Here is a 43,764-nt window from a genome sequence, read left to right as displayed (position 1 = left end):
CCGGCGGGGGTTCGTGGCCGACGCTCTGACAGAACCTAACAGAGGTGTCGGCGGGCTACAAAGCGATCGGGACAATTGACTCGTTCAGACTGATTGTCGTGATCCGCGTGCTCCAGAACACACCTGGTGAGAGACTGTTCTGCTGCCCCGACGACCGCGTTTGATTTGAGCGCGCGCTGTCAGTAGTCTCGACTGGTCATCCAGGTTGCGGATTTGCGCGGCGTTTTGTCATGTTCGCCGAGTTCATCACCGACAAGAGTTCGGCACCGTCCTGGATCAACGACCAACGACAACATGTGGGTCACGTGCGGGTAACCGGCGTGCTCACAGGGAGCACAAGGAGTCACCGTGGCCAAGGGCAAGCGTACTTTCCAGCCGAACAACCGTCGTCGTTCGCGCGTGCACGGCTTCCGTCTGCGTATGCGGACCCGCGCCGGCCGTGCGATCGTCAGCAGCCGCCGTAACAAGGGCCGCGCGAAGCTCACCGCCTGATCGTCGGCTACCCACCGGATCCTCCGGGTCCGGTCAGCTGATGATGACTGCGTCTTCTCATCGGATCTCTCGTGGATCCGACTTCTCACGCACCCTGAAGTCCGGTGCGCGGGTGAATGCTCGTGACTTCGTCGTACACCTGGCACCTGTCGGCCCACAGTGGCCGGATCCAACAGGGTTACGCCGCGACGTCGCCATGACAGGTGGACCCTGGCTCGGCCTTGTCGTGAGTAAGTCGGTGGGCAACGCCGTGGTCCGCCATGCCGTCGCACGACGGCTGCGGGCCGCGTTCGGGGCTACGCGGCATCTCTGTCCGGCCGTCGAGACATACGTGGTGATCCGCGCTCGACGCGGCGCCGCGGACAGGACCAGTGAAGAACTGGCGGATCAACTGCGATCGGCTTTGACCAGCCGGCGGGTCGTCGAGATGGCGCCCACCGCAGGCACACCGACCGGGGCGGGTGTCGGACGATGATCGACGCCGAGCTGAATGACCGTGGATCGGCCCCCTCCCCCACCCCGTCATCGTCGACTCCGAACACTCGGACCGACTCGCCCGCGGACGCGGACGATCAGCTCACCGTCATCGCCCGGATGCGCCGGGTAGCCCATCTGCTCCCCCGCCGCACGGTCATCTTTCTCATTGAGCTCTACCGGACCTGGGTATCGCCGCTGCGGCTGCCCACGTGCCGGTTCGAACCGACCTGCTCGGGTTATGCAGTGGAAGCCCTCGAACGTCACGGCTTCTTGTACGGCTCTCTGCTGGCGACGGTCCGGCTCCTCAAGTGCGGTCCGTGGCACAAGCCCGGATACGACCCGGTTCCCGACAAAGGTCCCCGCGAACTGTGGAGCGATCTCTGCGGCCGGATCCGTGAACTCTCCGGCGGGCCGCAGCCGGCCCACGATGGCCGGACCCATCAGCCACCGTCCCGGCGGAACGATTCCACCTAGAGAACAACAAGTAAGGGGTACCTGACCCGTGCTCGACTTCATCTACTACCCGGTGTCCGGGATCATGTGGGTGTGGCATTGGCTCTTCAGCTACGTCACGCCCGCCAGTCCCGGTGGCGACGGCATCGCCTGGGCATTGTCCGTGGTGTTCCTCGTCTTCACCCTGCGCGCAATTCTCTACAAGCCCTTCGTGAAGCAGATTCGCACCACGAAGAAGATGCAGGAAATCAACCCGCAGCTCCAGGCGATTCGGAAGAAGTACGCCAAGGACCGGGTCAAGATGACCGAAGAGATGCAGAAGCTCCAAAAGGAGCACGGGTTCAACCCCATGCTCGGCTGTCTGCCGATGCTGCTGCAGATCCCGGTGTTCATCGGTCTGTTCCACGTGCTGCGTTCGTTCAACCGTATGGGCACCGGCATGGGGCAGCTCGGCATGAGCGCCGCCGAGACCCGGTCGCAGGGCAACTACGTATTCAGCGCGGAGCAGGTGCAGAACTTCCTCGACGCGCGCCTGTTCGGCGTCCCGTTGTCGTCGTATCTCGTCGAACCGTCGACCGAGTTCCAGGCCTTCGTCGAGCCGGGTGCCCCGATCGACTTCACCCGCCCGCAGATTGCTTACGTCGTGGTGCCGATGATGATCGTCGCTTCGATCGCCACCCACATGAACTCGCGCGCCTCGGTGCAGCGTCAGCCCGAGGCTGCACTGGAGAATCCGCAGACGCGGATGATGAACAACCTCGCGCTCTACATCTTCCCCATCGGCATCCTGGTCACCGGTCCGTTCTTCCCCGTCGCGATCCTCCTCTACTGGATGAGCAACAACATCTGGACCTACGGCCAGCAGCACCTGGTCTTCGGCAAGATCGCCAAGGAAGAGGAAGAGGCCAAGCTCCTCAAGCAGGAGAAGCTGAAGGCGAATGCCCCCAAGCCGGGTGTGCGTCCGGACCGCCAGAAGAAACGCAATGCAGCCGCAGACGAATCCGGCAACTCGGAGACGACAGCGGTGTCCATGACCAAGGCGGGTGCGACCGACGACGCGGATGCGACGAGCGACTCCTCCCCCAGCGGCGCCACGGACTCCGGGCCGGGCGCGAAGCCGAAGCCGGGACAGAAACCGACGCGCTCGAACGCCGGCGCCGGTCCGGGTTCCAAGAACCAACCCCCCAACCGGGGCGGGAAGTCCACCGCCAAGAGCGGTAAGAAACGCGGCAAGCGATGACCGCACAAGACTTGTTCGAAGAAGCACACAGTTAGGTGAATGAGATGACAGCAGAGACTGCAACTCAAACCGGAACCGAGACCGAGGCGCAGGACGACGCCAAGGCCACGACCGAAGACCAGACCGAGTCCACCGCCGAGTCCACCGGTGCGGACACCGCTGCCGACACCGACGTCACCGACGAGTCCGCCGAGGACTTCGACGATGACGAGGACGATGACGAGGACGAGGACGACGAAGATCGCCTCGTCGAAGAGGGCGAGATCGCGGGCGACTACCTCGAGCAGCTGCTCGACGTCCTCGACTTCGACGGAGACATCGACCTCGATGTCGACGGTGATCGTGCCGTCGTCAGCATCGACGGCGGTGACGACCTGACGAAGCTCGTCGGCCGTAAGGGTGAGGTTCTCGACGCCCTGCAGGAACTGACCCGTCTCGCGGTCCAGCAGGCGACCGGTGAGCGCAGCCGGCTGATGCTCGACATCGCCCGGTGGCGTGCCGACCGTCGTGACCGCCTGGCCCGTCTCGGCCGCGAGGTCGCCGAGCGTGTCCTCAAGTCGGGCGAGCGCGAGGCGCTGGATCCGATGACTCCGTTCGAGCGCAAGATCGTCCACGATGCGGTCGCCGCCGTCGACGGTGTCGTCAGCGAGAGCGAGGGCGCCGAGCCCAAGCGTCGCGTGGTGGTCCTCCCCGAGTAGTACTCGCCGGACTACGAGTTGCACTCAGGCCCCGACCGTCGGTCGGGGCCTGAGTCGTTTCCGGGCTCCCCTCCCCTTCAAGGTTCCCGACGCTCGAATGGCTGCGAGAAATTACAGGGGTGTTGTTTCACGTGAAACGTCGGTCTTTGTGGCCTTGTCAGTTTTCGCGTGAGGGGACGTTGTGGGTTCTCGTGCGCGGCGAGGAGCCGTCGATTCGACGCCCTCCGGCCAACTACGGCACCGGATCTCCGCGACCTCAGGTATCCGGGTTGATTTGTCACGTGTCGTTTCATTTGGATTGCCTCATTGCTGCCCGGTGGGCCTCCGCGAATCCGTCTGCATCCCTTGGCGGCCATCCGTTCGCGGGTCGATGCAATCGAAGTGCGATGCTGATTGTGGAGTGTCCCCCCCACAGAGACTCTCACCGGTCCCTTCATAGGAAGCCGAGGTTCTAGTGAGTGCGCCGGTCTGGTTGCGGGCCGGTGAGTGCTTGGCAGGCTCGCATGATGGTAGATGTCACCCTTCGTGGCGGGCAGCGACATGACTCGCGTCATCTGTTGCCGATCTGGGTTTCACGTGAAACGGGGCGGTGCTGAGGTCCACGGGAACCAGCGCGGTGTACGCGGCGTCGCTCGGCCCGAAGTCGAGAAGCGTGCCTAGGCCTCGCCACCGTAATGAATGCCCCGTTCTGCCGGCCCCGATTCATCCAACCCTTTCGCGACCGGTTGAGATCTCGTCGGCGTCCGAGCCGCGAGTGTCGCCCACTCGTGAGGGACACTAGAGAGGTACGAAGCAAATGGGGTTGAGAGCAGACGGGGTTGAGTCGGTGCGCAGGCCCGCATCGCGAGTTGACTGCTCCCCTCCCCCAATAGCCGCCGTGCCGTGATGACGCGTAGCGGTGAGCATCCGACCGCGCTTCCCCGGGCTCCTCTCTTGTCGACCCGATCCCGCTGCGGCACGACAAAAGATTGAGCTAGATCTGGTCAGTCGGATTCGGCGCCATTGACCAACGACTCGTCCGCCGGGCCGTGGATCGGTAACTCTGCTCCGGTCATGCGACTACGAGTTCAGCGGTCCGGCGAATATCACCAATGTGGTTTCACGTGAAACATGTGCCTCCGGGCTCCATGTGCACCGACCGTGAGTCCCGCCAGGTTCCACGTGAAACACTGTCATAGGACCAACTAGAAACGGAGGCGCAGTGTCGTCAGACGCTCAACCCGATGACCATCCCGACCTTGATGCACTGCAGACCCCGCCGGCGTCGGCGGACGCGGTGTTCGGTGAACGTAAGGAACTGGCGGAGGGTTACTGGCGAATACTGGCCACCGATGGCATCGACCACGGCCTGATGGGACCCCGAGAGGTTCCTCGTCTGTGGGATCGGCACATCCTCAACTGTGCAGTCATCGGCGAACTGATCGAGAAGAACGAGATCGTGTTCGACGTCGGGAGCGGTGCGGGCCTACCCGGTTTACCGCTCGCCATCGCACGGCCGGATGTGTCCATCACTCTGATCGAGCCGCTGCTTCGTCGTAGTACCTTCCTTGAGCGAGCAGTCCAGACCCTCGGCCTCGAGAACGTGGCAGTCGTCCGCGGCCGTGCGGAGGAGAAGGCGGTCCGCGCGGGCGTAGGTCTTGCGGACGTGGTGACGTCCAGGGCTGTCGCACCGCTTGAGCGGCTCGCCAAATGGTCCGCTCCCCTTGTTCGTGGGGGCGGACGGATGATCGCGATCAAGGGATCGTCTGCGGCCGAGGAGATCGAGCGGGATCGCGCGGTCGTCGGGAGGACCGGAATCAGTGACCTCCGGGTAATCACGTGCGGGGCCATACTCGAGACCCCGACGACTGTCGTGGTGGGGACGAAGGCAGAGCGGGCCGCGAGAAAGCAGCGACGGCGATGAGCATCGCCTGGATCATCCGCGGTAGTGCGGCCGATTGTGCCGACGGTGTCACACAGAGGGAGTTCTGAATTGGTATGGAGTCCGCGTAAGGCGCAGAATAGAAAGCGTCCTGGCAGTGCGACTCAGCGCGCTGCCGTTGACGATTCTGCATCAGTTGGAACCGGGGCGACGTCCCCTGGACCCGACAACTCGAACGCCTACCAAGTAGGTCAAAGGAGTGCCCGCGTGGTCGAGCAAGACCCGAACGTTTCACGTGAAACGCCACCCGCTGGAGCCCCGCACGTCGCGGGCGAACCATACGCCGACACCCCGATCGCCATGGCTGCGGAGCGCGCGAGTCAGGTCCTGACACCTGGCGGTGCCGGCCAACTCCCCCGCCCGCAGCACACCCGCATCATGACGGTCGCGAACCAGAAGGGTGGCGTCGGCAAGACGACCACTGCGGTGAACCTGGCTGCCGGTCTGGCTCTGCGTGGACTTCGCGTGCTCGTCGTTGATCTCGACCCGCAGGGCAACGCGAGCACGGCCCTGGGTATCGACCATCGCGCCGAGGACATCGCCTCCGTCTATGAACTCCTCCTCGGAGAGGTGACGCTCCAGGAGGCCATCCAGGAGTCGCCGAGCCAACAGGGTCTCTTCTGCGTCCCCGCGACACTCGATCTGGCCGGTGCCGAGATTGAACTCGTGTCCCTGGTGGCGCGCGAGAACAGGCTCCGAAACGCCCTCTCCGACGAAGTGCTTGCCGAGTATCAGCTCGACTACGTCTTCATCGACTGCCCGCCGTCACTCGGCCTGCTGACCGTCAACGCGATGGTCGCCGCCCGTGAGGTCCTCATCCCGATCCAGTGCGAGTACTACGCACTCGAGGGCGTGGGACAGCTTCTCCGGAACATCGAGCTCGTACAGGCGCACCTCAACCGCGAGTTGCACGTGTCGACGATCGTCCTCACGATGTACGACGGTCGGACCAAGCTGGCCGACCAGGTGGCCGAAGAAGTCCGTCGCCACTTCGGCGACAAGGTGCTCGGCACGATCATCCCCCGCAGTGTGAAGGTGTCCGAGGCACCCGGTTACGGGATGACGATCATCGAATACGATCCCGGTTCACGTGGCGCGATGAGTTACCTGGATGCGGCGCGCGAACTGGCTCTCCGCGGCGCAGCGGAAAGCGCTCAGGCATGACGACACAGATCCGGTTCCGAGTGGAGGTAGAGGCATGAGTCAACGGGACACCGCGCAGCGACGAGGCGGACTCGGTCGTGGACTGGCCGCACTCATTCCGACCGGTCCCACCGAGGACCAGTCGAGCGCTCCCAGACTGGGCAACGCCGCTGCCGACGTCGTCATCGGGAAGGGCCCGTCGCCTGCCGTCGACGGCCATTCCTCCCCTGCCGGCGCCTCAGCGGTCGACGTATTGAGCCGCGAAGAGGCCGGCGCCGTCTACCGGGAGATCCCGCCCAAACAGATTCAGCCGAACCCGAACCAGCCCCGGACGGTCTTCGACGACGAGCAGATGTCCGAGCTGGTCCACTCGATCCGCGAGTTCGGTTTGATGCAGCCCATCGTCGTACGGCGCCTGAAAGAGCCGACGGCTGACGGTGTCGCCTACCAGATCGTCATGGGTGAGCGCCGGTGGCGGGCGAGCCAGGAGGTCGGTCTCGAGGCCATCCCGGCCATCGTCCGCGAGACAGCTGATGGCGACATGCTGCGCGACGCACTGCTCGAGAACATCCACCGCGCTCAGCTGAATCCGTTGGAAGAGGCGGCCGCCTACCAACAGCTTCTCGAAGAGTTCGGTGTCACCCACGAACAGCTCGCAGCCAAGCTCGGCCGCTCACGCCCGCTCATCAGCAATATGATCCGCTTGCTGAAGCTGCCCATCCCGGTCCAGCGACGAGTCGCGGCGGGCGTTCTGTCCGCTGGGCATGCTCGCGCCCTCCTCGCCCTCGAGACAGGAAGCGACGCACAGGAGGCTCTCGCCGCGCGAATCGTTGCCGAGGGCCTGTCGGTTCGCGCGACCGAGGAAGCTGTCACTCTCGCCAACCGCGGGGACGGACCTGAGGCGAAGCCGGCCGCACCCAAGCGCAAGCCGATGCAGATGCCTGGACTCCAGGACCTCGCCGAGAGACTGTCCGACAGCCTGGACACCAGGGTTACAGTCAGTCTAGGGAAGCGGAAAGGGAAGATTGTCGTGGAGTTCGGATCGGTTGATGACTTGGAACGCATCGTTCAGTTCATCGATCCGAACAAGTGAATTCCACCGCGGTATTCTCGGTACCAGCGGATGCGGAAGTAATGTCACAGTGACGATTGATGGATCAAGCGGCGACCTGGATTTCGAAATGGTCTGCAGCCCAATATGTTTCGTAGATTCAGGTCTTCGGTTCGGAGCTAGGTGACATGAGCGTGTCGATTGTGCGGCTGGAACTCGGATCTTTCGAGTCGCTCCCCCACCACACCCGGCGATGTGTCTTCTGGGAAGTCGAACCGACCACCAACGGTGAGTCCTACGAGAGCGAGTTCGACAAGGAGGCCTGGATCTCCGGGCTGCTGCTCGAGTGGGGCGCGTGCGGACAGGTCGCGATCGAATCAACGACCAACTCCGTCATCGGTACGGCGTTCTACGCACCGCCGGCCAGGGTGCCTCGCTCGCAGCACTTCCCCACTTCCCCGGTCAGTCACGATGCCGTACTACTCACAAGCATCCGAACCGAGCCGGGCCACGAGGAAGTCGCGACGATTCTGCTCGACGCAGTCCTCGGTGATCTGATTCGCCGCGGTGTCCGCGCGGTCGAATCCTTCGGACTGGTTCGCAACGGTGCCGGCGGGGCCGAGTTCGGCTCGACGCTCGGTGCCACACCATCCGGATCTTCGGAGACGGGTGGGGCCGTCGCCGGTGGAGGTCTCGCCGATCTCGATTTCTGGACGGACGAAGAGATCATCGAAGTCGCGCGGGAGATTCTCGAGGACTCACAGGCGGACTTGTGCACCACGTGCATGATCGACGCGTCGTTCCTCAAGAACTCCGGATTCGACGTCGTCTCATCGCATCACCGCTTTCCGCGGTTCCGTCTGGAGCTCGACCAAGGACTCGGCTGGAAGTTCGAGGTGGAGAGCGCCCTGGAGAAGCTTGTGGTGATGGCCGAGATCGATCTCATCGGACGGCAGCGCACAGCTGTCCCGGTGGGATCCGGTCGGGGGCGCGTCAGCGCGAAGCGTTCTCCGCAGCCAGAAGGTCCGCGAAAGTGTAAGTGCCCGTAGGACGATCGTCCTGATCGAGCAGGTACAACCGCTTCACGGCCACCAGGATGGCATCCGCGATGACATTGCGCCAATCCGAATCGGCAAGGACCGCGGCATCATCCGGGTTGGTGATGTAGCCGACGTCGATGAGGGCGACCGGCATTCTGGTGAGCCGCAGGACATCCCACGTGCGCTCGTGCGTCCGACAATCGGCAAGCGGTGTGCGAGCGGCGATCTCGCGCTGGATGAACCCGGCGAGATTGCGACCGATCGTCGAGAAAGAGTTCTGGTTGTTGCCGAAGTAGAACGACGCGACGCCGTTGGCCTGCACGTTGCGGTAATGACCGCAACGCAGCGAGATCATCAGGTCGGCGTCCATGAGGTTCGCGACTCGGGCGCGTTCGTTGTCACCCGGCCGGCCCCGACCATCGTGAGACAGGAAGGTCTGCATCCCGGCGGCGGCCATGCGGCCCTCGAGACGCGCTCCCAGATCCCAGAGAAGATCGGATTCGCGTTCGGCGAGGTCACCGGTCGACAGCGGATGCAGCCCGCCGGAACCCGGATCGATGAGGATCCGCTTGCCCGACAGCTGCGGACCGGAGCGTCGAACCTGCTCCTCCTGACGGATCGCATACGGCGAACCACCGGTCACACGCGTGCCGAGACGCTCGAGAGACCGCAGAGTCGCCGGACCACAGATCCCGTCAGACGCCAGACCGTATTCACTCTGGTACAGACAGACTGCGTTGTGGGTGTTGAGCCCGAAGATTCCGTCGACGAGCGAGGTGTAGTAGCCGAGGTTCTGGAGTCGATGCTGCAGGGTCGCGACGTCGTCGCCGACCATGGGTGCCGACAGCTGGTACGAGAGCACACGGGCACCGAGACGATACGAGGCCTCGCGAAGAACCCGGTAGGTCGCGGGTCCGACGATTCCGTCGACGATCAGACCGCGCTGCTGCTGGAACGCCCGAAGTGCCCGGTCACAGGCTTCGTCGAAAACAGGCTCCCCACCCTCGGGCAACAGACCGAGCCCGACCAGGATGGCGCGGATCTCGGCCACCGCCGAGCCGTGATCCCCAAGTCGGAACAATGGCATGTCGTCACCCCTCGTACGAATCGCGGCAGGGTGACGCCCTGCCGGCGAGATCTGGCGGACCACATCACTGCGGCACCGGTCAGCATCAGCCTGCATTCTCTCAGCTGAAGTTCACTACACCAAACTGGAACAGGTCCAGCGGCGTCGTTGTCGGCTCGTGTCCCTCATGGTCGGGGACCCGGGCCGAGACTACCAACGACGAGAGCCCGCGGGCCCACGACAACGTCGTTCACCCGTCGGACTCTCGCCGCGGATCAGAAGAAAATGCAGGTCAGGCCGACTGGCCGACCACCGAATCGAGCTCGCGGAGCAGTGCCGCCTTGCCCTTGGCCCCCACGATTGTCTTCACCGGCTGACCCTTGTCGAACAGGATCATCGTCGGGATCGACATGATCTGGAAGTCGCGCGCGGTGGCCGGGCTCTCATCGACGTCCAGCTTGGCGATGGTGAGCTTGTCGCCGTGGTCGCGCGCGATCTCCTCGAGAACCGGGGCGACCATGCGGCACGGGCCGCACCAGGTCGCCCAGAAGTCGACCAGAACCGGCTTGTCGGCACCGAGGACGGTGTCCTTGAAAGTGGTGTCGTTGACGACGACCGTGTTTGCACCCATGGTGATGTCCTCCTCAGATGGACTCAGAGAATGAAGTTGGAAAGGAATAGTTCAGGTCAGGCGGGTGCCTGAACAGCTTCGACGTCGGCAACGGACTCGGCGTCGACGGTGTGCGCGGGCGCTTCACCCTGTTCGGCGAGCCAGCGCTCTGCGTCGATGGCAGCCGAACAGCCACTACCGGCTGCCGTGATGGCCTGACGGTAGGTGTGGTCGACCAGGTCGCCACAGGCGAAGACACCGGGCAACGAGGTGTAGGTGGTGCGACCCTGAACGAGGACGTAGCCCTCGTCGTCGAGGTCGACCTGTCCGCGGACCAGTTCGCTGCGCGGGTCGTGGCCGATCGCGACGAACATGCCGGTGACGTCGAGGTTGCTCACCTCTCCGTTGCGGGTGTCCTCGATCTCGAGGCCACTCACCGAGCCGTCGCCGATGACCGACCGAACGGCGGCGTTGGTGACGAACCGGATCTTGTCGTTGTCGCGGGCGCGCTCGAGCATGATCTTCGAGGCGCGGAACTCGTCGCGGCGATGGACCAGCGTGACGGTGCGGGCGAACTTCGTGAGGAAGGTCGCTTCCTCCATCGCGGAGTCGCCGCCGCCGATGACGGCGATGTCCTGGTCCTTGAAGAAGAAGCCGTCGCAGGTCGCGCATGCGGAGACACCGCGACCGAGGAGCTCCTGCTCTCCCTCGACGCCGAGGTACCGAGCTGCTGCGCCCATCGCGAGGATGACCGCGCGTGCGCGGAACACCTCACCGCCGACCTCGACCTCCTTGATGTCGCCCGCGAGGCGAACCGTGTCGACGTCCTCCATGCGCAGGTCGGCGCCGAATCGGATCGCCTGCTCGCGCATCTCGTCCATCAGGGCAGGGCCCTGGATGCCGGTCTGGAAGCCGGGGAAGTTCTCGACCTCGGTGGTCGTCATCAGCGCGCCACCGAACTGGGTGCCCTCGAAGACGATCGGCGCTAGCTCGGCGCGCGCGGCGTAGATCGCCGCGGTGTACCCGGCAGGACCAGATCCGATGATGATCACGTCGTGGATCTGCTGGGTCTCTGGCTGGCTCATCCGTCCTCCGTGCTGTGGGGTATGCGAGATCCCGGAGTTCTCGTCGGGATCACGGCTGCTTCAACACAAGGGTAAGCGCAGATGTTCCCGGTCAAGTCCATGCGTCCGGCGTGGTGACGCAGGTCTCGGCTCTGTAGAGGGGATCAGGCGCCGATGGTCCCCCTGGCCAGGAGCGCGGGATTGCCGGTGTCGCACTCGAGACCGACGATCAGGGCGTCGAACCGGCCGGCGATCCCCGTCGACAGCAGGATGGCGGCAGCGGGGTCGCCGTGGAAGATGATCCGCCCGGAGCCCACGATGACGACCGTCGCGGGGACGAGATGAGCCGCGGTACAGCGCCGGAGCGCGGCGACCGACCCGAACGGCGCACCGTCGGTACGGCCGAGGACTGCGATGGCCGACGCGGAACCCGACGGGTCCAGGGTCTGGGTCGATCCGGGTTGAGCCTGAATCGGCGACGGGGTGTCGTCGGACGACGAGGACATCAGGCGCTGCACGCCGATCGAGCCGAGAGCGACCACCACGATCGCCGCCGCGGCCAGCACCACCGGGAGGATCCTCCACCGGCGGGATCGTTCGCGCCGTGCGGCGAGATCCACCGGGGCGTCCTGGCCGGGACCGGGCCGCACAGGACCGGGAGTTGCCGCACCATCGATCGCGGACGATCCGGCGAGAGCGGTCAGTGTGGCCTGAACGTCGGCGCGGACATGATCCGGAACCGCATGCGGGGCGGGGGCCGACGTGCGGAGCTGACTCGTCGTCCGGACCAGGGCTGTCAGGATCTCCTGCGCGGCAGCGTCATCGGCGACCCGTGCGCGGACGTGGGCGGCAGCGCGTTCGGACAGCACTCCGGCGTGGAGATCGGCCAGCGTCTCCGCCGAATACGGCGGCTCGGGCAGATCGCCGGACTCGGTGTCGTCAGGTCCCCGCGGGGTCATGGTGTCAGTCTTCCATTCCGAAGGTCGGGCGTCGGTGTCTCGGTGGTTGCATCTCGCTGGTCGTCGTCCGTTGGTCGTCGAATACTTGGACGCACAACGCGCGGTTCCGGTTCCGCCCCGACCGAATCCGACGGAAACTCATTGGCAGGCAGTGGCTTACGCATCATCGGCAGTCCGGAGATGGCCGAGGACCTGAGCGAGTTTGAGGCGCCCCCGTGCGCATCGGCTCTTGATCGTCCCCTCGGCGACGCCGAGCAATGACGCCGCTTCGGCGACCGAATAACCCTCTAGGTCGACTGCGACGATGGCCTGTCGTTGCCCTTCGGGCAGCGTGTGCAGCGCCCGACCGATCGACACCGACAGGTCCACCGCGGAGATGTCGTCGGTCGTGTCCGCAATCGACATCACGTCCCATTCGGGCAGGGGGACGGTCTTGCGGGCGTTGTTGCGGCGAATCCGGTCCAGGCACGCGTTGACCACGATCCGGTGCAGCCAGCTGGTGACCCTCGCGTCGGAGCGGAAATCCGCCGCGGTTCGATGCGCGGCCAGCAGTGCGTCCTGCAACCCGTCGGCAGCATCCTCGGGGCTATGGCTGGTCCGGATGGCGACCGACCACAGGTAGTCGAGGTGACGGTTGACGAGAACGGAGAACGCGCCCGGGTCGCCGGCGACGTGAGCGCCCAGCAACTGCTCATCGGTGCGCAGGTCAACTGCGTCGTTCCCCCCGGCCATGCGCTGAGAGTAATGGAGAAGTCAACTCACGACGCTGCGATGAGGCGGTTGTCTACAGGGTTGCGTCGACTGTGGACAGCTGCGGTGCCCGCGCCCTCAGGCCTCCAGCCGCGACCGGACCGCGGCCATCCGTGCGGCGAGTTCGCGTTCGTCGATCACCCCGCGGTCGAGCAGTGTGTGGGCGAGGGCGACGAGCTGATTCTCCGGATAGGGAAGGTCGGCATAGGTGGTCGCCGCCAGCCGGTCCTCTTCGTCGCGTCGTTCGACCGGGCCCGGGGCACAGGTGGTGCCGGAGGCCTGATCGAGTGCGTCACAGATCCCGTCCAGGCTGGACTTCCAGGGCGGAATCGCGTTCTCCACACCGTATTTCGCCGCCATCCGGGGCCATACCTGGCCGCGTCCGACGATGTCGACGAGAGGCGGATAGACGCGGAGACGGTGCGGAGTCGACATCGTGTCAGCCCTCCATCGGGTGGATTGCGGGACGGATCGACGTGACACGGTTGGTTGTGACCCCGGGTTTGGGCAGCGCGACCCCGATGACACAGTCGCGGGTGATGATCTCGGCGAGCTGGTCGTGGTTCCAGTCCTCGGTCCCGGCCGGACGCTGCGGCATCACCATGAAGCGGTGCTTCTGGTTGGAGTCCTGCACGTTGATGCTGACGCCTTCGGGCAGTTCGAGGCCGAACTCGGCGAGGACCTGGCGCGGCCAGCGGACCATCCGACGGCGGTAGTTCGGTGTCCGGTACCACTCGGGTGAATTGCCCAGGATCGGACGCGGGTAACACGAACACAGCGCGCACACGATCACGTTGTGCACGGTGGGGGTGTCCGCCAAAATCTCGAACGCCGTGAAGTCACTGGGTGTTCCGAAACCCGTGGGTTCCAGCCAGTCCACCCCGACCTCCTTGCTCGCGGTCATCGGCTCCTTCATCACGAGCTCTTTGAAGTCCGGTTCGAGCCAGGCCCGTGCGACGAGCGTCGCCGCGGGTGTGGGGCCGATCTGTTCGGCGAACTCGGTGAATCGTCGATGTTCGTCCGCGGTGAAGATCCCCTTCTCGATGCACAGTTCGCGCAGGGCGATCTCGAGGACCTCGAAGTCGGTGATCTCGTCGACCATCGGCGCGACGGTCCGCTCGTGGTCGTGGTCGTGGTCGTGGTCGTGGTCGTGTGCGTCGTTGCTCATGATTGCGTGTCCTAGCCGCCGGCTGGTGCCAGCCAACGTTCGGGGATCTCGGTCTGCAAGGTGTCGCCTGTCGGCCCGCCGTAGCCGTGCCACAGGTCGGCCATCGGGAACTGCACGACGTAGAACCATTCGGTCTTCGCGTCGTCCATCGCGAAGGTCTCGTCTTCTGCCGCCGGGCTCTCATAGGCGATCTCGACGATCTTTCCGGTGGCGCCACGGCAGTATGCGGGTGTGCGCGTGTAGAAGATGACCGGCATCTCCCGGACGAGGACCTCGTCACCCAACGCGAATCGCGGCTCGCCCGCCTGACCGGCATATACCTGGGGGTCACCTTTGCCGACGGCCCGCTTGTGATGTTCGTTGCGGGCGACCCCGGAACCGTCGCCTTCACCGCGTGGTTTGGCCTCGGGGGCCTTGCCACCTGTTCCGTTCGCGTAGCGCTCCTGGATCTCGACCATGCGCTCGGTGAGCTCGCCCAGCTTGATGTGGTGCTTCTCGATGAGGACCCGCGCAACGGCGATTATCCACCGACCGTAATACGGGAGTCCGAGATACTGGGCTCGCCCGACATCGACATTGCCGATACGTCGCCGTTCCTCCGACAACCAGATTCCTCGCCAGGCGAGGACCTCACACATGACGTAGGTCATGTGCTCCCATGTCTCGTACTCTTTGCCCTCGAGGAACATCGGTGCGTCTGGCTCGCCACCGACGTCGTGAACGGGTTTCCAATATGCGGCGATCCGGGCGTGGTCGAGCATGTCCGGGTACGGGGCATCAATCAACTCTGGATACGAAGAGTGAAGTCGCGCAACAAGATGCAGTTGTTCCGCACGTTCCTTGGCAGTGCTCACTTGGCACCTCCGGGGGGCCTGATCGGCAACAGCGAACGTTGCTGAATGTACTCTTCGACACTCTGGATCGGGCTCGATTCGTGCCCGATCAGAAAGTCGATTACCTGTAATTCTTGAAATACATTGATGTAATGAATACCGGGAACCGGAGAATTCGACGATCAACGTCTAGAATGCCAGATATCGGCATTCCCGCGAATTGTCCGAAAAGTGCTTTTTGGGGCTGGGTGCGGACTCTGCCGGAGTGGCCGTCGCGGTAGGCAACGCAGCGGTCGGGGGTCAGGTCACCAGCCGGGCATGCGACGCGATGAGCAGGTCGACGGAGACGTCGAGGATGTCGTCGATGTCGTTGCCGCTGTTGAGGTCACCGCTGTTGAGGTCACGGTCGGGCGGGTCGTGGGACGGCGGCGTCGGTTCATCCCCGGGCGCCTCCCCCGCGATGTACCAGTCGACGAGCAGCTGCGTGACGGCACCAACCAGGGCGACGGAGGTCAAACGCTGCCCGCGTGAAGGCGTCATGGTCCCGCGGGCCAAGTTCAATATCAGCTCAGCCCATCCGTGGATGGCGTGCATGCGGACGCGCTCGAGCTTGCCGGAGACCCCGACCACTTCGACGAGCATCACGCGGGCACGCCGACGGTCCTGCGCCAAGCACGACATGAAGGCACCCAGGGTGGCCCGCGCCGCCGACGGAACATGCTCGGCGGCAATGCCTTTCATCTCCGGAGAAGATGTCCCGTGCTCGCTGTCGGAACGATTGGGGTCCGATCGGATGGCGGTGGTTCGGTCTTCCGGTCCCGAGGTGAGAAACTCCGCCGCGGCGGCTACGGTCGCAGAGCGGACGAAGTCGACGCAGTCGAGGTAGACCGCTTCGAGCAGCTCGGCGCGGTCGCCGAAGGACTCGTAGAAGTAGCGCTGGGTCAGGCCGGCAAGAGCACAGATGTTCTTGACCGATGCCGTTGCGTAGCCGTCGGTTCCGAAGATCTCCAGGCCGGCCTCGATCAGTGCGGCGCGGCGTCGGGCGCGGCGCTCCTCGGGATCGGCCCCGCCGTAGCGGCGACCGGCCGTCGATGACGAGACCGACACCGCTCTCCTCCTTCTTCACCACCAGGCCCTTTACAGCCTCGCTTCTGACACGTTACCTTGTCAGAAGCAACTGACATGCTGACGTGTCAGATGGTGGGCGAAGGGGTACACCGTGTTGGAGTTCTTACCGGAACCGATGCGCGAGCCGACGGTTCTCGCGATCCCGTTCTTCGTGACGATGCTGGCGATCGAATGGTTCGCCGCGGCCAAGCTCGAACACGACCTCGAGGACGGCCTCGACGGCGAGGGCGGACCGCTGCCGGGCGCGTATGAGACGCGGGACGCGCGCGCGAGTGTCCTCATGGGGCTCGTCTCCATCGGCACCAGCGCCTTCTGGAAACTTCTCGGGCTGCTGGCCTACACCGCCCTGTTCACGTATGTCGCTCCGTGGCATCTGCCGATGGACCAGTGGTACTCGTGGGTCATCGCCTTCGTGGCGGTGGACTTCATCTACTACTGGGTGCATCGGGTGTCGCACCGCGTGCGCATCGTGTGGGCGACGCACCAGGCCCATCACTCCAGCGAGTACTTCAACTTCGCGACCGCGCTGCGCCAGAAGTGGAACATCAGTGCGGCGATCGTGATGTGGCTACCGCTCCCCCTGCTCGGCGTGCCGCCGGCTCTCGTCTTCTTCGCGTACTCGCTGAACCTCATCTACCAGTTCTGGATTCACACCGAGCACATCGACAGGATGTGGCGACCGTTCGAGTACGTGTTCAACACCCCGTCGCACCATCGCGTCCATCACGGGCGCGATCCCGAGTATCTCGATCGGAACTACGGTGGCGTCTTCATCATCTGGGACCGGATGTTCGGATCGTTCACGCCGGAGGTACGACGCCCGCGCTACGGTCTCACCAAACCGGTTGACACGTACAACATCTGGCGACTCGAGACGCACGAGTACGTGGCGATCGCCCGCGATGTGAGATCGACGTCGAACTGGCGGGCTCGTCTGGGCTACATCTTCGGACCGCCCGGGTGGACGCCGAAGACGGGCGAGCCCGCTGCCGAACCGGTGGCGTCAGGCGTCGAGAACGAGTCGGTCAGCCCGCCATCGTGACGCGGCCGACCTCGGCCTGGTAACCGCCCGCCGCGGGCGGAAGCGTCGTGATCCACACCATCACGTAGCGGCTGGCCTGCGGAGACGCGATCCGGATGGTCGTGGTGTTCTGATCGACACGACCCGCGGCCACCGGGGTGGTCCGGGCGAAGGCGGGCTTCGCGTTCGGCGAGGTGCGGATCTCGACGTCGAAGCCCGGGGTCGGGGTCTCGATGGTCACCGACTTCACGGCGCGATCACTGCCGAGGTCGAACATCAGTCCCAGGCCCGGCTTCAGACCGCCGAACTCGGGACGGCCCCGATAGTTGTCGGTCTGCCACGGCGGCGCGGCACCGGTGATCACATTGCCGACATTGGCCGAGTTGTCCGGCGGCTGCGACGAGAAGTCGGCCACGGTCACCGACCGGAGCGCGATGTCCTGCGCCGGCGGGGCCTCGGTGGGTGCATTCGCCCCGGGGGCCGGTTCGCCCGGCGGTGCCGGCTCGGTGGTGGTCAGGATCGAGTCGATGTCACTCGAGCCGTCACCGCTCCCGAAGACGTTGGTGGCTCCGACGATCAGCGCGATGACCACGAAGATCGCGAGCAGGCCTGCGCCGATCAGCAGTGCCAGGTTCTTGCGTCCCGGCTTGTGCTCGGCGCTGCCGACCCGCGGCGCCACCGAGACCGGCGGCGGCGCGTCGGCGTCGGTGATGGCGGGCAGCATGTCGGTGTTGAGGTCAACGACCGTTGCCTGGTCGAGGACATGCTGGACCGTCGCCGCGGTCCGGATCCCGCGGGTGCCGTCGAGCGCACGCGCTGCGACGGCCGAGATCTCGAACGGGATGTCGGGCTTGGCCGCCCTCGGTTCAAGCGGCTGACCGTTCTCACCCGGTGCGGCCACCGGGATTCCGCCGATCGGTTCGGTGACGTCCTCGGTGGTGACGAGTCGCGAGCCGTTCTCGGGATCGAGGGTCCACCGGTTGAGCAGGAGGGCGTAGAGCACCGCGCCGAGTCCGCGCACGTCGGAGGCCTTGTCGTCTCCGGCGAGTGTGCCCGGGAAGGCGAGAACCGCGTTGCCGTCGTGGCTGATCCGGATGCGGTCGGGATGGTCGATCGACAGTGCGCCGCCCGAACGGTGGGCGATCTCGGCGGCCGCGGCCAGCGAGCGCACGGCACGAGCGGCACCGATCGGGGACGGCTCGGACCGGGCGACGTCGGCGAGCGACGAGCCGGGCACCCACTCGGCGACCACGATGCCGCCGGAGGAGCCGCGCACGACGTCGAGCACCCGGGCCACGCCGTCGGAGGTGATCTGTCCGAGGCGCAGGGTCCGCGAGAGGACCGCCTGGGGTCCCTGGTCGGTCGCCTTGATCGCCTGTCCGCGCTCGAGCGGCGGGGCGAGCTGGTCCGCGTCGACGAAGGTCAGTGCCACCTCGCGGTCGAGGTTGATGTCCTGGGCGCGCCAGAACTGCAGACCGCGGGTGCCGCCGTGCTGTTCGAGGAGTCGGTATCGGCCGCCGGCGACCGCCGCGCCCGGGATCAGGCGCGGGCCGCGTCGACGGGCGACCTCCGGAGCGGGGGCAGCGGCCGCCGCATCCGGGGTCGGGGCGTGAGCGGGTGTGGAGGGAGTCTGGGGTCCGGCGGAATGGGGTTCGGCGGAATGGGATTCGCCGGGGCCGGATTCGACGGGCGACCCGGTGGGCGCAGTCGTGTCGATCTCGCTGTCACTCACGCGACGGACTCCTTTCCTCCGGTATCTGATGTCGCGCGGAACCGGTGCACGCTCTGGGATGGGACGTACATCCCGGCCGGCGCCGATCGCGCCGCCGGAGTGCACAGAGTAGGACTGCCACGTCGCGGTACCCCTGTCGAAGCGGCGCAGCACTTGTACCTGACCAGAGTACGGGAGCGATTCGTCGGCAGAGACGCGCGGAAACTGAACTGTGATCGCCGGGGACTGTTCGCGTTCGGGCTCTGCGGGCGGCGCGAGGGCCGGGACGAACCGGCCGAGGAGACGACGCACCGAGTTGCCGATCGCGACCACGTCCGGCACCCGCGCGGCGGCCAGACCCGCGTAGGTCACCGACAGCACGACGACCGCAGTGAGGACGAGGTAGAGCACCGAGCCGACCTTGCCGAGCCAGCCGATCATGTGATCGAGGCCGGACATCTTGGCGACTGCCCACACGACCGCCGAGACGCTGAGGGAGACCGCGAAGGTCACCAGCGTGGTGCGGGCGACGTTCGTCAGTCGTGCGCCGCGCAGGCGGCTGCGGAGCAGATAGTGGCCGACGATGGCGCCGACCAGGTAGCCCAGCCCATTGGACAGGGCGAGCCACCGCACGACGTTCGACGGGTCGTCGAACAGGACGGGGCCCATGTACGACGACGTCACCTTGACCACGGTGATGCCGAGCGCGATGAAGGTCGGGGTCCAGGCGTCCTCACGGGCGTAGAAGACGCGTAGCTGGACGAGTGTCATCGAGTACGGGATCAGCGTGAACGCACCCCAGGCGAGCACCGAACCCAGCTGGGAGGCGTCGGCGGCGTCGAACCGGCCGAAGTTGAACACCGCGATGGCGATGGCCGGCCCGAAGAAGGTCATGAACGCCACGACGGGAACCAGCGCGACCATCGTCAGTCGGGTGGCCAGCGACAGATCGTCGACCACGGCTTTCGTGTCGTCGGCGGCCGCGTTGCGCGACAGTCGCGGCATGATCGCGGTCAGGATGGTCACGCCGAGCACGCCGTAGGGCAGCTGCAGCAACTGCCAGTGGGTGAAGTAGATGCTGACGCCGGACTCCTCGGCGGAGGCGGCGATCCGGTACGTCGCGATGAGACCGACCTGCAGCAGGGCGACGTAGGCGACGATCGCCAGCGCCATGTTGCCGAACTGGCGCAGCCGGGCGTCGATGCCCCATTCCAGCTTCAGATGCACCCCGGCCTTACGCAGGAACGGCACCAGGACCATGGCCTGCAGCACCACGCCGAGAGTGCAGCCGATACCCAGGACGAGCAGCTTCGGATCGCTCATCCGGACCGGGTTGAGAGTGATCTCGCCGGGCACCAGGGCGTACAGCACGAGGGTCGTGATCTGGACGACGTTGTTCAGCACCGGAGCCCAAGCGCCCGGTTTGAACAGGCCGCGCAGGTTGAGCACGGCGATGAATAGTGCGGAGAGCCCGTAGAACAGGATCTCCGGCAGCAACAGGTACGCGAGGTGGGTGGACAGGTCCCGGTTGACCTGTCCGTCACCGAGATTCAGGTAGGTCAGCAGTGGCGCCGCGATGACGGCCAGGACCGTCGCCGAGCCGAGCACCACCACGGTGATCGTGAAGATGCGGTTGAGGAACCCCTGACCACCGTCTTCGTCTTCGGCCTCCGCGCGCGCGAGGAGCGGGATGACGATGGCCGTGAGCACGGCGCCCAGCACGACCTCGGCGATCATGTTCGGCAGCACGTCGGCGGCCTGGAACGCCGAGGCGATGCCCGAACCGAGCATCGCCAGGATCAGAACGGTGCGCAGGAAGCCGGTGATGCGACTGAAGAGGGTCGCGATGGCGATCGAGCCACTGGTCCGCAGGATGCTCGAGTCGGAGTCGCGCGCCAGACCGGTCGACGACGAGTCGTCGCCGGCGGTCACCGTCTTCGACGACCCGGTGTTGACGGCGTCGGTCTCACCGCTGTGTCGTTCGTGGTAGCCGGCCGCGTCCAGACGGCCGGGCCGGGCCGGCGGGGCGTCGACTCGGAGACCGCCGGCGACGGGTCCCTGGGCATGCCGGGCGCCGGGAGCAGGAGGCGGCGGGACCGGCCGGCCGGGCCGCGGTGGTGGCGGCACGGGGCCGGAGCCGGGCGGGATCCGGCGGGGTGCAGCGCGATCCGGACGCTGGGGAGGCACCGCACCGGGTGTCCCCGGCCGCGGTTCGCGCGGCACATCGTTCCAGTTCACGTGGTGTTTCGCCATCCTCGTTCAGTGCTCGATCAGGGGTCGTGCGGGTGGTCTTCCGGCTCATCTCCGGGTGGCCGACCTTCGCCTTGCAGGGTACGGCGTCGCTCCTGATACCCGCTTCCCGCCAGCATCCGCTCGAGTTCGTCGGGTTCGGGACGGTCGGCGTCGGCGGGGTCGGGCTGACCGCGGAACCGGTGCCACAGCCTGCGTGCGGTCAGCAGCACGAGCGCCACGCCGGCGACGATGGTGATGTAGAACAGCGGCTTGCCGTAGGCGTTGGTGTGTACCTGCAGGGTGATCGGCTGACCGAGGGGTACACCGGTGACCGTGGCCAGCCGGATGTCGATGGTGATGGCCTCGGAGGTCTCACCGCGTGTGGGGAGCTGGATCTGCCGGGTTCCGCGGGCGGGGATCTCGATCACCCCGAGATCGCCGATCTCGATGCCCTCGGGCGCGGAGGTGGTCAGGCGGGCCCGCACCGGCAGGGCGAGGTCGTTGCGGACCGCGAGCAGGACCGGGCTGCGTTCGGAGGCCAGGGTGTACCGGCCGCCGGGGTCGAGGATCGTCACGGACTGACCGAGGCGGTGCAGGGTCGACGCCACGGCGTCGATGCGCTCCTCCTGCAGCCGTCGCAGATGCGTGTAGACCGCGGATCCCTCCACATCAGGGGACCTGATGGCACGCAGCTGGTCCTCGCGCAGCGGCGACATGTACCGCTCCGGGGTGGCCGCGACATCGGCCGACCGGACCAGCGCGCCCTCGAACTGCCAGCTGTCCTCGACGTTTCGACGGATGGCGGCGGTCGCCTGCGACGTGAGGACGGATCCGACGCGACCGACGGGTCCCACCCCCGGCGGGTTGGTCAGGCGGCCGGTGGCGCCGGCGCTGTTCAGTTCCTGCACCAGGGACGGGAGGCGTGTCGGCGTCGCGGCACCCGACTCGAGCAGCAGGCGCGCGGTCGCGAAGAGTGCATCCGAATCCGCGACCGTCGGGGACCAGTAGGTCGGGGGCACGACGAACGCCGAGCGACCCGCCACCGGGATCCGGGGGTTCGAGCCGTCGGCCGGATCCGGTTGCGGCGCGGCGATCGCCGGGTAGGCCAGCGCGGCGATCGCACTCTGGCGTCGACTCCCCGTCGATTCGTCGGTGAGGTCGACCTGCTGCGATTCCGGGGTGAGGGCCGGGGTGCTCGGTGCGGTGCCGATCGCCGCGAGTGACGCCGTGATGGGTGCGTCGAAGGTCTGGGCGGTGAGGCGTCCGACGCGGTAGCGGCCGGTGTCGTCGCGACGGCCGGTGGGGACGACCGAGTTCGACGCGAGCGCGGTCGAGGTCACGGCGGCCTCGGCCAGGGCGTCCGCACCGGCGTCGTCGATGGCGCCGAGCGCGGGCACGGACAGGCCTCGCACGCTGCGCACGCCCAGGATCGCGTCGACGATGTCGGCGGGCTTGCGGAGTGCCGCCTCGGTGAGTCCGGTGTTGCCGATCCGGGCGAGCGACGTCAGGTCGGCCTGCGCGAACGGCAACGCCACCACGCACATCCGGCTCGCGGTCCACCGCAGGTCGTCGAGCCAGCGGCCGGCGATCTCGGATCCGTTGCCGGGCCGGGCGGCCGAGGTGGGATCGGCCGGGTTCGTCGACACCTCGTAGCCGAGGGACATCGCGCGGACGGTCACGACGAGGTCGGGGTCGATGGCCAGGCACATGCTCTCGGCGAGCTTCTCGGAGCCGGGCACCGCGACCGGGGCCGGTTCGGCCGGGCTCTCTGCCGGGGGCTCGGAGGACGGTGGTCCGGACTGCTCGCGCGGCGGTGCCCCGACCACCTTCTGCAAGGCCTTGAGCAGTTCGTTCAACCGGCCGCCGGTGTCGAGCGACCGTGCCATGTCCTCGTTGATGAGCCGGACGGGCTCGGTGCTGCCGCCGAGGACGCCGGGTGCGAGCTGCGGTGGCGCGGCCATCGGCCACAGCATCGTCATCCGGGCCGGGCTGGCCAGATCAGCCGAGACCGAACCGTCGGGCCCGAGCCCGGGCACCGACGGGGAACCCGTCTCGTCGGCGGTCGGGTCGACGTAGTCGCGGGCACGGATCTCGTCGGGCGGCAGCGACAGCACGGGTAGCAGCATGCGCGAACCGGCGACCTGGGCCGGGTTGCCGTAGTCGGGGGTGCCGTTGACGTTGACCTGCATCGGATAGACGCCGGTCGCGGAGATCCCGAGTCCCTGGCCGTCGGGTCCGGAACCGGCGGACAGCGCCATCGACATCCGGAAGCCGACGCTCTCCCCCGGCGCGAGGGACTCGCTGAGCGCCTCGAACGGACCGGCGACGGCCACCGCGGGATCGTCGTCGGCGAGCTGGGTGCGGAGTCCCGAGGCCGACCCGACGGCATCACCGCGTTCGAGGCGGATCGACAGGTTGCTGATCGAGCGGTCGCCGATGTTGTCGACACGACCGCTCACCGTCACCACCGGCCGGCTGGTGGTGGTGACGATCGACGGCGACATCGAGTCGATGACGATGCGTGCGAACCGCGGCGACGACTGCTGGGCGGGACTCGCCCCGGTGGCACTCGTCTCGGGAACGGCGGAGGCCGGTGCGGCGACACCCGGCAGCAACAGCAGTGCGACGACCCCCAGCACCGCGGCCAACGCGATCACGACCTGCACCCGCCGCGGATCGATCCCGCCGCGACGATCATGGCGTCGCTCGGATCGGCGGAGAGAAGGACGAGAGAACGGACCGGACCGGACAGGCAACAGCCGCGGCTCAGCCATCGCCGGCCGCGGGCCGTCGGGGACGGCGTCGTCGCCGGCGCGGACGAGCCGGGGGCGGGGGCTCGTTGCGGCGCTGATTGCGCGCTGCGGCGGCTTTCTCATAGGCGTTGGGTTCGGTGCGAATGCTGTCGGCCTCGGACTGGGCGAGTCGGGTCGGGTCGGCGGCGAGATCGGCGATCACGCCGCGGGCCATCCGGGCGAGTCGCCGCTCGTCAGAGTACGTGAGGCGACGCGGCAACTCGTGCAACGGCACCCAGGCCACCTCGCTGACTTCGTAGTCGGCGTCGGACAATTCGCCGCCGACACAACGCAGGAGGTAGTGGTGCACGGTCTTGTGGATGCGACGACCCTCGCTCACGAACCAGTAGTCGATCTTGCCCAGCGGCGCGACGACCGTGCCCAGGATCCCGGTCTCCTCCTCGACCTCACGGATCGCGGTCTGCTCGGCGGTCTCGCCGGTTTCGATGTGGCCCTTGGGCAGCGACCACATCATCCGGCCGCGACGATCCACCCGGCCGATCAGCGCGGCGGACAGCTCGTCGATCGGCAGACCGAGGTCGGAGACGACGAGTCCGCCGGCCGACGTCTCCCGCACGGTCCGGAGCTTCTCGGTGTTGGTGCGATCGTCGGACCGGTCGGCGGTGCGATCCGCCCGTGAGGAGCGGCGGCGGCCCTTACCGGCCTTGCCCGTCGTCGTCTGGGTCAGGCCCTTGGTGGTGATGGTCGCCGTGACCGTGGCCATGTCGGAAGGCTTCGGCGGCGTGACCTTCGGGCGGGCTCGGTCGGGGTCGACGGGGAGCTTCTCCACCGACTCGGCCTCGACGGGGTCGGGGCAGGCGGGATCGGCGGTGCGGGCGCGGACGAGGTCGTTCGGGGTGGGCCGGCCGGTCGACGGCGCCGGCGACGTGGCCGGGTTGTGCTGCTTGTGGGAGCCCGGTTTGTGGCCGTTCTGTTTGGGGCCGTTCTGCTTGGAACCGGACTGTTTGTGACCGGCGGCGGCGTGACCACCGTTGTTGTGCGCCGCGGTCGTTCCGCGACCCTCGCCCTTGCGGCGGCCTCGACGCCGGCGACCGCGCCGGGTGCGACGCCCCTGGCCGGCGGGATTCTGACCTGCATGTCCGCCACCGTCCCCATGCGAACCCGACGAGACGTCGCTGACGTCTGAAGGGTTGGTCGAGGAATCGGTGGACACTCCACGATGCTAGCGGCTGGTCACCTGCAGTTTGCCCGGACGCCTCGTAGTGCGGGGAGGATGTCGACACCGGCCACGGAACGGGCGGACACGGTGTACGACGGATATCGACAGGTGGCCACGACTCGGCCCGTGGTCCGGCCTCCTCCACGGCGTCGAAGCCGCGGGCGACGACGGTAGGGTGGCAAGCCGTGAATGACTCTTCTCCGTCGGATGTACGGCCGTCGGTGTCGGATCCGGACCGCAAGACGCGGCTGCTGGCTGCAGCGGCGATAGCGCTCCGGGAGCTCGACGACGTCCTGGCTCCCCTCGGGGAGTTGTTCGCGGCGGCTGGTCATGAGTTGTACCTGGTCGGTGGCTCGGTGCGAGACGCCGTGCTGGGCCGGCTGGGAAACGACCTGGATTTCACCACCGACGCTCGTCCCGAGCAGGTGTCCCGCCTCCTCAAGGGATGGGCCGACGCCTTCTGGGATGTCGGCATCGAGTTCGGCACGGTCGGCATCCGCAAGGGTGAGCACCAGATCGAGATCACCACCTTCCGTGCCGACAGCTACGACCAGGTCAGCCGGAATCCCGAGGTCACCTTCGGCGAGACCCTCGACGTCGACCTGATCCGCCGTGACTTCACCGTCAACGCGATGGCCGTACGTATCGGTGCGAAGGGCGCCGAGGACTTCTGTGATCCGCTCGACGGTATGTCCGCGTTGCTGGCCGGGATGATCGACACCCCGGCCACACCGGAACAGTCCTTCGGCGACGATCCGTTGCGCATGCTGCGTGCCGTCCGTTTCATCTCGCAGCTCGGATTCGGGCTCGCGCCACGCGTGTGGCAGGCCATCACCGAGATGAACGGTGAGATCGACCGCATCACCGCCGAACGGGTCCGCGCCGAGCTGGACAAGCTCATCTGCGGGGAGTTCCCCCTGGACGCGATCGACGCGATGGTCGAAACCGGTCTGGCCGAACGGGTGATGCCCGAGATCCCCGGGATGAAGCTCACCATCGACGAGCACCACCAGCACAAGGACGTCTACCAGCACTCACTCACCGTGCTGAAGCAGGCGATCGACCTCGAGGAGGGCGATCCCGACCTCGTCCTGCGCTGGGCGGCACTGCTGCACGACATCGGCAAGCCCGCGACCCGGCGCCACGAACCCGGCGGCGGGGTCAGCTTCCACCACCACGAGGTGGTCGGTGCCAAGATGGTGCGCAAGCGGATGCGGGCGCTGAAGTATCCGAAGGCCGTCGTCTCCGACGTCGCGGACCTGGTGTTCCTACACCTGCGGTTCCACGGGTACGGCGACGGTGCCTGGACCGACTCGGCCGTACGGCGCTACGTCAACGACGCCGGTCCCCTGCTCGACCGTCTCAACACGCTGGTGCGTGCCGACTGCACGACGCGGAACAAGCGACGCGCCCGCCGGCTACAGCAGAACTACGACAACCTCGAACAGCGGATCGCAGCCCTCAGGGAAGCCGAGGACCTCGAGAAGGTCCGCCCCGACCTCGACGGCAACGCGATCATGGAGATGCTCGGTGTCCCGCCCGGACCGATTGTCGGCCAGGCCTGGCGGTATCTGAAAGAACTCCGGCTGGACCGCGGACCGCTCAGCCACGAGGAGGCCGAACAGGCGCTCGGGGAGTGGTGGGCAGCGCGAGGGGAGAAGTAGGCGCGGGGAGGAGCAGTACCCGTCAGCTCGGCGTCGGTGCCGGCGTCGGCGGCGTGAACACCTCGATCGCGTGCGGGACAGCCTCGAACACCGCGGGCAGTTCACCGACGAGATCACCGTCGACGGACACCAGCGCGGGCGGGTCGCAGTAGAGCTCGACCTCGGCCCCGCGCATAGTCTGCACCAGCGGATGGTCGACGTGCGTGCCGGCGAACACCTTCGGGAAGACGCGGGCAAGCGTCGGCCGGGCGAACCGCGGCGGAATCTTCGCGAGCGTGACGTCGAGCTGCCCGTCGGACACCGATGCCTTCGGGGTGATCTTCATGCCGCCGCCGTAGGAGGTGGTGTTCCCGATCGCGGCGAAGATGAGGTCGGCCTCGACGGTGTCGTCGTCGACGCGGACCTGGTAGTGCCGTGACCGCAGGGCGATGAGCTCGAACAATGCGGCGATCGTGTACCGCGACTGTCCCCGGGGCCGGCGCATGTCGATGGCGCGCGCGGTCACCGCGGCGTCGAAGCCGGTGGCCGCGACCGTGGCGAACAGGGCGGTGCGGCCGTCGGGGAAGCTGACGCGGCCCAGGTCGACGGGTCGTCGGTGGCCGTCGAGGATCACCTGGACGGCTTCGGCGGTGTCGAGCGGGATGTGCAGGTTGCGGGCGGAGTCGTTGCCGCTGCCGGCGGGGATGACGGCGAGTGGCTTGCCCGAACCGATGCTGGCCTCGACCGCGAGGCGGATGGTGCCGTCACCGCCGGCGATGGCCAACACGTCCGTGTCTCCCCGAGCGGCCTTTCCGGCGAGGTCGGCGGCATCGGCCATGTCCTCCCCGACGATGATGTCGACCGCGACGTTCTGTGCTTTCAGGAGGCCGGCGGCGTCCTGCGCCACGTGTAGCCCGGCTCCGTGCCGCGCATACGGACTGGCCACGATGGTGACGTGTCGGATGGTCATGTGGTCGGCCCCCCGCCGATTGTGTGATCCGTTACAGTGTTACACATCATGTCAATCCGTAACGAGGAGATCGGGGATCTCGTTCTGGACGCGGCCAGGGTCTGCCTGCTGCGTAGTGGCGGCCGCAAGGTGACCGTCTCCGAGGTCGCCCGCCAAGCAGGGGTGAGCCGACCCACCGTCTATCGGCGCTGGCCCGACATAACCGAGATCATCCGCGATCTGCTCACCCGTGAGGTTCTCACCATCGTCGACCACGTGATCGGTGAGCGCGGCGAGCCGCAGGACCTCGACGCACTCGCCGACCAGGTGGTGACGGTGGTCGGGGCGCTGCGCGACAGCGACCTCATCTCGTCCCTGTGGCGTGAACAGCGGGACTTCATGGCGCCGTACGTCTTCGAACGCCTCGGCACCAGTCAGCAGGGTGTGCTCGCATTGCTGGCGGACATGCTGGCCCAAGGGCAGGGACGCAAGCAGGTGCGTGCCGGTGACGCCAAGCGGATGGCGTCGATGGTGCTGCTGATCGCGCAGAGCTTCCTGCAATCCGGGGCGCTGGTGTCGGACATCCTCGCCGAGGGCTGGAGCACCGAACTCCACGGCGTCATCGCCGGCTATCTGAGGCCCGCGCCATGAGGACGTCCTTCTGATGGCCACGTTGTCCGCGCGGACCCGCGGTCGCGCTCTGGAGTCGATGGCATCGAGTGTTGGGCCCCTCGATCTGCTGGTGATCGGTGGCGGGATCACCGGCGCGGGTGTCGCTCTCGACGCGGCCACCCGCGGCCTACGGGTCGCCCTCGTCGAGCAGGGCGACCTGGCCACCGGTACGTCACGCTGGAGCAGCAAACTCGTACACGGTGGTCTGCGGTATCTCGCGAAAGGTGATCTCCGGATCGCCCGGGAGAGTGCCGTCGAACGCCATCACCTGATGACATCCATTGCGCCACATCTGATCTCTCCGCTCAGACAGATCCTCCCCGACCGCGGTGAACGGCAGAGCTCGGTGCTGCGATTCGGGATGCGTGCGGCAGATCTGTTGCGCCGCAACGCCGGAACACCGAGCGCGCTGTTGCCGCCGCCGTCGCGACTGTCGGTCATGGAGACCCTCGGCCGTTGCCCGACCCTGTCGCCGGCCGGACTCCGCAGCGGGATCTCGACCACCGACGGGCAGCTGATCGACGACGCCCGGCTCGTCGTCGCCGTGGCGCGCACCGCGGCCGCCTACGGTGCGCTGATCTGCACGTACACGCGCGCCGACCGGGTCGACGGGCGCGGTGCCACGCTCAGCGATGTGTTCACTGGTGAGAGCTTCGACGTCGGCGCGCGGATGGTCGTGAACGCCACCGGCGTCTGGTCCGGCGCGGTCGACGACTCGATCGCCGTCCAACCCAGCCGCGGAACCCATCTCGTCGTCGACGCGACGGCCCTGGGGAACCCGACCGCCGCACTGACCGTCCCGGTCGGAAAGTCGTTGTCCCGGTACGTCTTCGCACTACCCGCACAGTTGGGTCGGGTCTACATCGGCCTCACCGACGTCGCGGCGCCGGGCGCGATTCCCGATGTGCCGACACCGGACGACTCCGAGATCGACTTCCTGCTCGATGCGATCAACCCCGCCCTGACCCGGACCCTCGACCGCTCCGACATCATCGGCGTCTACGCCGGTCTGCGGCCGCTCATCGACGAACGCGGGACCCCCGGCGCCGAATCAGACGGCCTCGCCGATGTCTCGCGCCGGCACCACGTCCGGGTTCGCGGCGACGGACTGGTGACCGTGCTCGGCGGCAAGCTCACGACCTACCGCCGGATGGCGGAGGACGCGGTCGACGCCGCCCTGACCACCACCGATCTGACCGCGGGTGAGTGTGTCACCACCACGACCGCGCTGGTCGGAGCCCTGCGCGACCCGCGCGAGAAGGGACTCCCGGCGTCGCTGGTGGCGCGCTTCGGCGGGGAGGCCCCGACGGTCGTCGAGACGGCCACGGTGGACCGACCGCTGGATCCGATCGCCCCCGGCATCGACGTCACCCGCGCCGAGATCGAGTTCGCGGTCACGCACGAAGGCGCGGTCGGCGTCGACGATGTCCTGCACCGGCGGACACGGATCGGCCTGGTCCGGCGCGACGCCGATCTGGCACGACCGGAGATCGAGAAGATCGTGGGTCGGGTCTTGGGCTGAGCGCTCCGCGCTCAATACCCCATGGTGCGCAACGCATCTGCGAGACGGTCGAGGTCTTCGCGCTGCGCGTCGAGATGCGGGCTGAGGCGTAGGACCGGCGTCTCGGCCGCCAGGGGTGCGCGCCAGGTGCCCGCCGCGGTGACCAGGATGCCGAGCGAGAGCAGCTTCTCCCGTGCGGTGGCGACGTCCTCGAACTGCCACCCGGGCGGCGGCGCGAGGGTCACGATCGCCGACGGCTCGTCGAGCGGTTCGACGACCTCCCAGCTCGCGATGCCGTGCAGTCGCTCGCGGGTGACCCTGCCGATCATCGCCAGCTCGCGGAAGACCCGCTGCTGTCCGACGTCGAGCAGTTCGCGAACCGCGATGCCGAGTCCGAGGCGGCCGGCGATGAATGCGTCGGATCCGTCGATCTCGACCGGTCGCAGGGAGTCTCGGCGCACCGCGACGAAACCGACACCGCGCGGGCCGGCCAGCCACTTGCGGCTGGTGCCGTAGACGACATCGGCGCCGGTGACGGTGGGGACGTGCCCGACGGATTGGGCCATGTCGACCACCACCGGCACGCCGACGCGGTGGGCCAGCTCGACGATCCGCGCGACCGGCTGCACCGCGCCGGACATCGACCCGATGTGGCAGATGTGGATGAAGTCGGGTTGCTCGAACTGCAGCATGTTCTCGAGCGCATCGGTGTCGACGTGGCCGTAGACGTCGGCGTCGGGCATCGTGCGGACGGCATAGCCGCGACGCTCGAACTCCTCGAGGTTGGGACCGAACTCGTTCTTCGCCACCCACACCGTCGAGGTGACGGGGAGACTCCAGTTGGTGAGCAGGGCGCGCAGGGCTGCACGGGCGCTCTCGCGGAAGATGATCTCGTCGGGCGTGTGCCCGATCAGGGCGGCCAGATTGCGTGTGTCGCGGGCGATTTCCTCGGCGCGGTCGTCGGCGGCGACGTAGGAGCCACGTTCGGTCTCACGCCACAGGTGAGCGGTCATCGCGCCGATCACGCCGTACGACGATCGCCCGGCGGATGCGGAGTCGAGATGCGCGAGGGCGGGTTTCAGCCGCGCTGCATGCCATTGCTCGCCGAGGTCGCTGACGTACATAGGGCCTCAACCTACCGGGTACGAACGGGCTCGGTCACACGCCGGGGGTGATGTGGCGTGGGATCGATGGAACCGGCCGGGGTGGTGCATGCGTCCAAGAACGCATGGACCCGGTGATCGAGTATTTCTTCGGGCCCGGCGATGGTTCGACGACCCGCTGGTCCACTCCTGCCGACACCGCTCTCGGCGATTCCGGGCCCGACGCGGTCCGCCTCGACTTCGACGGTGACGGCCGTCGGGACGACGCGATGTGGGACACCGACGGCGACGGCAAAGCCGATGTGGCAGCTCTCGACACCGACGAGGACGGGGAGCCGGACGCCTTCTACCGCGACTCCGGCGCGGGGTTGTGGGACCGTGCCGTCGACCGCGTCGGGGTGGTTGGCGAATCCGGCTCGCCGGAGGCGCGCTCCCCCGAGGCCGACGGGTCAGGGGAACCCGACGGGCCGAGAGACTTGCGCCTCGACCTGGACGCGGACGGATCCACCGACCTCGAACTGGTGGGGGCCGAGAAGGGAGGTCGGCTGACGGCCGAGCGCCTGTATGTCGACGCCGACGGGGACGGTGTGACGGACACGGTGCTGGTGGACCTGAACGGAGACGGGGTCGCCGACGCGGCCTACGACAAGCGGGACCCGCGGTTCACGCGGCGGGGTCGCTGACCGCCCGTGGACCGGCCGCGGGTTCACCGGCTTCTTCCGCACGGTTGTAGAGGGCGCGCACCGCCACCATGCCGAGCAGGTAGAGCACCACACCCAGGACGACGAGCACGGTGGCGTGGCCGTCGACGGGGATCGCCAGTGCCGCGATGGTGACCGCGCCGACGTAGGCGATGTTGAACACGGCATCCTGCACGGAGAACACCTGACCGCGTACCGCGTCACCGACGTCGACCTGCATCGCGACGTCACCGCACAGTTTGGCGACCTGGCCGATCAGACCCAGCACGAACGCCGATCCGCAGATGACCGCGAAGTGGAATCCCAGGACGGTCACCTCGGCGACGGCTCCGACGCCCAGTGCACACATCAGCGCGGCGTACCGCCCGACGCGTGCCACCGCGATCGGGGTGATCACCGCGGCGAGGAGGGCACCTGCTCCGGTGAAACCGATGACGAGGCTGACGCGGTCGAGCCCGTCGCCCGGTCCCATCTGCCGGGTCAGCACGAGGATCATCAACGTGTTCATGCCGAACACGAGTCGGTGGGCGCCGATGGCCGACAGTGCGGCCGCCACCGTCTTGTGGGTCGCGACCGCCCGGGCGCCGTGCCACAGGCCGACCGAGACCGCATGGAACGCCGACCTGCCCGGATCGTCGGGTTCGTCGGGACCCAGTTGCAGCGGTCGGAATCCATGCGCCAGACCGCCGGATACGACAGCCAACACGATGCCGGCGAGCATGGTGAGCGCACTGCCCGAGTTGTCGTCGCCGAAGATGGCGCGCAGACCCAGCGTGATCCCGAGTCCGACGCTGAGCATCGCGCCGCCGAGCGTCGTGAACAACGCGTTGGTCGCCACGATCACCTCGCGTCTGGCCACGTGCGGGAGTCCGGCGGACAGACCCGCGGCGACGAACCGGCTCGCACCCGTTGCGGCGAGTGCGGAGATCAGCACCACCAGGTCCGGTGCGCCGGATGCGACCGCGATCGCGACGAGTCCGATGATCGCGCCGCGCAACAGGTTCGCGTACAGCAGCACATTGCGTCGATCCCAGTGATCGAGCAGCGCTCCGGCGAACGGACCGATGAGCGAATAGGGCAACAACAGCACTGCGAGACCGCCCGCGACGGCCAGCGGATCCGCGTGACGTTCGGGGTTGAAGAGGATGCTCCCGACGAGCGCTGCCTGGAAGATCCCGTCCGTGACCTGACTCGAGAGACGGACGAACAGCAACCGTCCCAGACCCGGTGAGTGACGGAGCGAATGGATGAACACCGACCACCCGCGGCTTTGGCTCACCTCGGTGCTGTTCACCCGTTCAAGCGTACTCACCGACGCCGGTGGGGTCCGTCGGCTGCGCCGACCCCGGGACTCGACGGACGTGCGATGATGGCTGAGTGGCCGGCGGTGACGACGCAGACGATCCCACACCGGAATTCCGCTCCGGGGATCCTTCGGCGGGCAGCGGTGACAGTGGTCGCATGCCCGGTGTCCCCTGGGACGCCGATCCCACCCATCGCGTCCGTCCCGGCACCGCGCTGATCGCGTCGACCGATCTCATCGAACCGACATTCGCGCGCACGGTCATCTATGTCATCGAGCACAACGAGGCAGGCAGTCTCGGCGTCGTCCTCAACCGCATGAGCCAGACAGCGGTGCACAACCTGCTGCCGCAGTGGACGGACATCGCGGCGTCGCCTCGCGCGCTCTACGTCGGCGGCCCGGTCAAGCAGGACGCGGCACTGTGCCTCGGCGTGATGAAGCACGGCTACGACGTCGACGACCATCCCGCTCTTCGTCCCGTCGACGGCCGCGTAGTCCTCGTCGACCTCGACGCCGACCCGGAACCGCTGTCCGAGGTGCTCGAAGGTGTGCGCATCTTCGCCGGCTACAGCGGATGGGGAATCGGTCAGCTCGACGACGAGCTCGACCAGTTCAGCTGGATGCTCGCCTCGGCACTCCCCCGCGACCTGCTCGCCCCGCCCGGCGCCGACGTCTGGTTCGACATCCTGCGCCGGCAACCGTGGCCGATGCCGCTTCTCGCGACGCACCCGATCGACCTCAGCCTCAACTGACCACCGGTGACCCGCATCACTCCTAATGCTAAGTTGTGATCTTGATCAGGTATCGCCGCGACGACGCTCAGCCGTCGGCGCGGCGCATCACACGCGGGGGTGTGTATGGGCAGGTCGTCGAAGAGTGTTCGTCTGCTGGCGGGGGTGATCGCACTCGTCGCGGTGTTGGTCGCGCCGACCGCGGTCTCGGGTGCCGCACCGAGTGGTCCGACGGGAGGGTCGGCGGCAGCACGTTGGGCCGCGAGCCACGACGGTCCGCAACCTCATGCCGGCGTGAACGTCAGCTGGGACGTGCCGATCCGGATGAGCGACGGCACCGTCCTGCGTGCGAACGTGTACCGGCCCGCCGACGCCCGTGAACGTCCGACGTCGACGAAGACGCCGGTCATCGTCAACATGACCCCGTACACCAAGCTGGTCAGCTCGATCGGTTCCGCGGTCACCCAGCATCCGGTGCTCGAACCGTTCCTCCTGCAGCTCGCCCGGTCGATCAATCTGTCGGGCACCCCGATCGACGGCATCAACGACATCGCGCACACCATCCGTGACGGCGGCGCCAAGACCTTCCTCGTCGACTTCGACCTCGTCCGCAGCGGTTACACGCAGGTCGTCGTCGACGTACGCGGAACCGGCTTCTCCCAGGGCAAGTGGGATGTCTTCCAGGACCGCGAGCAGCGCGACACCGTCGAGGTCATCGACTGGGCGTCGAAGCAGCGGTGGTCCAACGGCAAGGTCGGTATGTCGGGGGTCTCCTACTCGGCGATCAACCAGATCCAGGCCGCCAACAAGAACCCGAAGGCGCTCAAGGCGATCTTCCCGGTCGAACCGGGCGGCGACCTCATCCGCGACATCGTCGCGCCCGGCGGCGCACTCGGCGTCGGCTTCCTGCCGCTCTGGCTGACGCTGGTCAACACCACCAAGATGATCCCGAACGTGGCGTCGATGCTGAACGGCACCTTCGACTGGAAGTGGCTGGCCGACCGGATCGCCGATCCCCTCACCTTCTACCCGCAGCTCCTCGCCGGCCTCTTCACCCCCGACATCGCGTCGGTGCCGCCGGAGCTGAAGGAGTTGCTGGAGACCGACTCCGAGCCGCGCACGGCCTGGCTCGATCGCGCCGAGAACATCACCACGCCGACGTTCATCTACGGCGGTTGGTTCGACCTGTTCACCAACTCCGAAGTCCGTATGTACAACAAGATCCCGCTGCCCCCCGGCAAGAAGCAGCTGATCATGGGCGACGGTTACCACCTCACCATCGGTGGCGGCCAGCAGGGACGCGCCGGCACGCCGCCGCGCCTGGACGTGCTGCAGAAGGCCTGGTTCGACAAGTGGCTCAAGGGAATCGACAACGGCATCGACTCCTACGGTCCGGTCAACCTCAAGCAGGTCGGCGACTCCTGGATCACCGCGCGGCAATTCCCGCGCGCCGGGATGGAACGCCAGCGCCTCTATCTGAGCGACCGTCGTAGCGGTACCGCCCCGTACGCGGTCCGCGACGGCAGCCTGACCCCGACGGCGCCGCAGTCGCGGGCGCGCATGACAATCGCCCCCGGCCTCGCACCCGTGTGTTCGCGCGACGCCGCGCAGCAGATGGCCGGTGCGCTGGCGATCTTCCCGGGCTGCTCCGACGACGCCCGGATCTCCGAACGCGCCGCGCTGACGTTCACCACTCCCCCGCTGACGACGACCCGCAGCGTGTCCGGCTACTCGAACGTCCGGCTGAACACCGTGCTCGACGCCACGGACGGCTACTGGACGGCCACCCTCAACGACGTCGCACCCGACGGCACGTCGAAGGTCATCAGCTCCGGTCAGGTGGTCGCGTCGCTCCGCGGGTACGACCGTGCGGCATCACAATTCGCACCCAACGGCGATGTGATCGACCCGTTCTACAACCTCACGCTGTCCACCCGGCAGCGGGTGGCGCCGGGACGGCCGGTCAGCATCGACATCGGCCTGCTGCCCACCGAGGCGATCGTGAAGCCTGGTCACCGCCTGCGCGTCGATGTGTTCGCTATGAACTTCCCACGCGGTCTTCCGTTGCGGCCGTTGCTCAACGAGTCCGGGCTGAAGCCGCAGCACATCCAGCTCGACCCGAGTCGTCCGAGCTTCGTGAATCTGCCGGTCTCGACGCCTATCGGCTGACGCTTTGGCGTACTCGCAGAACGGGCCCGACGATGTTGATTCACTCCCACCGTCGTGATCGAAGCAGCTACTCCGAGCCGTCCGAGAACAGTGTGAGCGATTCACCCTTGGAGGTTTGCTTCCGTCTTGTCTTCTTCGCGGGGGAATCTCGGTCCCGGTCCGTACTTCACGGCCTTGCCACGGGTCTGAGTGGATACCCGGGTTAGGACTTCACGCCCGACAAGATTCTTGAGAATGTCGCGCGCACCGTAAACGTCGATGTCGAATAGACGCTGAACTGTCGCGTTGTTTATTGAGTTGTATTCCCGGACATGGTCGATGATCTTCCGGTCGACTTCGCCGCTTGTACGAGAGTGATAGGCGACCGCAGGGCCAAGGCGAGCGAGTACATCGCCACGGAATCTGTAATTGGGATACTTGCGATTTCGCGTCCCTGCTGTGGGCTCGACAAGCTCGACCTCGGATTGGCTTGCGTGGCGAAGAGCAGACTCCGCATCTTCGACCGAACGTTGGATGATCGGCGCTATTTGCTGCGCGGTCACACTCTTCTTGGCGCACAATCGCATCAGTATCAACAGAGTGTCGGTGTCGTTCTTCAAGTCCTCGGGCAGCTCTGCAACCAGTCGAGCGACATGGATATTTGGTGGGGCACCCCTGAACAGCACCTCTACGCGGTCGGGGTAACTCTGGATTTCGGGCAGAGGCCGTCCGCTTCGCGCCATTTCGCGAAACATCCGATTTACTCCTTGGCCGAGGTATTCCCCCCAACCGAGGGTGTTGAAGGCCTTGGCGAGCGATGGGTATCTCGGTTTCGTTCCACGCGTGAGGATGTTGTCTGGAGTGACGCCAGCTACTAGCGGGCCAGGGGAATTGATGTTCAGCGTTGCCGGCGAGTGGCGTACTTGGACTGGCTGGTTTTCGCGTAGGTCGCGGTGGATCAGGGCGTTGGCGAGCGCTTCGCGGATGGCGATCGACGAGAAGTCCTCGATTGCGAGTTGCTGGCCCGAGCGAACGGTTATGGGTGTGACAGAGAGACGGGCTGAGATCACCTCAAGGACCTCGGCGAAGGTTGTCACCAGCGGCGTGCCCCATCGGCGACTGAAGTCGGCTTCGCCGCTGGGGGTGCGGCGGTGTTGATAAACGAGTAGCTCTTGTGGGCCACTTGACGACTTCTCGACAAGGAGGATCTCGCCTGCCCTTGTGAGGCATCCGTCGTCCGCTGCTAACCCGAGTCGACGCACGATTTCCGCTGGGCTAGAGCGTGACAAGTGAACCCTGGCGTCGTCGTCGGTCAGACGCAGGAGCTCACGGACTTTCTCTATTGCGGTTGTGTCGACTGCGTCGATCGGAGTGCCCGATGATTCTGCAGACCAGTCGTTTCCGCGCCGTTCGTCACTCAATCGCGCGACCGCGCCCGGATCCATAGGACGGCACTCAGACATCCAGCGCTGGCAGTACTCGCCTTGGGACGTTGAGTACACTTCGAGGCCCTCTGGCACTGTGATCTGCAGTAGCCGCGAACCCTCGTAGTGAACTTCTTCGATACTCACTGTCAGGTGGGGTTCGGTGCGGTCATAGATCGCGGATCGCAGTTTGTCGGCGTTGATTGACGTTCCGACGAATGCATCGGCCCCTCCCGGCTTGTCCTTGATCCCGAGTACAACTATTCCGCCGGTCGAGTTCGCGAAGCACACGCATGCTTCCGCAAGATCCACCGCGGTCTCTTTGAACCCACCCTGCTTCTCGGTCTTGAAGTCCAGGGTCGAAGACTCAACCGAGTCAGCAGAGGTACCTGAGCGAACTTTAGACAGAGCAGTATCGATACCGGACATGACTTTGATCCTACTTTGGGGCTAGTGACAAAGTGTCATTTGCCCCAAAGTTTCGTCAAAGTAGCGTGCCTGCGTCAGCTAGCCGGCCTCGATCGCTTCCGCCTCACGTCCGTACCGCGTCGCCAGCCATGAGCAGATGATGAGCTGGATCTGATGGAAGATCATCAGCGGTAGGACGATGAGGCCGACGGTCGAGCCGGCGAAGAGGACGGTGGCCATCGGCAGTCCGGTGGCGAGGCTCTTCTTGGTGCCGCAGAACTGGATGGCGATGGTGTCGGCGCGGTCGAAGCCGAGCTTCTTCGGCACCCAGCCGGTGATGACGAGCATGATCAGCACCAGTAGTAGCGAGATCACCGCGACGGCGATCACCTGTGCGGCGTCGACCGACGACCAGATGCCGTTGACGACGCCCTCGCTGAAGGCGACGTAGACCACGAGGACGATGGTGCTGCGGTCGGCGAGTTTGGTGATCTTGGCGTGTCGGGCGAAGAACGGCCCGACCCACGGCCGAGCCAGCTGACCGACCACGAACGGCACCAGGATCTGCGCGACGATCTTCAGGATCGACGTCGCGTCGATGCTCGCGTCGCCGGTGTTGTGCATCAGTGCGACCACCAGCAGCGGGGTGAGGAACACGCCCAGGATGTTCGACGCGGAGGCGCTGACGATCGCGCCGGCGATGTTGCCCTTCGCGATGGAGGTGAACGCGATCGACGACTGCACGGTCGAGGGCACCAGGCACAGGAACAGCAGTCCGGCGTAGAGGTCGGAGCCGATCAGCGGCTCGACGACCGGCTTCAGGGCCAGACCGATGATCGGGAACGCCACGAACGTGAACGCGAGGATCGTCACGTGCAGGCGCCAGTGCTTCAGACCCTCGAGGGCCTCTCGGGGGTGCAGCCGCGTGCCGTAGAGGAAGAACAGGGCGCCGATCGCGATGATCACGACCCAGTCGAGGACTTCCCCGGCGGCCCCGCGGACGGGGAGGAAAGCGGCGACGACGACCGCGGCGACGATCGCGAGGATGAATCCGTCGATCGGCGAGCGGTCGAGAAGGTTCTTGAGCGTGCGCATACGTCCGAGCTGCCGGCGGCAGGCCTGGTCAGGCCTGCGCGGTGTCGCTCGAGCAGACGCCGCGCAGCGAGCATGCACCGCAGCTGCTGGTGCCGCAGTCGGCGGCGGGCTCGGAGGTGCCCTGCTCCCCGGCCGGCTCGGCATGGCTGTGGCCGTCGTCGTGACCCGAGCAGCAGGAGCAACCCGCGTCCTCGGCCGGCACGGTGGCGGCGGCGCGGACCCCGATGGCGCTGACCAAGCCGATGATGACCAGCGCGGCGACCAGGGCGACCACACCGAACAGGATCGACCAGCCGCCGTCGACGGCGAGGGTGGCGACGGCGCCGAGGACGAGGATCACGCCGGCGCCGAGGGTGCCCGGTGCGGCCACGCGATTGGCGACGCGGAAGGCTTCGTCGGAGCGCATGGTCTCGTCGGTACGAACGCCGAAGCGGCGATTGCGCGGGAGTGAGCCGCGGAGCCCGCGGACCCCGACCGTGGCCCAGAGCCCGGCCAACGCGAAGAGCAGCACGGCAACGGCGACGGACAGGGCATTCACGACCCACAGCATACGACCGCGTCCACCGCGCAACCGAATCGAGGATGGTCGGTGAGCTGCACCTCATAGAGGCACGCGCCCGGTCGCGGGTGGCGGGCTGACCGGATTTCAGGCTGGTCGGGCCCAGGATTTACCCTGGTCGGGTGACTTCAGTCGACACCACCAGCACCAACGGCTCCGCCGGCACCACCGCTCATCGCTACACCGCGGAGGTTGCGGGCGAGCTCGAGCAGCGCTGGCAGCAGACCTGGTCCGACGAGCATGCCTACGAGGCACCCAACCCCGTCGGACCGCTGGCCGGTGACCTGAGCGCGTTCGGCGGCGGCGGCGCCGACGCCCCCGACAAGCTGTTCGTCCAGGACATGTTCCCCTACCCCTCGGGCGCGGGTCTGCACGTCGGCCACCCGCTGGGCTTCATCGCCAGCGACGTCTTCGCGCGCTACCAGCGGATGACGGGCAAGAACGTTCTGCACACGATGGGCTTCGACTCCTTCGGTCTGCCCGCCGAGCAGTACGCCGTCCAGACGGGCACACACCCGCGGACCACGACCGAGCAGAACATCGAGCGCTACCTGGGTCAGATCCGACGCCTCGGCCTCGGCCACGACGAGCGTCGTCGTGTCGCGACCACAGACGTCGACTTCTACCGCTGGACGCAGTGGATCTTCCTGCAGATCTACAACGCCTGGTTCGACGCCGATCAGGGCAAGGCCCGACGCATCTCCGAGCTGGTCGACGAGTTCGTCGCCGGCACCCGCGAACTCACCGGCGAGCACGCAGGCAAGTCCTGGGCGGACCTCTCCCCGGCCGAGCGCACCGCGGTGATCGACGACCACCGTCTCGTGTACCTGAGTGACTCGCTGGTCAACTGGTGCCCCGGTCTGGGCACCGTGCTGGCCAACGAGGAGGTCACCGCCGACGGCCGCAGCGACCGCGGCAACTTCCCGGTCTTCCGGAAGCATCTGCGGCAGTGGATGATGCGGATCACCGCCTACTCCGACCGTCTCCTCGACGACCTGGACCTGCTGGACTGGCCGGAGAAGGTCAAGACCATGCAGCGCAACTGGATCGGCCGTTCGCGCGGCGCCCAGGTCCGGTTCAGTGCGCCCGGGGTCGGCGACATCGAGGTCTTCACCACCCGCCCCGACACCCTGTTCGGCGCCACCTACATGGTGCTGTCACCCGAGCACCCGCTGGTCGATGCGCTGACCGCCGACGCGTGGCCGGAGGGCACCGACGACCGCTGGACCGGCGGCGCTGGGAGCGGCGCGGATGATCCGGCGTCGGCGATCGCCGCCTACCGTGCGTCGATCGCGGCGAAGTCCGATCTCGAGCGCCAGGAGAACAAGGAGAAGACCGGTGTCTTCACCGGCTCCTTCGCGATCAATCCGGTGAACGGACACCAGGTTCCGGTCTTCATCGCCGACTACGTCCTCATGGGCTACGGCACCGGCGCCATCATGGCGGTCCCGGCGCACGACTCCCGCGACCACGAGTTCGCGACCGTCTTCGGCCTGCCGATCATCGAGGTCATCGGCTCCGACACCGATGTGCAGGCCGAGGCCTACGTCGGCGACGGTCCGCTGGTGAACTCCGACTTCCTGAACGGTCTGAACGTCGAGGACGCCAAGGCCGCCATCGTCGAGCGTCTCGAGGCCGACGGCGTCGGTACCGGCAAGATCCAGTACAAGCTGCGGGACTGGCTGTTCGCCCGTCAGCGGTACTGGGGCGAGCCGTTCCCCATCGTCTACGACGCCGACGGTCAGCCGCACGCCCTGCCGGAATCGATGCTGCCGGTGGAACTCCCGGAGGTCGAGGACTACGCGCCGGTCTCCTTCGACCCCGACGACGCCGACAGCGAGCCGTCGCCGCCGCTGGCCAAAGCCGCCGACTGGATGACCGTCGAACTCGATCTCGGTGACGGTCCGAAGACGTACACCCGCGACGCCAACGTCATGCCGCAGTGGGCGGGCAGCTCGTGGTACCAGCTGCGCTACATCGACCCCACCAATCAGGACACCCTGTGCGACAAGGACAACGAGGCCTACTGGATGGGGCCGCGTCCGGAGCTGCACGGTCCGAACGACCCGGGTGGCCTCGATCTCTACATCGGTGGTGTCGAGCACGCGGTGCTCCACCTGTTGTACTCGCGGTTCTGGCACAAGGTCCTGTTCGACCTCGGTTACGTCACCAGCCGCGAGCCGTACCGAAAGTTGTTCAACCAGGGCATGATCCAGGCGTACGCCTACACCGACTCGCGCGGCATCTACGTGCCGGCCGAGGAGGTCACCGAGGAGAACGGCACGTTCTTCTACAACGGTGAAGAGGTCAACCAGGAGTACGGCAAGATGGGCAAGTCACTGAAGAACTCGGTGACCCCCGACGACATCTGCCGCGACTACGGTGCCGACACCCTGCGCGTCTACGAGATGTTCATGGGCCCGCTCGACCAGTCCCGCCCCTGGGCGACCAAGGACGTCGTCGGCTCGCAGCGCTTCCTGCAGCGCATCTGGCGTCTCGTCGTCGACGAGGAGTCCGGCGCGTCGCGGGTCGCCGACGCCGAGTCCGACGACGACACCAAGCGGTTGCTGCACAAGACGATCGCCGGTGTCCGCGAGGACTACGACGCGCTGCGCAACAACACCGCCGTCGCCAAGCTGACCGTGCTGACCAACCACCTCACCAAGAACTTCGAGAAGACCGGTGCCCCACGGGATGCCGTCGAAGCTCTGGTGATCATGCTCGCGCCGCTGGCACCGCACATCGCCGAGGAACTGTGGCACCGCCTGGGCCACGACACCCTCGTCGTCCGTGCGCCGTTCCCGGTGGCCGACGAGGCCTGGCTGGTCGAGGACACCATCGAGATCCCGGTTCAGGTCAAGGGCAAGGTTCGCAGTCGCATCACGGTCGCCGCCGACGCCGGTGAGGAAACCCTGCGTACCACCGCCCTCGCCGACGAGAAGATCGCCGCTCTCCTCGACGGTGCCGAGCCGCGCAAGGTGATCGTGGTCCCGGGCCGCATGGTCAACATCGTCCCCTGACGCCTCTCGATCCAACGGTTACGCTCACGGCGTCACGATCGCGAACCCTGGGTCGGGGTTGTCGATCAGTCCGATGATGGTCCCGATCACCGACGTGTCGCCCTCGAGACCGACACCGTCGGCCGACGCGCCGGTGAGAAGTCCGAGCAGATCGCGTTTGGTGAGTGTCACGACGAGGTCGGCGGGATCCTGCCGCCGCGTCGGATGGTGGATCAGGACTCCGTTCGACAGTTCCATCCGGTAGGTCTCGTCGAGATCGGTGAAATGCCAACGGATCGAGGACGACAGGTCCCAGGCCCGTGGACCGTCGAGGCGGATGGCGAGACTGTCGAAGAGTTGTGTGACGGTGAGCGCTGAGGAAACCCCGGATGCGTTGATCGGGGCGGCATGGACCTGCCCACCGAGTTCGTCGGCTCCGACGAGGAAGTTGTTGCGCCAGGTGGCGCACTCGGCGCCGTAACCCAGCGTCGTGAAGACCTGCGCGAGCAACTCTTTCGCGCCGGCATGGTCCGGCTCGGCGAAGACCGCATGACCGGCGAGTTCTGCGGCGAATCGCAGATCCCCGTCGTCGGCGAACTGTTTCGCCTTGGCGACCGTCGCCTCGACGCCGCCGAGCGCTTGCACGTAACGTGCGGCGGCGGCTTCCGGTGGATGCTGCCACAGGTGCGCCGGATTGCCGTCGTACCAGCCGAGGTAGCGCTGATAGATGGCCTTGACGTTGTGGCTGACCGAGCCGTAGTACCCACGGGCGTGCCAGGCGGCATCGAGAGCCGGCGGCATCGGGAAGTCTTCGGAGATCTCGCTGCCGAGGTGGCCCTGATTGAGTCGCCGTAGCGTCTGATCGTGAAGGTATGCATACAGATCGCGCTGCTGGGTCAGATAGACGAGCAGCTCGTCGGTCCCCCAGGTCGGCCAATGGTGCGAAGCGAACGCGACATCGGAGTCGTAGGCGAACATCTCGATCGCCTCGCTGAGATACCGGGACCAGACACGGGCGTCGCGGACCTGTGCCCCACGGAGTGTCAGGAGGTTGTGGAGATTGTGAGTTGCGTTCTCTGCCAGACACAGTGCTCGGTGATCGGGGAACCAGAAGTTCATCTCCGACGGGGCTTCCGTTCCCGGCGTGACCTGGAAGACCATCCGGACATTGTCGAAGGTCTCCTCTTGTCCGGTGTGAGTGATGTCGAGCGTCGGCGCGATCAAACCCACTGTGCCGGTGGATGTACTGGGCCCGAGGCCAGCACCGAGGGTTCCGGTTGCACCGACGGGCAGGACGATCCCCGTGTGGTACATGCTGCGCCGTAGCATCGCGGTGCCGGCGTAGACGTTCTCGGAGACGGCATGCTGGAGAAAGTGTTCGGGCGCGACGATCGGCACCGTCGTGTCGGCGTCGACGACACCGAGAACGCCGCCGAAGTGATCGACGTGAGAGTGGGTGTAGATGACCGCGCTCACCGGACGGTCACCACGATGCTCGC

At 66.7% G+C, this 43,764-nt stretch carries 36 protein-coding genes (1 of these 36 running past the window's edge); 17 read left to right on the top strand and 19 right to left on the bottom strand.

Annotated features, from left to right (window positions below):
- The first annotated feature begins 348 nt into the window (after window positions 1–348).
- The 9 genes from rpmH (at window position 349) to GKZ92_RS22735 (ending at window position 8,524) form a co-directional block, all read left to right on the top strand.
- Window positions 349–492: a 50S ribosomal protein L34 gene (gene rpmH / locus GKZ92_RS22775; RefSeq protein ID WP_005200386.1), complete on the top strand. Its 144-nt coding sequence runs from the start codon at window positions 349–351 to the stop codon at window positions 490–492.
- A gap of 43 nt (window positions 493–535) precedes the next feature.
- Window positions 536–967, top strand: a complete 432-nt coding sequence (gene rnpA, locus GKZ92_RS22770) for a ribonuclease P protein component (protein WP_075862925.1) — start codon at window positions 536–538, stop codon at window positions 965–967.
- Window positions 964–1,443: a membrane protein insertion efficiency factor YidD gene (gene yidD, locus GKZ92_RS22765; RefSeq protein ID WP_075862898.1), complete on the top strand. Its 480-nt coding sequence runs from the start codon at window positions 964–966 to the stop codon at window positions 1,441–1,443. Before rnpA ends, yidD begins: the two co-directional genes overlap by 4 nt.
- 28 nt (window positions 1,444–1,471) lie before the next feature.
- Window positions 1,472–2,662: a membrane protein insertase YidC gene (yidC, locus tag GKZ92_RS22760; protein ID WP_075862899.1), complete on the top strand. Its 1,191-nt coding sequence runs from the start codon at window positions 1,472–1,474 to the stop codon at window positions 2,660–2,662.
- A 44-nt stretch (window positions 2,663–2,706) separates the two neighbouring features.
- Window positions 2,707–3,360, top strand: coding sequence for a Jag family protein (locus GKZ92_RS22755; RefSeq protein WP_075862900.1), 654 nt, complete (start codon window positions 2,707–2,709; stop codon window positions 3,358–3,360).
- A 1,201-nt stretch (window positions 3,361–4,561) separates the two neighbouring features.
- A complete protein-coding gene (gene rsmG, locus GKZ92_RS22750; RefSeq protein ID WP_042378121.1) occupies window positions 4,562–5,263 on the top strand; it encodes a 16S rRNA (guanine(527)-N(7))-methyltransferase RsmG in 702 nt (233 codons plus the stop codon).
- A 225-nt stretch (window positions 5,264–5,488) separates the two neighbouring features.
- Window positions 5,489–6,445, top strand: coding sequence for a ParA family protein (locus GKZ92_RS22745; protein WP_042378119.1), 957 nt, complete (start codon window positions 5,489–5,491; stop codon window positions 6,443–6,445).
- Window positions 6,446–6,479: 34 nt separating this feature from the next.
- Entirely contained in the window at window positions 6,480–7,517 is a 1,038-nt protein-coding gene (locus tag GKZ92_RS22740; protein ID WP_006361164.1) for a ParB/RepB/Spo0J family partition protein, read from the top strand.
- 146 nt (window positions 7,518–7,663) lie between these two features.
- The gene (locus GKZ92_RS22735) at window positions 7,664–8,524 is read left to right on the top strand and encodes a hypothetical protein (RefSeq protein ID WP_042378117.1); all 861 of its coding nucleotides are present in this window, start codon (window positions 7,664–7,666) and stop codon (window positions 8,522–8,524) included.
- Here GKZ92_RS22735 and GKZ92_RS22730 read toward each other — a convergent pair.
- The 9 genes from GKZ92_RS22730 to GKZ92_RS22690 form a co-directional block, all read right to left on the bottom strand.
- A complete protein-coding gene (locus GKZ92_RS22730; protein ID WP_006361162.1) occupies window positions 8,469–9,602 on the bottom strand; it encodes an N-acetylmuramoyl-L-alanine amidase in 1,134 nt (377 codons plus the stop codon). The two genes, GKZ92_RS22735 and GKZ92_RS22730, sit on opposite strands and share 56 nt — an antisense overlap.
- Before the next feature lie 271 nt (window positions 9,603–9,873).
- On the bottom strand, window positions 9,874–10,212 hold the full coding sequence (gene trxA / locus GKZ92_RS22725) for a thioredoxin (RefSeq protein ID WP_006361161.1): 339 nt from the start codon (window positions 10,210–10,212) through the stop codon (window positions 9,874–9,876).
- A 56-nt stretch (window positions 10,213–10,268) separates the two neighbouring features.
- Window positions 10,269–11,276 (bottom strand): thioredoxin-disulfide reductase, encoded by a 1,008-nt coding sequence (gene trxB / locus GKZ92_RS22720; RefSeq protein WP_155225666.1) that lies wholly within the window; start codon window positions 11,274–11,276, stop codon window positions 10,269–10,271.
- A 143-nt stretch (window positions 11,277–11,419) separates the two neighbouring features.
- Complete coding sequence (locus tag GKZ92_RS22715; RefSeq protein WP_155225665.1) at window positions 11,420–12,214, bottom strand: hypothetical protein; 795 nt, start codon at window positions 12,212–12,214, stop codon at window positions 11,420–11,422.
- Window positions 12,215–12,370: 156 nt separating this feature from the next.
- Window positions 12,371–12,946 (bottom strand): RNA polymerase sigma factor SigM, encoded by a 576-nt coding sequence (gene sigM / locus GKZ92_RS22710; protein WP_155225664.1) that lies wholly within the window; start codon window positions 12,944–12,946, stop codon window positions 12,371–12,373.
- A gap of 96 nt (window positions 12,947–13,042) precedes the next feature.
- Window positions 13,043–13,399: an SH3-like domain-containing protein gene (locus GKZ92_RS22705; protein WP_035753896.1), complete on the bottom strand. Its 357-nt coding sequence runs from the start codon at window positions 13,397–13,399 to the stop codon at window positions 13,043–13,045.
- Between the two features lie 4 nt (window positions 13,400–13,403).
- A complete protein-coding gene (gene scnC, locus GKZ92_RS22700) occupies window positions 13,404–14,132 on the bottom strand; it encodes a thiocyanate hydrolase subunit gamma (protein ID WP_035753898.1) in 729 nt (242 codons plus the stop codon).
- A gap of 11 nt (window positions 14,133–14,143) precedes the next feature.
- Entirely contained in the window at window positions 14,144–14,986 is an 843-nt protein-coding gene (locus GKZ92_RS22695) for an SH3-like domain-containing protein (RefSeq protein WP_006361155.1), read from the bottom strand.
- A 279-nt stretch (window positions 14,987–15,265) separates the two neighbouring features.
- Window positions 15,266–16,072 (bottom strand): TetR/AcrR family transcriptional regulator, encoded by an 807-nt coding sequence (locus tag GKZ92_RS22690; protein ID WP_035753900.1) that lies wholly within the window; start codon window positions 16,070–16,072, stop codon window positions 15,266–15,268.
- 112 nt (window positions 16,073–16,184) lie between these two features.
- Here GKZ92_RS22690 and GKZ92_RS22685 point away from each other — a divergent pair, with 112 nt between their 5' ends.
- Complete coding sequence (locus GKZ92_RS22685) at window positions 16,185–17,135, top strand: sterol desaturase family protein (protein WP_035753902.1); 951 nt, start codon at window positions 16,185–16,187, stop codon at window positions 17,133–17,135.
- Here GKZ92_RS22685 and GKZ92_RS22680 read toward each other — a convergent pair.
- From GKZ92_RS22680 to GKZ92_RS22670, 3 genes are read right to left on the bottom strand one after another with little or no spacing between them, the layout of a single operon-like run.
- A complete protein-coding gene (locus GKZ92_RS22680) occupies window positions 17,119–21,078 on the bottom strand; it encodes a murein biosynthesis integral membrane protein MurJ (RefSeq protein WP_230461864.1) in 3,960 nt (1,319 codons plus the stop codon). The two genes, GKZ92_RS22685 and GKZ92_RS22680, sit on opposite strands and share 17 nt — an antisense overlap.
- Window positions 21,079–21,095: 17 nt before the next feature.
- Entirely contained in the window at window positions 21,096–23,831 is a 2,736-nt protein-coding gene (locus tag GKZ92_RS22675; protein ID WP_419773255.1) for a DUF6049 family protein, read from the bottom strand.
- Window positions 23,824–25,023, bottom strand: coding sequence for an NUDIX hydrolase (locus GKZ92_RS22670; RefSeq protein ID WP_035753907.1), 1,200 nt, complete (start codon window positions 25,021–25,023; stop codon window positions 23,824–23,826). The genes GKZ92_RS22675 and GKZ92_RS22670 overlap by 8 nt, the downstream gene beginning before the upstream one ends.
- Before the next feature lie 227 nt (window positions 25,024–25,250).
- On the opposite strand from GKZ92_RS22670, the gene GKZ92_RS22665 reads away from it, so the two are divergent.
- Window positions 25,251–26,693: a CCA tRNA nucleotidyltransferase gene (locus tag GKZ92_RS22665; protein WP_155225755.1), complete on the top strand. Its 1,443-nt coding sequence runs from the start codon at window positions 25,251–25,253 to the stop codon at window positions 26,691–26,693.
- A gap of 22 nt (window positions 26,694–26,715) precedes the next feature.
- On the opposite strand, the gene GKZ92_RS22660 is transcribed toward GKZ92_RS22665, so the two are convergent.
- Entirely contained in the window at window positions 26,716–27,642 is a 927-nt protein-coding gene (locus GKZ92_RS22660; protein WP_155225663.1) for a diacylglycerol/lipid kinase family protein, read from the bottom strand.
- Between the two features lie 48 nt (window positions 27,643–27,690).
- Between GKZ92_RS22660 and GKZ92_RS22655 the strand changes: the two genes are divergently transcribed.
- Together GKZ92_RS22655 and GKZ92_RS22650 are read left to right on the top strand one after the other, a co-directional pair.
- Complete coding sequence (locus tag GKZ92_RS22655; protein ID WP_006361145.1) at window positions 27,691–28,272, top strand: TetR/AcrR family transcriptional regulator; 582 nt, start codon at window positions 27,691–27,693, stop codon at window positions 28,270–28,272.
- A 13-nt stretch (window positions 28,273–28,285) separates the two neighbouring features.
- The gene (locus GKZ92_RS22650) at window positions 28,286–29,815 is read left to right on the top strand and encodes a glycerol-3-phosphate dehydrogenase/oxidase (RefSeq protein WP_155225662.1); all 1,530 of its coding nucleotides are present in this window, start codon (window positions 28,286–28,288) and stop codon (window positions 29,813–29,815) included.
- 11 nt (window positions 29,816–29,826) lie between these two features.
- Here the strand turns inward: GKZ92_RS22650 and GKZ92_RS22645 are convergent, their stop codons facing one another.
- Window positions 29,827–30,918 (bottom strand): aminotransferase class V-fold PLP-dependent enzyme, encoded by a 1,092-nt coding sequence (locus tag GKZ92_RS22645; protein ID WP_006361143.1) that lies wholly within the window; start codon window positions 30,916–30,918, stop codon window positions 29,827–29,829.
- 104 nt (window positions 30,919–31,022) lie between these two features.
- Between GKZ92_RS22645 and GKZ92_RS22640 the strand changes: the two genes are divergently transcribed.
- The gene (locus tag GKZ92_RS22640) at window positions 31,023–31,580 is read left to right on the top strand and encodes a hypothetical protein (protein WP_075862908.1); all 558 of its coding nucleotides are present in this window, start codon (window positions 31,023–31,025) and stop codon (window positions 31,578–31,580) included.
- Here GKZ92_RS22640 and GKZ92_RS22635 read toward each other — a convergent pair.
- Window positions 31,561–32,892 (bottom strand): MFS transporter, encoded by a 1,332-nt coding sequence (locus GKZ92_RS22635; RefSeq protein ID WP_006361141.1) that lies wholly within the window; start codon window positions 32,890–32,892, stop codon window positions 31,561–31,563. The two genes, GKZ92_RS22640 and GKZ92_RS22635, sit on opposite strands and share 20 nt — an antisense overlap.
- Before the next feature lie 167 nt (window positions 32,893–33,059).
- Here GKZ92_RS22635 and GKZ92_RS22630 point away from each other — a divergent pair, with 167 nt between their 5' ends.
- Complete coding sequence (locus GKZ92_RS22630) at window positions 33,060–33,653, top strand: YqgE/AlgH family protein (protein ID WP_084813156.1); 594 nt, start codon at window positions 33,060–33,062, stop codon at window positions 33,651–33,653.
- Window positions 33,654–33,758: 105 nt separating this feature from the next.
- Window positions 33,759–35,801, top strand: coding sequence for a CocE/NonD family hydrolase (locus tag GKZ92_RS22625; protein WP_075862910.1), 2,043 nt, complete (start codon window positions 33,759–33,761; stop codon window positions 35,799–35,801).
- Window positions 35,802–35,902: 101 nt separating this feature from the next.
- Here GKZ92_RS22625 and GKZ92_RS22620 read toward each other — a convergent pair whose 3' ends face one another.
- The 3 genes from GKZ92_RS22620 to GKZ92_RS22610 form a co-directional block, all read right to left on the bottom strand.
- Window positions 35,903–37,633 carry an RNA-binding domain-containing protein gene (locus GKZ92_RS22620; protein ID WP_075862911.1) on the bottom strand — a complete coding sequence of 577 codons (1,731 nt, stop codon included), beginning with the start codon at window positions 37,631–37,633 and terminating at the stop codon, window positions 35,903–35,905.
- A gap of 78 nt (window positions 37,634–37,711) precedes the next feature.
- Window positions 37,712–38,707, bottom strand: coding sequence for a bile acid:sodium symporter family protein (locus GKZ92_RS22615; protein ID WP_006361137.1), 996 nt, complete (start codon window positions 38,705–38,707; stop codon window positions 37,712–37,714).
- A 28-nt stretch (window positions 38,708–38,735) separates the two neighbouring features.
- On the bottom strand, window positions 38,736–39,257 hold the full coding sequence (locus tag GKZ92_RS22610) for an SdpI family protein (protein ID WP_006361136.1): 522 nt from the start codon (window positions 39,255–39,257) through the stop codon (window positions 38,736–38,738).
- A 131-nt stretch (window positions 39,258–39,388) separates the two neighbouring features.
- Here GKZ92_RS22610 and leuS point away from each other — a divergent pair, with 131 nt between their 5' ends.
- Entirely contained in the window at window positions 39,389–42,286 is a 2,898-nt protein-coding gene (gene leuS / locus GKZ92_RS22605) for a leucine--tRNA ligase (RefSeq protein ID WP_075862912.1), read from the top strand.
- A gap of 24 nt (window positions 42,287–42,310) precedes the next feature.
- On the opposite strand, the gene GKZ92_RS22600 is transcribed toward leuS, so the two are convergent.
- On the bottom strand, window positions 42,311–43,764 hold the 3' portion of the coding sequence (locus GKZ92_RS22600) for an alkyl/aryl-sulfatase (RefSeq protein ID WP_035753923.1). It continues 346 nt past the right edge of the window; the window shows 1,454 of its 1,800 coding nt (coding positions 347–1,800); its start codon lies off the right edge, out of view; its stop codon occupies window positions 42,311–42,313.

The organism is Gordonia sp. 135 (assembly GCF_009720185.1).
GTDB lineage: Bacteria > Actinomycetota > Actinomycetes > Mycobacteriales > Mycobacteriaceae > Gordonia > Gordonia alkanivorans.
Note: the sequence above shows the minus strand (reverse complement) of the source record. Positions and strands in the feature narration are given on the sequence as shown.

Bases quoted from the DNA above. Each gene is read 5' to 3' on its own strand.
- rnpA (WP_075862925.1), top strand. From the start codon at position 536: ATGACTGCGTCTTCTCATCGGATCTCTCGTGGATCCGACTTCTCACGC.
- yidD (WP_075862898.1), top strand. From the start codon at position 964: ATGATCGACGCCGAGCTGAATGACCGTGGATCGGCCCCCTCCCCCACC.
- GKZ92_RS22755 (WP_075862900.1), top strand. From the start codon at position 2,707: ATGACAGCAGAGACTGCAACTCAAACCGGAACCGAGACCGAGGCGCAG.
- GKZ92_RS22740 (WP_006361164.1), top strand. From the start codon at position 6,480: ATGAGTCAACGGGACACCGCGCAGCGACGAGGCGGACTCGGTCGTGGA.
- GKZ92_RS22735 (WP_042378117.1), top strand. From the start codon at position 7,664: ATGAGCGTGTCGATTGTGCGGCTGGAACTCGGATCTTTCGAGTCGCTC.
- GKZ92_RS22730 (WP_006361162.1), bottom strand. From the start codon at position 9,602: ATGCCATTGTTCCGACTTGGGGATCACGGCTCGGCGGTGGCCGAGATC.
- trxA (WP_006361161.1), bottom strand. From the start codon at position 10,212: ATGGGTGCAAACACGGTCGTCGTCAACGACACCACTTTCAAGGACACC.
- trxB (WP_155225666.1), bottom strand. From the start codon at position 11,276: ATGAGCCAGCCAGAGACCCAGCAGATCCACGACGTGATCATCATCGGA.
- GKZ92_RS22715 (WP_155225665.1), bottom strand. From the start codon at position 12,214: ATGACCCCGCGGGGACCTGACGACACCGAGTCCGGCGATCTGCCCGAG.
- sigM (WP_155225664.1), bottom strand. From the start codon at position 12,946: ATGGCCGGGGGGAACGACGCAGTTGACCTGCGCACCGATGAGCAGTTG.
- GKZ92_RS22705 (WP_035753896.1), bottom strand. From the start codon at position 13,399: ATGTCGACTCCGCACCGTCTCCGCGTCTATCCGCCTCTCGTCGACATC.
- scnC (WP_035753898.1), bottom strand. From the start codon at position 14,132: ATGAGCAACGACGCACACGACCACGACCACGACCACGACCACGACCAC.
- GKZ92_RS22680 (WP_230461864.1), bottom strand. From the start codon at position 21,078: ATGGCGAAACACCACGTGAACTGGAACGATGTGCCGCGCGAACCGCGG.
- GKZ92_RS22675 (WP_419773255.1), bottom strand. From the start codon at position 23,831: ATGGCTGAGCCGCGGCTGTTGCCTGTCCGGTCCGGTCCGTTCTCTCGT.
- GKZ92_RS22660 (WP_155225663.1), bottom strand. From the start codon at position 27,642: ATGACCATCCGACACGTCACCATCGTGGCCAGTCCGTATGCGCGGCAC.
- GKZ92_RS22655 (WP_006361145.1), top strand. From the start codon at position 27,691: ATGTCAATCCGTAACGAGGAGATCGGGGATCTCGTTCTGGACGCGGCC.
- GKZ92_RS22650 (WP_155225662.1), top strand. From the start codon at position 28,286: ATGGCCACGTTGTCCGCGCGGACCCGCGGTCGCGCTCTGGAGTCGATG.
- GKZ92_RS22645 (WP_006361143.1), bottom strand. From the start codon at position 30,918: ATGTACGTCAGCGACCTCGGCGAGCAATGGCATGCAGCGCGGCTGAAA.
- GKZ92_RS22640 (WP_075862908.1), top strand. From the start codon at position 31,023: ATGGACCCGGTGATCGAGTATTTCTTCGGGCCCGGCGATGGTTCGACG.
- GKZ92_RS22630 (WP_084813156.1), top strand. From the start codon at position 33,060: ATGCCCGGTGTCCCCTGGGACGCCGATCCCACCCATCGCGTCCGTCCC.
- GKZ92_RS22625 (WP_075862910.1), top strand. From the start codon at position 33,759: ATGGGCAGGTCGTCGAAGAGTGTTCGTCTGCTGGCGGGGGTGATCGCA.
- GKZ92_RS22620 (WP_075862911.1), bottom strand. From the start codon at position 37,633: ATGTCCGGTATCGATACTGCTCTGTCTAAAGTTCGCTCAGGTACCTCT.
- GKZ92_RS22615 (WP_006361137.1), bottom strand. From the start codon at position 38,707: ATGCGCACGCTCAAGAACCTTCTCGACCGCTCGCCGATCGACGGATTC.
- GKZ92_RS22610 (WP_006361136.1), bottom strand. From the start codon at position 39,257: ATGCTGTGGGTCGTGAATGCCCTGTCCGTCGCCGTTGCCGTGCTGCTC.